Genomic DNA, 40,789 nt, shown 5'->3' with positions numbered 1-40,789 from the left:
GAAAGCTTTGATTCGAGCAGGAATCGAGAGCTTTCGCTGGCATGACTTACGGCATACCTGGGCAAGCTGGCACGTGCAGAATGGTACACCTCTGCATGAGTTGCAACAACTGGGTGGTTGGGCGAATTATGAAATGGTGTTGCGTTACGCACACCTTTCAAGTGAGCATTTACAAGTGGCATCTGAACGTGTTTACGACACAAAATTGCCACAGTAAATGGGTTTTCGTGGCACGATTTGGAGCTAAGCTATTGATTCTAAATGGTGCGCTCGGAGGGACTCGAACCCCCGACACCTTGGTTCGAAGCCAAATAATACAAGTTATATTTATAATTAAATCAGTGACTTGCGATGTAACGAATTGCTAATTACTGCCTGAAACAGCCTGAAACTACGTGTACCCCACTACAGTTTGTTACAAATCTGCTACACCGTTAAATCATCGATTAAATTAATAAGCAGCTCAATATTCAGTTATCGTTATAAATCCTGGGATACATTCAATTGCAATAAATATGCATGCCTTCTCTGTAGATGGCTTCACATACATACGCCTCCAGCTGATTATTTTTTAATCAACAAGTATTGAATTTGTATCACACTCCCTTTATAATGGCCTGACAAAATTTAACAAGGCAAGTCATGTCAATAATGGAATATGTTATTCAATACGGATTTTCAATCAGCCTGCTGGTAAATGCCGCTCTTTTTATACCGCAAATCATGGCCCTGATAAAGAACAAATCAGCGCAAGGAGTCTCCCTTCTTACCTTCGCAGGATTTAATGTCATTCAGCTTTTCACAGCACTTCACGGACTTGTAATAAAAGATTACTTACTTGCTGGTGGTTATTTTTTAAGCATAATGACCTGCGGAACCGTTTCCTTTTTGATTTTTTACTACAAATACGTTAAACAACGATAAGGTGGCCCAGCTTATGACAAATTATGATGTCCAACCTACGGAAAAATACACAAACCTGTCTTTACTTCCCTATTCTGCAAGTTCGCAATTAATTAACAAACAACAAAAACTAAGCGATCTTTATTTAATGAAAACGGTTATGGATTCTGCAATAACGGCACTCAAGACGTTCATAGATGGTGACTTGGCTGCTTTTGATGCACAGGTTGGTGAAAATCTTTGTCAGATACGGGCATACAAAATACTGCTTCTTGCAAAAAAATGGTTAGCTCATGCTACTTCAAAAACTGATTTCCAAGGGTACATAACGCAGTTATGCAACCAGCGGAATCAATTGGAAAGAATTATTATTGAGTGGGAGCAAGCAATCAAACAATCGAAAGCATTCAATAAAAACCTGGATGGTTCTGAAAATATCATAGATTTTTTTGCAAGACACGGACTTATCTTTGATATTAATGAAGACATTCTTTTTATCATTTCCTGTCGCTTTTTAACTCATTTCAATATAAGAGACAACAACATACCTGTTGCTATAAATCTGCCCCGGATTGCCTCGGAGTATTCCGTTTCAAAATACCGAGCCAAACGATTAGCTCATCATTATCAACAGCTGGTTTGTAAGTTTGGCTGTGATTTTATAATAAATATCGCACATGACCTGCCGAAAGAATCAAATTACACGGACGTATTACCCTCACTTTACAAAATTGCGGATGAAGACCGAGCGGTATTACCCTGTTTTGTCGTCAGCGAAATTATCTTTAATCATGCAATTCAAGAAGAACTCCCTGTTTTGTTAATTGTTAATCGATTTAAAGCTCATGATTCCGAACGCTATGATGTTATTCATTTTCTCATGCAGGGAGATGATTCAGAATTTTCTCTCCTTCCATGCAACTCATATTTGGCGCAGCATTGTCTGGTTGTATCAGGTGAGGTTTATGACAATTATGCTTACAATAATGAGTCGCCAGAAGACTATATTAATCGGGTATTGACTGAAAATCCGTTAAAATTGATTTTGGCTAATACGTCAATTCATCCACAGTACTCTGGAAAAAAACTGGAAGCATTTCGTGACAACCCATTTCACTCAATACTATCAGATTGCGGAAAACCTCGTGCGAGCAAGCAAGAAAATGAATTAATAGCTATGCAAAACTACGCTATGGCATCCGGATGCTCCAAACAAAACCCATCCACCTATTTTCTTAAGCATGTCTATGCTAATACCATCGCTAACGAAATAAATAAGCTAGAATCAAATTATACAGGTTGTGCTTTTGTGACAATGCGTGGAAAAACTATACCGACAGGGATCACAGGACAAATTTATGACAAAAAAGGATTTGCCTCTTTTCAATCTCTCTGACTTATATAATCAAATCCTTGAAAGGATGCCCGTTCATGTTTATTCAAAAAACACGAACTTTGAATACCTGGCCTGTAATCCATTTCAGGCCAGGAATGTAGGCCTTACTTCTCCTGACGAAATTGTGGGCAAAACTGATTATGATCTGTTTCCAAAACCGCTTGCCGACCAAATCCGAAAAAATGACATAGAAGTGATACGCTCAGGAGTACCTTGTATTTTTGATGAAAATTGCTTTGACCCATCAGGAGAAAATCCAGTCTATCTTACTCATAAAATCCCCTTGATTAACTCGAAAGGCGAAATCACGGGTATTGCTGGAATATCTTTTGATATCACAACAAGAAAAATTGAAGAGTATAAAGCGCAAGTTGAAAAAGAAACGGCTGAGCTCACCCTGACAAGCATTCTTGAGAATTTGCCTGGGCACGTGTATTGGAAAAATAAAGACTCAGTTTATCAGGGGTGCAATCTTGCACAGGCAATATCAGCCGGCTATTCAAGTCCTGCCGAGATGATAGGGAAAACAGACGCTGCAATGCCATGGAGTCACGAGGCTGGAATTCTACGTGAATCAGATTTGGCGGTGATGCGTAGCAAAAAAACCCTCACTCGTGAGGAAGCATCGCAACTGGCAAACAATGATCACGTCTCCATATTTTTAACTAAAAAATCACCTTTATTTAACAAAGAAGGCGAGGTCATTGGTGTGTTGGGTGTTTCTTTTGATATTACTGATCGCAAAGAGATGGAAAAAACGTTGAGCCATGCGAAAGAGGCTGCTGAAGCTGCAAGCCAGGCTAAATCCGAGTTTCTCGCCAACATGCGTCACGATATTCGTACACCACTTTCCGGCATCGTTGGGTTTTCGGAGATTTTGAAAATAGAGTCCCAGGAACCACGCATCAAGGAATATGCGGATAATCTGGTAGCATCAAGCCATGCGTTGCTGGATTTAATGGATGAAGTTTTGGAAGCCGTTCGGGTTAGCTCGGGCGAGATACCGATGCTTAAACGAAAATTTCACTTAAAGGATACCCTGAAACGGGTTGTGTCTTTATATGCCGCAAAAGCCAATGAAAAAAAATTGCCACTTTCACTAACCCTGGATCCTGAGCTACCAAACTATGTTATTGGAGATAAAATCAGACTGCACCGCATTGCATTGGAACTGATAGGCAATGCTCTTAATTTTACGGATTCAGGTTCGGTTGCCGTCAACGTGGAACTGGCGAAACGTGAAAATCAAAAATTGGTTATAAAAATGACGGTAACGGATACCGGCATGGGCATTCCCAAAGATAAACAGCAAGAAATTTATCTTCAATTCAAACGTCTCACACCATCATACCAAGGCATATATAAAGGTGCAGGATTAGGCTTGTTCGTGGTCAAACAGTTCATTGATGAAATGAACGGTGAAATTTATGTCAACAGTGAAGCATTAAAGGGAACAAGCTTTACTTGCCTTATACCATTGCAGGAATCGTTACTTGACGATGATTCGGGTATGGATTTAACGGAAGATTTAAAAATAGACAAGCCCTATATGTCCCCCTTGAAACAACACACAGGCACGAATGAAACCAGTGAGGCATCCCGGAATGCGACAACGCATGTCCTGGTCGTCGAGGACAATGGTATTGCTCAAATAGCTGCTAAAACATTACTGTCAGCCATGTCGTGCCAGGTTGATATTGCAGCAGGTGGCATGGACGCTCTGGCGCTTTGTAACAAAAATCATTACGACTTAATCTTTATGGACATTGGGCTTGGCGAAGGCCTGGATGGCTATGAAGTAACACACCATCTTCGAACAAAACCGGATGCTAATCACATACCTATTATAGCCCTTACTGCTCATGGCGGTGACGATAATAAGGAGCGCTGTATCTCAGCTGGCATGGACGCTGTATTAACCAAGCCACTAACACATGCTCACGCAGCAGATATACTCTCAACATTTATTCCAGCAAGGCGAGCTGTACCTCTTGTCGAGAAAACTTCGACAAAACGTGATTTGCCTGATAACGATGCGGAATTGTTCCAGTTAGGTCAGTTTGCCCTTCTTGATGAAGAACAAGCCTTGAAGAACTGTGGCAACCAGGCAATGGTTAAAGAATTGTTATCCATGCTTGTAAACCAGGAAATGCCCAAAGATTTGACTGCAATGAAACAAGCATTTACAAACAAGGATTATGAAGCAGTTGAAAAATTGGCTCATAAAATTAAAGGTGGTGCGGTTTATGTCGGAACAACCCGGATGAAATATGCCTGCCAATATGTGGAGCGCTATTGGAAAACCGGGGAGCGTGAATTATTTGATGCGTTATATCATCAAGCCCTATCGGTTATTGATGAAACCTGTCAATACATCAAAGCCTGGTTAGAGCAAGTTGATGCGGCGCCTTATGAATAAGTTTAACCCAAATAGCCTCTAAACTAACTCGTTTTGACAGCTTTAATGAACTTTTTCTGAATTTCTGCCCTGTTAACTCGCATACTACGCGGCGCATCAATACCAAATTTAATATTCCCTTGCTCATTGGTTTTATAAGCAATAAGCTCAACTCTCTGCTCATTAAGTGTAATAAATAACTTTTCCTCAAAATCGAGACGAACAATATCCATAAGGTTTCCTTTAAAGGCTGGCAAGATAATTCAAGGGCAGTATTTCAAAACAAACGAATCTATTCAAGAACTGTCCGTATTTGATCACAAATTACTGTGTTCGGGACTTTTTTGCGCCCCCTTTCACAGATCAACAACGAGCATAAACCAATGAAAGCCCCAAATACATAATACCAGGCCGGTGCTATAAAATTACCGCTTTTATCAACCAACCACATCATTATCAGAGGTGTTGTACCACCAAAAATTGAAATACTGATGTTGAATGCTACACCAAAACCGCTATATCGATATTGTTTCGGAAATAAAGAAACCATGTAAGCGTTTAGTGGTGCGTATGTGATTGCGATCAGTATCGACATGACTGCCATGCCGGCCACAGACAAAACAAGATTACCTGACGACAACGCATAGAATACCGGAACACTTAGCAACATCATCAATATCATACCAAGCCTGATTATCTTCAAATGACCAACTCTATCAGCCCAAATCGCAACGAAAGGCTCTAATATGGCATCAATTGCAAGAGAGAAGGTAATAATTAACGTTGCGACGCTTAAAGAAAAATTAAACCATGTATGCAGGTATGTTGCTGCAAATACATAGGTTCCAAAAGTCATAATGCTCACCAGCCAAACAATGCCAATCACTCCAATAACAGATGCAGGCACTTCTCTGAGAGCGGCTATAAATGGGCGAGCAGGCTTTTCTGCTTGCACGAGCGCCTTGAATTCTGGCGTTTCTTCAACATTTACACGAACGTAAAAAATCAAAATCCCGGCGATAATGGCCACGGCAAAACCCAAACGCCAAGCCCACTCTGGCATAAAGGATGAAGTAAATAAAGACGCAGATATTCCTGCCAAAATTGTACCCGTGCTATATGCTGAGCTGGTCAGGCATCCATAAAAAGCTTTTTTTTCGGGCGCGGCGTGCTCAACAAGAAAAATAGCTGAGCCAGTAAACTCGGCACTGGCAACAAAACCTTGTATGACACGTAGTAACGTGATCAAAATCGGTGCGGCCATACCGATAACTTTATAACCAGGCACCAGACTAATCAGTGCGGTAGGTATTGCCATCGCAAGTATGCTGAGTGTTAGTGCGCGTTTTCGTCCGAAATGATCTCCAACGTAACCAAAAAACAGAGCACCGAGAGGCGCGAGCAAATAACCAACAGCAAAAACTCCAAAAACACTGAGCAAAGAAGCAAAGCGATCCTCTCCAGGAAAAAACGTATTCGCAATAATTGGCGCAAAATAGCCAAAAATTGCAAAATCATACCATTGTAGAGAAGTGCCTGTTACCCCAGCCAACAAAGCTTTACTGCGAGCCGATAGTCTCATTGATTTCACCCTGATTTAATAATCGATCGATACCATCTCGATCGCATTTGTATAAATTCCAATTCGATAGCGTGGTAGCTTCCATTTTTTCATAAAAATAACTTGCTTCACGATTAGCAGTCGACACCCACCACTCTATACGGGAGCAATTCTGCTCTTTTGCTTTGGTGGCTACGTATTCAAATAAGGCTCGTCCAATACCTTGTTTGCGAAATTCCAAGGATACATATAGATTTTCGATGTATATTCCCGGAGTTAAATTGACACAAATATTATGATGTGTGTAGTTATACATCACCAGCCCAGCCAGTTTGTCATTGACTAATGCCATGCCGACAAAATGCCGAGGCTGAGGGTGGAAAAGCAGTTCTCTCAATTGTGACTCAGAAATTTTGATCCTGTCTTCAATGCTTTCATGCCGTGCTAACGCCATGATCATGGAAAATATTTCGCCAATGAATGAAGATTTTGCTTGAATTATTATAAACATGCGGTATCTTAGTGTCAGTTGTTAATAATATAACCACAGATATGAACAAGGATATAGTACTCATTCCTGGCGCTTTAGCAACCTCAAATTTATGGAAAGCGTTAGATAATCATCTTCCACAGTCCGTTCGACGGCATCACGTGAACGTACTTCAATGCCCCTCGATAAGCGATATGGCCTCACGTTTTGTAAAAATTGCCCCGGAAAAATTTACTCTGGTGGGATTTTCCATGGGGGGCTATGTTGCACTGGAATTGTTTCGTTATATCCCCCAAAAGATAGAAAAGCTCATTCTGATTAATACAGCCGCCACAGAAACCTCTGCCCAAGGCAGGATCGATCGAAAACGCTCGCTTGAGCTGATACAAAAAGGAAAGTTCGATTTGTTGATAAGTCTTATTTTCAAAAAATCAATTCATGATATTAGAAAGCATTCCGAAATACTGCCTCTAGTACAACGGATGGCGCAAGATATAGGCGCAAATAACTATCACAATCAACTGAAAGCAATGATAAACAAGCCTGATCAATCTGATTTATTACCTTTAATAGAATGCCCAACCTTATTAATTGCAGGCGAAAATGATGAAGTAATGCTTAATTGCCACTCCAGGCACCTCGCAGATAATATAAAAGATTCCAACCTGATTTATCTTAAAAATTGTGGCCACCTGGCAATGTTGGAACAACCCGAAAAATTAAATCAATTAGTTTCGAACTGGTTATAAACTGAAAGCATGAAGGATTTTATATGCATAGCATTAATGAAAACGGTCAAATTTGTGTCAATCTTGATGACTACGGTCATCTTTCAGACTCTATTCGAAACAGAAAGAAAATTGACCAACTGATATATCAACTAAACTGTCCAAAAGAGATCACGCATTTTTCTATTTCAATTATGTTTCGAAATGGCCAGCGTTATTATATTTCTAATCTTTATCTTTGGTCCATTCCATACAGAACAGAGGGTTTGTGCAGGGGAGATGTTGATCACGCCCGCAGCTTGTACCATGGCAAAGAGTTTTTTATTCAGCGCGATGTACAGTACGATGAATTACAAACAGCCATAGTTAAGATACTTGAGTCGCGGTACAACATGCACACCACCTTTGCCATGATTCGTCAGTGTTATGAGTGTGATTTTATTATTGAAACTTATCACGAAAATAAAGTTGATAATCCCGAGGATCTTTATTATCAAGTAAGAGATCAGTTTGAACAATTTATTTGGCAATTTATTGATTCCATGAAAAGCGAAATTCAAGCAGTTATTCCCGAATTAAAATGGTCGTCAATTTTAACCACTAGTGACGAGATAAAAAAAACGATAATGCGACGAAGCTCCAGTCAATCATCCGTGCAGCTAACAGTTAGAGAGAAGCAATGCCTTGATTTGATTGCCAAAGGCTTATCAAACAAACTAATAGCCGATAAATTACATATATCACCTGAAACGGTTGCAACGCATGCAAAATCAATACGTTACAAGCTTGATTGTAAAAGCATTTCTGCGGCAGTGTATAAGGCAACAAGCTGGGGGATTATTTCCTGAAGAAAACGAGAAATTGAAATAAAATACCTGAATTATGGTATATGTAAATTCATAATTATCTCTATAATTTACCGTGAATAAAGTTTTTTTTACGGAGTTATGACATGGGATGTATTGTTGAATTTAGCGAGCCTTTTATCCGATTCAAATTTTGCCAAAATGAATACAAACAAAAAATGTGGATTGATGCATTGTTGAAATACAGTCATTTGGATCTTGAATCATTGGCGTCAGTTATTGAGGTTTCTTCGGATACATTAAGAAGAGCGCATGCAGGGGAAGTTTTTCTATCCTATGGCCCGGCAGAGGAGCTTGGTAAATTGTTTTTGCTTCTGTTCAGCGATTAGTTATTTTAAAATGATTAATGAAGAAATAAAGTGGAATAATTTTTCCACTTTATTTGTCAGCTCCATCCGAGCAACGTCTACAAAATCAAGCGTCCATAAATTTTTTTTTAATGTTTTTTTTATCTCATATGAATAAAATGCTAAATCCTAACTACAATATTAGATCCATTCTGACTGAACCAGATAAGAAATAACGAAATTTTTCTCGTGTCAATTTTATAAACCCCACATCCCACAGATGCGGAATGTGGAGAACAGGCCTGCCCATGGCATATCGAAGTCTGTTTTTCCGGTTCATCCCCACAGGTGTGGGGAACAGATAATAACAAGAGCTGGTTTATATTTCTTAACCGGTTCATCCCCACAGATGTGGGGAACAGCTAGCTCTAGGTCTTCGCCAGTTGCGTCGTATCGGTTCATCCCCACAGGTGTGGGGAACAGGGGTGTCAAGCTCATCTACAAGAGCAACGTAGCGGTTCATCCCCACAGGTGTGGGGAACAGTCACCATCAGGACAGTGGCATCTTGTGCGCTGCGGTTCATCCCCACAGGTGTGGGGAACAGCCTGCAATCGTTCTTTATTTTCATGGCTACTGCGGTTCATCCCCACAGGTGTGGGGAACAGAACTGGTTGTTGCCTAGTGTTAGGCCATATCACGGTTCATCCCCACAGGTGTGGGGAACAGAAGTTCAGGGAACTGGTCACGATATAATACAGCGGTTCATCCCCACAGGTGTGGGGAACAGACGTACATAATACTGCTACCCTGCGCCTGCATCGGTTCATCCCCACAGGTGTGGGGAACAGTTCTCTATATAGTAGACCTGGTATTTGGATTACGGTTCATCCCCACAGGTGTGGGGAACAGCATACAAGTTATAGGTGTTATTAACGGGACTCCGGTTCATCCCCACAGGTGTGGGGAACAGGCAGCTAAAACAGTATCGACAGCTTTCTATTTCGGTTCATCCCCACAGGTGTGGGGAACAGATCTCATATCGGCAGCCTGATTGAAGGTAAGCCGGTTCATCCCCACAGGTGTGGGGAACAGTACTGACATCCTATGCCAGCACAGGATTAATGCGGTTCATCCCCACAGGTGTGGGGAACAGCCAAGATTGCCCTCGGAGCGAAACTTGACGACCGGTTCATCCCCACAGGTGTGGGGAACAGCTCATATACCGCTGCATGAGCGCATCATCACGCGGTTCATCCCCACAGGTGTGGGGAACAGCTTTCTTCCCGTCGACAACGCTGGTATAGATGCGGTTCATCCCCACAGGTGTGGGGAACAGAGCTGCCTGCCGCCTGAGTTTAGCAAAACCTGCGGTTCATCCCCACAGGTGTGGGGAACAGATATTACTATTTTACCAATCTGTGTAACAGATCGGTTCATCCCCACAGGTGTGGGGAACAGCACTGATATTGTTGCGTCTCCGGGAGAGCTTCCGGTTCATCCCCACAGGTGTGGGGAACAGTGTTTGAAACTGAATACTGGCCGGAGATTGATCGGTTCATCCCCACAGGTGTGGGGAACAGGGCCGGCGTCCTGCTCATCCGGCAGCGACAGGAGGTTCATCCCCACAGGTGTGGGGAACAGACGTGTGGAAAAACCCGATCATATGTGATATACGGTTCATCCCCACAGGTGTGGGGAACAGTTGAAACGCATTACAATATTGACACAATGCAGCGGTTCATCCCCACAGGTGTGGGGAACAGCAGATTCTGGATATGTATTTTTGACTAACTCGCGGTTCATCCCCACAGGTGTGGGGAACAGTCTACTCTCACTGTGCGCAACACTGTCTTATACGGTTCATCCCCACAGGTGTGGGGAACAGTCTTTTTTGGCACAGAAATAAACCTAAGTGGGCGGTTCATCCCCACAGGTGTGGGGAACAGCAAAGCATTATCATATTTTCGAGTTACCTCTACGGTTCATCCCCACAGGTGTGGGGAACAGAAGAGGTGATGAATGGAAGATATAGCAGAATTCGGTTCATCCCCACAGGTGTGGGGAACAGCGATTCATTCGGCTGGGTTGCCAGTGCTATCTCGGTTCATCCCCACAGGTGTGGGGAACAGTGTTCGGGATTCAAATCGGCAAATGAGAATTTCGGTTCATCCCCACAGGTGTGGGGAACAGATTGCAAAATCTGGTCCATTAAGTTCAGTCATCGGTTCATCCCCACAGGTGTGGGGAACAGTAACCTGTTTCATCGAGAACGCAAGCGCCTGGCGGTTCATCCCCACAGGTGTGGGGAACAGCTCCTGTCTCTTATTCTCTGCTTAACACAATCCCGGTTCATCCCCACAGGTGTGGGGAACAGTCTATAGAAGAAATTTAAATTGTCTATTAACTCGGTTCATCCCCACAGGTGTGGGGAACAGAGGATCAGAGTTATCGATCAAGATAACGTCACCGGTTCATCCCCACAGGTGTGGGGAACAGATACGCTGGCTCTACAGTCCAGTCAAACTGATCGGTTCATCCCCACAGGTGTGGGGAACAGATGGGTAAATGATCTGCCCGGAAGAATAGACGCGGTTCATCCCCACAGGTGTGGGGAACAGAGCGGTATACCTCCATCTGAGCAGGTTCTCTGCGGTTCATCCCCACAGGTGTGGGGAACAGGCGACACGTTTTCGGCAACCAGTGCTTTGCTCACGGTTCATCCCCACAGGTGTGGGGAACAGGCATACCATGCCGCTAAAGCCTGATTGCGAGCCGGTTCATCCCCACAGGTGTGGGGAACAGTAGCAAAGGATTGCTACCCAAACATGGATTTACGGTTCATCCCCACAGGTGTGGGGAACAGGATTTAAAATCATTAGCAGCGTATGAGATAGCCGGTTCATCCCCACAGGTGTGGGGAACAGCTGCTGGTTTTGAACAAAGTCAATTTAATTATCGGTTCATCCCCACAGGTGTGGGGAACAGAATAGACTACCCATTAATCCATCACGTGTGCGCGGTTCATCCCCACAGGTGTGGGGAACAGGGCTTCGTCAAACTCGCCAGTTGCATTAAATCCGGTTCATCCCCACAGGTGTGGGGAACAGGTGCTGCGATTTCTTCTTGTGTATTGCCAAAACGGTTCATCCCCACAGGTGTGGGGAACAGGGATAATATGATCGTGTATGGTTTTTGCTGAACGGTTCATCCCCACAGGTGTGGGGAACAGGCTCTGGCAGCTGATTGACTTCATAATTGCCACGGTTCATCCCCACAGGTGTGGGGAACAGTCTAAAAATAACTAGTTGATTTAAAAAGAAAAAATAGAAGAAAATTTTTCCACCAAATAATTCAAATTGTTAAAGATCAAAAATCATTCACTATCTTGTAGTATCGAAGAAAATTTAACTAACCTAAAACCATCATAATCAACAGGCTGTCGCCTGTTTTCACCATACGTTACAAAGTCAAACCCTGATTCTGTGTTCGTTGCCCATGCCATTACAACATTTCCGTCTTCGGCTAATTTTTCGACCTGATCCCACAACATTAGCCTTACTCTTTGGCTTGTGTACCCAACGTATACTCCGGCTCTAACCTCCAAAAGCCATACAGCCAAACGTCCCCTTAATCGTGGTGGTACAGACTCTGTTACAATCATGCACAAGCCCATTTACTGACTCCTATGCCCTTCATCGCCAATAGATAAAGGCACAGGCAAAGCTGGAGGCTGTGTATCCGGGTATGGTTCGGGAGGTTTTATATCGCCAGCGGCGAGTACTTCCTCAATCAGTGGAATAAGCTTCTTAAGCACATTTTCTTTCCGAAAAACCTCCCTTACAGTAATTCTCACTTGTTTGTCAGGCATTGGTAACAACTTCGACGTCACTTGAAATGCGACAGGTATTACCGTCTCAAATTTTATCAAATCTGCAATATCATACACAAAAGATAAAGGCTTTCCTGTATGCAGAAAACCTATTGCAGGTGCATAGCCTGCTGCTAATACAGCAGCTTCAGTAATCCCGTACAAACAAGATGTAGCAACACTTAAACATTGATTTATCAAGTCGCTTTTGACCAATCGTTATGATCGTAGTCGCGCCCTTCCCACTTAACATTATATTGCTTAGCCAGCATTTGGTAATGCTTACGAACTCGAGCACCTTCAATACCACGTAACTGATCAACACTCCGTCGCTCCGGTGCAGGCTCACCAAAACGTATTTCAAACATTTTACGTACCACTTTTAATCTGAGCTGTTCATCCAAAGCCAGCTTAGCTTGATAAAGTAGCTTGTCACTTCGCGCTCCACCGGGTTGTCCTGTGGAATACAGACGAACACCTGCCTCCCCAACCCAGATCAGCAGTGTGCCAGTCAATGCAGCCAATTTAACAGCAGCATGCGAGATTCGCGTACCTGGCTCCAATAAAATACACACCAAAGAACCAACTGGAACATGCATTCTTTCCCCATTCACATCGTCAATAACAACAAAAGCTCCATCTTTGACGTCAATACGACCTTTGCCAATAAAAATCATTGAGTTACGATCTTTTATTGGTATTGGCTTTAAAGGAAGAAATGCCATTAAAGGCTCCTTATCAACATAAGCCCACAACCAAATGATTTTGATCGACCAAACCCGTTGATGATCCTTTCAATGAAAATATCTGGAGAACGCACCGTTAAAACGCCTTGAACATCCAAGCTTGAAAAGCGAATTACTTGTCCATTTTTTTTAGTATTTTTATGTTGAGTGTAACATTCAATGTCCGGAGTAAAGTCAAATGAAAGTCCCCAACCGATCATGCGCTGTTTATCAGTAATCCAACTGCCAGCAGCTTGAAACATTAGTTGTCTTATTTGATTTTTATCTGAGACACCTTGCTGTATTGCTTGATATTTAGCATGCATTAAAACATCGTGTCTACTATGTCTTTCCTGATTGGAAGATATTGTAATTGTTGGATTTACTCGCAATTTAAATGCCAACTTCTGTCCCGGGGACAAAACCGGACTCCATAATTTTGTCTGTATATTAAACTCTGGTGATGCTGCTGGCGGTATTCGAGAAAAAACATAAAACTCTATTTGGCCATTTGAAGACAATTGCTCCCGATACAAGAACTCTCGTTTTTCCTGGTCACTAAACAAACGCCATAATAATTGATGAGCTCCATAGTCACGATTTTGACATAACTTGAGTAAAGCCTCTTTTGCCTGTGATGTTTGTGCTAATGAGATCTTGGATAAATACACTATTCTATCTCCAGATTTGTCAATTGATATTGTTTACGCTGCTTAAATTGCCAGCGATCACGACTTATGGGATCATCCCAAGATTGACTCATTGCAATATCATCAGCAATCACACCAAGACTGTTAACCTCTCCTTCCCACAAATACGTCACCATCTGACTTTTACCAAGCAAAAAATCATCTTGTTTAATAGATCCAGATAACGGTGGAAACTCACTATCCAACGCCTCTTTCAATGTTTCTGTTTGAATAATTTTGGGGGATAAAGGAACTGCTAATGGACAACTTTTTCGTCCAAGATACAGGTGGTTTTTGGGTCGAATCAAGGCGTACATCAATGTCTCCAGAGTATATTGTGCATTTGGAGTAAGTGTTATAGCAACAACCCACAAGCCATCACATCGATAGTCCCTGCTGGATAAAATAGTATTGAGATCTTTAACGTCCAACTCCATTTTTCGTGTGAAAAATTTTTGTTTACCTTTTGATGGCACTTGTATAGTATGAAAATCACGCAATAAACAAGTGGGCATCAATTGTTTAACGGCAAACGAAACACTTTGCTGCAAAATATCTTGTTGAATAGCATTATCACGATGAACGCCTAAAGCAGCCCCCAGCAAACCAATCAAGGCCGATCGAGTAGGATTTACTGAAGTAGGTCGAGTTCCTCCTACAGCAGCCTGCCCCCAACTTGCTAGAGGGGCATATAGTCGAATAACAAGATGGCTAGGCATAATTCACTCTCTTAATTCATTACAAAATCCACTAGCTCTGAAAACGATCCATTTCCAGAGGATGCGTTGCAAGAATAACGCTCATCAGCACAAGCACCATAAACCAAATCCATTTGGTTAAGCTGTGTTTCAAGCGCCATTATAGCCGCAGTGACTTGATCCTCGTCTTTAATCGCGCGTAAAAACGCTACAGATAAAGAGCGCGGTTGTTGCTCACCTTTTTCCGCCAAAAGATAACTTGCATACGCACGTGAACCAAAGCTATTTTGCTTGCCCTTCGGCGCTACTTTGGCAGCGGCTTCAGTCAATGCAGCAACCGCTTTTGATGCTAATATCTCGTCACCGTCTAAATTTTCTATCAACAAAGTTTTGTTAATGCAAATGTAGCTATAAAATAATGCGGCCGCAAAGCCCGACTCACCAATATGAGCCGACCCTCTGTCTCCAGAACCGTCGTTCAAATCATCAACGGCTGTAAAATAATCATCCTCGACTACCGTGCCGTGAATACTTATTGCATGAGCAACCTGGCAGGCTGCTTCAACGTTATAATCAGGGCTTGATGCTAACATCCGACCAAATAAAGCTATATCAACTGCAGTTTTCTCTAATTTTAGCAACTTTAACTCATCACTGGTGGGTTCTCGATTTTCCTTTGCAAGCGTTGCTGCCAGAGCTAAAGCAAGTTCTTTTTCATAAGGACTTATATGCGCTAACTGCTCAATATCCAGACTATCTTTTTTATTTTTACCGAATACCCCAGCAATCTTAGTAGCCCACAATTTAGCTTCTTTTTCCTTCACTCCTGCGACCGTTAATTTGTCGAAAACCATGTTGCCAAAACGTTTTGTTCTAATACCAATATGTCCACCCAGTGCAGATTCAAATACATCTGAAGTACGCCATGTACGCTTTAAGCTTTGTGAACTAACACGAAGTCGATCCACACCTCCCATGCGCGCTGTCTTAGGCCGACCTAAATCATCACGATTTAAATTTGCCGGAGGGTATGACGTTAATAAATGCAACTGAATAAATTTACTCATTATTATTACTCCAAATCAGATTAGAACGGACACTATTTACTAGCTGCAGCACGATAGTAATCCATTGCCCACTGCACGACGATTCGTTTATCAGCCTTACTAGCTATGGGCTGATATTGCTCATGAAACCAACGCACAATATCGTTAGCCAGCAATATTGGCGAAACCTCACCTTTCAATTGCTTCAAAATTCTCCTGGCTCGACGCAACAACTCATCAACAGACCTCGCTTGTTGTAATTGTGCAAACCGTAACTCACTGACAGTCGATTTCCCACTATCGTTTTTGCGTCCAGCAGCGCAAGCCAAGTTATCAGATGTTGCACAATTAACGTGAGCCAACAAAATAGCAATTATGCCAAAACATTCCATGACATGTTCATTGGCTTCCTTAGTCAGATTTTCTGGAAGAGAGAACCATAGTGACCGAAAAGCAGCGGTAAACAGAGCATCTTGACTCGTTTCACAGCGCCTTAACTCCGCTCTGTAACTGGTTGGCGCTGACTGGATTGTATTTTTACCAGACTCAAGAGGGGATATACTTTGCCACCAATGCATAATGGATGAATTAACTTGATTGTTGATATAACTTATTATGTTCATTAAAATTTCTCTTTATCTGATGAAATATTATATTCTTGAAGAAAAGACTTAATACTCTTATCTTCCAGCAACCAATCAACTAATCTTTTGCGGGCTTGAATACACTTTGCCATGCTACGAGCATTCGCAAATTCGGATAAGGCGTATCGATCAAAAATATCAAGGGCACAACAGCGAATGTTCTTTAACCATCTGAAAGTATACTCAGTAACTTCCGCCATATTGGCTTGTTTTTTGGCCAGCCTAGAGGTTGTTTCGTAAAATATCCATTCTGTACGCTGCCAAAACTCAATATCAATAAAGCTCATGTTACCTTTAATCTCTTTTGGCCGCTCAAACCATGCTTTTTTTAATTGCTCTCGACAACACTTCAATGCATTTGATGCCAGATTTTGTAACGCTTTAACTTCCATAAAAAAATTATCTTTATCAGCTATAGATGCCTGAAAAATTGGCATCATCACGCTATGCCAGGATTTTGCTTTCATATTGTCCATTTCGAAACCAAATACCCACAATCTTGGTATGAGGCCAACTTTACTAAATAATTCATGAACCAGATAATTATTGTAATTTACAACTATTTTTGCTGCACTCTGACCATCCATCGAGCTCGTCAATGTCAAATTATCCCAAAGGTTATACGTAATACCACTTTCTTTTGCCTTAACTGACCAATGAGACTCATCTGATTTTTTTGGGTTCCATCTGTACGGTGTTAATGGGTGACACCACGTTCCACTGTAATTATAACCATAGTTTTTGGTAACATATTTATCAACATTCACTTTTGTCATTGTCCCTGACAAACTGCATATCTTGTCCTGAGTTTGAAGAACCAGGCGAATACGTCGAGGCATTGCCCAATACATATGATAAGGGTGAACATCGTGCTCATACACTTCGCTACCAGGAGTATCACTCGTAATGGTTTTAGCTAACCAAGGGAACACGGACGAACTCTGCAGATCTGGTTTTGAGCATAGCATTTTTTCTTGGCTCAAAACATTAATCCATAGTTTTTGCCATAAAGGAGAATTTGGCTCTGGTTGTAATAGGGTAGTTAATGGTCCACCTCCCCTTAAACCAGTTCTATGTCCCTGACCTCCACTAGGAGCATTTATTTGCAGAGCAAATAATGCAAGTGCAGCCATTTCCAAGGACATCACAAAATCAGAATTATTTTTGATAAAATGAGCAGCGTTTTTCTTAAGTGTTTCTTCTCCCGGAGCATCAATCAATAGTCGCGAAACCGGCTCAGGTGATAATCCTGAAAATTCCAGCAAATCCTCAAAGTCCTGCATAAATAAGGGCGCAGATCCAGTCATATTAAATGCGTGCGCAGCCGTATCAAATACTACTTGTAGTAGCTTTGATTCTGGTGGCTTCTCATATAGATCAAACCAATCTTCTATATCTTCCGGTGCAAATACGGTTTGCAACAGACCAATCGCAAATTGATATGCTGCCCCATAAAAATCAGCTCGTGGTAATGCAAAATCAATTACATCTTCATTTGCTATCGCGTTTAAAGGTAATTTTTCCTCTCTACCGTCGCGAAAACGAAAAGTTAACCATGGATCTTGCACCAAATTCATTATCACTCCTTCATATTTAATTGGGAAAATCCATTTTCTTGTGTATAAGTAAATTGTGTATCTTCTTGATATAACCAAATTTTTTGATATTTTGCCGCTGGATATTTTTGGAAAAATGAGCTCATAATTCGCTCATCAATCTCTGGCATTTTATCAACATATTTATGCTTATCAAGCAGTATTGTGCTTAACTGCACTGCATAAGGAATGTCTCCCGCATAAGGCTGTAAACAACCATTATACATTTTGACCAATAAGACCTTACTTGTTTCTCTATCACTATAGCGCGTACTAATATCGCTATTATCCTCATACCATGCTCGAGCACTTTCTAAACTGTAACCGCTCTGCCATTGCAATAAACTACTGTTCGCTTTTGCTATTTTAGCTCTGGTTTCGCCAAAGTGCTGCTGCTCCGCGTTATCAAGTGCTTGAGGTATACCACTCGAGGCATCATCTGAATAAACAGCTTCAATCAGTTCGCGGGCATTCTCTGGCATTACAATTTTATTACCTAATTCAATTATTTTTTTCATTCCCAGCCACAATCTACCGGGAGAGCGGTATACATGCTGTGTATTTTTAAAATTAGTACTCAGCCAGTTCAATCCCGGATCTTCGCTCCATTTAGGTGCGTGTATCAAAATTTCTGGAGGTGATCTTGCATCTTTAATATTAGCTTGAAAAACACCACTCTCATTTCTTGAATGACGATGTAACCGCCCCATTCTTTGAATCAAATCGTCAATGGGACATATATCGGAAATCATAACGTCTGCATCAGCATCCAAACTTTCTTGAAAAACCTGCGTCGCTATGAGTATTTTTCCTTTACGCTCTTTTGATGTTGCCTTTTTTCCAAAAAATTTCAGAACTTTAAACTCAATTTTTTTTCTGTCTTGTAGTGTAAATCGGCTATGAAAGATAAAGCAGTTCTCTTTGGGCTCCAATATCTTGCGAATTTTTTGATAAACTCTTAGCGCATCATCAACCGAGTTCCTTATCCATACAGCACAAAGTCCGCTATTTGCAGCCGCTACCAATCTCTGAACACATTGCTCTTCTGAATGCAAAAAATGAACTGAAATACTACGACAAAGATTTTTGGGGCTTACTAGCGGCTGTTCGGTAATTGACTCTTCATTAATACTGACTTTTGTTGCCAGGGGGAATGCTACACATGTAGTCGAAGCCGATTGCACTCCGGCGCCTTCTTGCCAAATACGACACAAGCGTTGTCTCTGTTTTAATGGCAATGTTGCTGTTAGGAGTATTACCGAACCACCTTGGTGTAAATGCGCAACTAATAAACATTCCAATAACTCAAACATATATTCATCAGCAGCATGTGCCTCATCAAATATCAGAACTTTTCGATGCAAGCCGAACACTCTTAAACTTTGATGCTTACGAGGTAGCACGGCCAAGAGGACTTGATCCAGAGTACCAACTCCAACAGTAGCTAACAATGCCTTTTTACGAGAATCAGAAAACCATTGATGACATTGAGCCGTAGCCGTTAAATCCTCTTTGTCATAATCTTTGTCTAATTGAATGGTCTTAAACAGATCATTCATCTCGCTTGCTCCGTGCGCTAAAACAATGCTTGGAACAGCATCAGGAGCAAACATAGCTCGATAATGTTCTGACACCCGACTAAACATAGCATTCGAAGTTGCCATTGTAGGTAAACCAAAATAGAACCCATCAGCAGCGCCAGCTTGCAATAATCGATGAGTTAATACCAAGGCAGCTTCTGTTTTTCCTGCCCCAGTAACGTCCTCCAATATAAATAATTGTGGACTATCATCAACGCTAACATGCTCTGCCCAGTTTTGAAGTGGTGTTGGTTTAAATCCAAAATGGTGCTCAACAGAATGGAACATTGCCGGTTTAAATTCACTATGAAAATCAAGTAAAGCGAGCGATTTTTCAGCCTTAATTAATGCCAATGACCAGTAATCATTGACAGATACGTGTTCATCATTGTATTTAAAATAATTTTGATCCGATCCAATCCAGTCAGCAAGTACAGCAACACCAGCCAAATTCCAACTTATTTGTTTCAACCTCTCCAGCCACGCAGCATCTTTTGCTAAAATCCAGGAAAAATCCGGTTTAAACAATTCAGTAATATCGTTAATAAACGCTATAGCTGCTGTAACATTCTCATTTTCAATGTATTTATTACATTCCGCTACAACCTCTTTAATGATCGGTGAACCATGATGGCCCAGTGCGCAATCCATCAGAATTTCCAATGCCGAAATCAATATTCGCTTTTCACGTCTGGGAAGTTTGGATAGATCAACACCAAAATTTGTGTGATAGCGAATATATTCACACCAGAAATAATATCCAAGACGATCATGCCTAAAATTTTTTGCATCATATAGATGACGAGATTTTTTCCTCATTAACACATTAGTTTTATCTTCGTATAAGTTTTGAAATGCTGAAGAAAATTTACCAAGATCATGAAGAGCTAAACAAAAGCAAAATAATATTCGTAATTGTTCCTGTGATATATCCAGAAAAGCACTTAAATCATTGCATAGCTTTTTATTAACATCGAGGAGCCTAAACCCAACAGCTGCTACGTCCAAGCTGTGATATGGTAACAAATGATACCCGATTTCATTTTCTTTAATATTTTTCCCGGCCTTTCCCCAATAAAAATAATAAGATGCGATGGAACTCAAGATTTTCTCTCTCTATAAATATACAGATAAATGATGGAAATTTGATTAAAAAAATAGCACGGAGATTATATAATCAGTTTCGCCAGATTATACAAATCTCTCTATTTTTTATAATCATACGAAATCCGTAAAGCTCTAATCACAAATAGACTAACAAATTTAATAATAGTCCAAAATAATTGAGCAACGCATGAAGTCAAATATTTTTTAAAGAGTTTTTATTTCTTCGTCAGGTACGCTACCTTTCCAAATAATTTCACCATTTGCAGTAAATGAATCGGCATAGTCAAGCGGGGATAGAGTATATAATTGATCTTGTATGTCCTTCACTTTGAAGGACTTAACACTGAGCGGTTTCAAGCAGTTGTCAACCAGCTCTGTTGTAAATGCAAAATTCTCAGCATTTGCTGACATTTCTATTGAAGGATAAACTATTCCACATTCTTTTTGAGCTTCATAAAAAAAATCCGCAATTGTTGCAGAGATCTTATAGGTAAGATTATCCCCTTTTTCTGTAAATTTATAAAAAATAAATTCAGTTAACAGTATATTTGATTTTGTTTGCTCATTGTGATTTTTAAATTCTTCAGGAAAAAAATCAGGACATTTTCTGTCTGCACCCAAAATCGAAAAAATTTGAGCTGAATATCCCAATGGAAAAACTAATATTGATTTCACCAAGAGCCATTTCGATAAAACCACGTTATCCCCTGGGCGTAACCCTAATTCAAGAAGAGAAGCCCGAGGATCACCACTGCAATAAAAAACAGGCTTCTGGTTTTGATTCGCTCTCTGAAGTTTAACAGATTCTGCTGGAGGATAGCTTAACTCGCTTACTAACATTGGCTTTTCTTGTACCATGCGAGAGCGATGAAATTTTATACAAAATTCATCGGGTAGTATTTCAATTGAAGAGTGATGGTAGCTTTTAAGCAGAGAGAATAATTTTGCTTTTAAGCAAAGAGCAGGGTAGTTTGGGATAGCTGAAACCCGCTTGATATCCTCTAATTTTTTTCTAATCATGCTTCATTAGCCTCAATAAAATAATTTAACACAAGATCTTGTGGATGAAGCATATTGAGTTATTCACTCTCTTTTGAAGTGATTTTAAAACCGAGGTAGTCCTATCCTTCATAACATGATATCGCCCATTCAAAGGCATATCGGCTACGAAACTAAAAAAACCGCCGATGCTCAATCACCACCCCAACAACCACAACCTCCTCGCTCGGCTTAACACTCACTGTAGCCCATAATTCATTACTGGCCAATAACTGATATAAACAACCATCAGCTTCGCCATATTTCCTTAAAGCATTATACTTTTTCGCTGCCAAATGAGCGACCACATAATCTCCCGGCTTTGGCGCCAACCCCGTATCGATCACCACAACATCTCCGGGTTTAAATTCCGGTTGCATGCTGGCATCTTCAATAATTGCGGCAAACAACGCCTCGCTGCCGTGTGATCGATTGAAACCATCAACTGCTATCATTTTCTCTGGACTCATACCACCATGAAGCAGATCTTTGGCTATATGGGCTTCATTCATATCCAGTACGGGAATAAACCTCGGACCTTTCCCACTCGCTTGTGACAGCTCTCCATGCACGCTATCGGTTAACCCCAACAGGTACGAAGCAGAAACTTGTAATTGCTCGGCCAGCAGCTTCGCTTCCACAGGTCCAGGGCTACGTGTGCCCTGCTCCCAGTTGCTGATTCTTGCAGCGGACAAGCTTCCGATTCGAGCAGAAAGTTCTTTGATGGTGATCCCCAGTGCTTTTCGGGATTCCGTAATACGACCAGCAATTTTCGCTTTGTTATCCATGGTTACTCTTTTTTGTTTAATTCGATAAAAACCCATTGACATTAAAACAATTTGTTTTACAATCAAAACACAATAACACGATATGTTTATTTTTATTCTTGTTAATTTGTAAAAACCGGAAACAACATATCAACTCGTTTAATGCTATCACGAAATACATAAAAAACCATAGCAGGAATTTAACAGAGGGATTTAAGTGAACGGTACAATTCGTTTAACCATCAATGATGAAGAACTTTCCGCGCTGAGCGGCTTACCTCATCTCCAACAGCTCTTGTATCTACGAGGGATAAAACCTTACGTGGATTACGCTACAGGCATGGTTGGCATTAAGCGCGGGATCAGCTATCAGTCATTGGCAGAAGCTTTGTATGTTGAACCGCATCAGGGAATCAAAAGCGGGAGTCCGAGCAAAGATCAGATTCGGCGTGCTATTACAGGGCTGGAGAAGGTCGGTTTGCTACGAATTGAATCCATGGATTGGAAGCTGATTTTTCAATGCCGATTAGCCTCTTTGAATAACTCTGGTCAAAATAAAGCCGCCACAAAGCAGCACGATGATCCCGCCAGCCTTATATCCTGCCCAAGCCCTTTAAAACAAAGGGATGTAGCAGGTTATCAGGAAATACCCGCCAAGGGTGAAAACAACGATCCCGCCATACCTCTTAATAATAGTAATTATTTTGTTTTCTTATATCAGCACTTCGAAACATTCTGGGAAAGCTATCCCTTAAAAAAATCCAGACAAAAAGCCTGGGAACAATTTCAAGCATTGCGCCCTTCCGAATCGCTGGCGGCCACAATCATTGAGGCCATCAAACAGCAGGTTTCAGCTCATGACAGCCATGTTGCACTCGGCCATTGGGTGCCGGGTTGGAAATTCCCGGCCAACTGGTTAGCACAGCATTGCTGGGAAGATGAAATCACCACACCAACAACACAGGAGTTTACTCATGCAACCTATCCAAAAAATAATTCAGCTAAACAATCTGTCGACCCGTTCTGGGATAGCTGCAAGGACGGCGCAACATACACCCAATCCGACGACAACATCTTCAACATCGCCAACTTCCGAAAGGAAGATAAAACGTATGGATAGCTTATTTTTACGTCTGGCTGCCATGTATGGCCACATTTGGCGAAGCCTGTACAAAAGTGAAGAATTTTTGGCTTTCACGAAAAATGAGTGGGCGGAAGGCTTGATGCGTTTCGATGATGCCATTATTGAAAAAAGCCTGGCTCATTGCTGTAACCATTGGGAATACCCACCTACCCTGCCTCAATTTGTGGAGTGCTGCAAAGCCTACAGCGTGCAAGCCAAACATGAAACACCAATCAAGAAATTCAAACCGGCATCGCAAATTGTTGCAAACACTCATTTGTCAAAAATCAAATCGATTTTAAACATGAACCATTAGGAGAAACCCATGCTCGTATTAACCAGAAAACAAGGCGAAAAAGTAATGATTAACAACGGCGAAATCATAATCGAGATACTCCCCCGCAGGAGTGGCAGTGTTCGTCTCGGAATAACAGCTCCTGCGCATGTTGATGTTGATCGACTGGAGATTTTTTTAAAGAAAAAAGCCGAACGCCAACTGCAAGAAACCAACGGCAATGCACTTTAAGCCAGGAGTCCTTATGTTTAAATACTTAATAATGACGTTGATTGGTCTAACGACTCTTTCTGCTCAAGCAGCCAATGTCACCCAAATAAATCGTTACGCTACCGTCGTAAACAATCCTTTGACTGCACAGATCAATCCGTTATTGACTGTGCAACAAATACATTTTCCACAAGACGTTAAAACCGTGGGGCAGGCGATTAATCATTGGCTGCAATACTCCGGTTATAGTCTGGTCAAATCAGAAAAACAACCCGAGAGCCTGCAAGCCGTCATGCGCCAACCTCTCCCTCAAATCCATAAAAACCTGGGGCCTTTGACCATCAAGGATGGTCTGGAGGTTCTCGCCAGTCAGCAGGTATTTGTACTGGTTGAAGATCCTTTGTTGAGAACGGTGAACTTTAAACTCAAGCCCAGCGTAAGGAGTAAAGTATGATGTATTTTGATAAAAAATGGGCAGCTATTATTTCGTTGAATCTGATTCTGGCTGTCGGGATCGTTATTGTGAAAAGTTATAACAGCACGATCAGCAAAGACACGGACATCATCGGCACACGTCTTGGCAGTATTCAAACCCAGTTGGACAGCTTGAAACTCAATCTCCAAAAGCCTGTCGAAAAGCTGGATTTAAGTCCTATCAATCAGGATTTCAATAAACTGACGGCGCTGATCGAGCAGATCAAATTAAAAGACGATAGCCTGATCAATCAGCTGATCACAGAAAACAGCAGCGAGTTAAACCATAAACTCGATTCCATCAATCAGGTAATCAGTGGGCTGGATAAAAAGCGCAACTCCGTCAAATACCTGCCCGAAAGCGTGCTGCCATTCCAGATAGTCAGTATTGACAGCATTCAGCAAGTCAGTGTGGCGACCGTTAGTTATGACTTTAAAACAACTCCGCTGGAAAAAACCGATACCCTGGCTGGTTGGACGGTAATGCAGATTGATTTTGGTAAACAACGCCTGGAGCTGGAAAACCGTAACAAGGAACGTGTACTGGTAAAACTGGGTGAGCATCATGAATAAGTACACGGTCTTGATGCTGTCACTGCTGGCTACACAATCAGCTTTTGCTGAATTGAATATTCCGGGGCTTGGTACGCAAGCTTTAAATACGCTGGCCGTTCAAGACCAAACTCTGGCACGGGCAGGTCTTGAGCATAACGAGGATGATGTCACAGCCGATCAGGATCTGAACACGCTTAAACTGAACGAGCAGCAACTCCACGAGGCCAAAGTTTGGGAATTAACACCCGAGGAAGAAAAGCGCTACGTTCTGCTGATGCAAAACCGCAGCAAAATCTATTACGAAGGCCTGCGGCAAACGCCTCTCGATATTCTGGGTCTTAATGCTCGCTCTGAGTCTGAGCGTAATCATTTTGCTGAACTGGCAGCAAGGCAGGAAGCCCAGAAAGTTACGAAGAATATCGCCTGGAACAACGCTTTTTACAAAGCCTATAACAAGCTATTCGCCAACGTGCCAGTGATAGGCGACTTCGACCCGTCACCGTTTTCACCCTATCAGCATAAGTCGGTGCAATTAACACCCGGCGATACTTTGTATTTCTTCATCACAACCGATGACGCCGCGACCGGTATCCTCATGGTGCTCATGGACGCCATCGAGGACACGCCTGACACGCACTTAAATCTGATGCTATTGGAAAGCGACGACCTGGCCATCCAGCTCTGGGCGAACAAACATCAAATTCCCAAACATCTGGTTAGCAGTGCCAGGGTAACCCTGAACCACGGCGATATGAATTATCAGGCGCTCAAGCTCAATAAAAAATCCACGCCTTTACTGCTCCTATCTAAAAACGGTCATTCCAGCATTGTTGATTTGGGGAGGTTTTAATATGAGGAAACTGTCGATTGTGGCCATGTTGCTGATGATTGCATCCTGTTACGCCTGGCAGATAGATACCCAGGCGCCAACAGAGGAATCACTGCAACTCGAAGCCAAACAGGATGTACGTCTGCCGGCAAGAAGTAAAGCCAGGCCGGGTAAAGTTGATAGACGCAAACTGACCCTCGTTAATTTTTCCTATTCGATTTTCATCATTGGCGACGATGCCGTTTCTCAAGCCTGGCTAAAAGAACATGCCCGCGAGCTGGAGAAAATGGGGGCGCTCGGATTTGTCACTAATATTAGCGACAGCGCACAACTTGAAACCTTGCAGGATCTGATTAAAGCACCGTTGCTGCCGGCCAATGTGGACGATCTGCTCGCCATCTTCGGCGAGAGTCACTATCCCCTGATATTTAATGAAGGTGAGATATGGCAATGAAGATGCCGTCCCAAAGGAAGTCCAAACGTCTGCTGATGAGCTTGCTTGCACTTACCTTTCTGAGCTGGCTGATTTTGTTCGGTTGGGCAATGAGTATTTGGGCTCTATCCGGCTTTGACAAGGCCTGGCTCGCGATTAAAGCCTTGTCGTCTCAACAGGCTGCGGCTATTTCCGAGTTCAATGATGCGTCTGTTGCGGAGCCTTTCAAGGATTGGTTTGCAAAGCTCCCCACCGAACATATTAGTCAAAAGGTAACGCACGCAAGCGCGGTGCTTCGGGATGAGTTAAACACAGTAATGCCTGAAGAAAACGCCGAGCTGGGCAACGTGGTGGAAGACGTCTTAATCCTCGGCAAACAAGTGTGGCTTATCGCGAGACTCGCGGCTCACGTGATGCTTATCAAGCTGATGATTCTGCTCGCAGCTATCCCTTTGTTCGTACTTGCCACCACGGCAGGTCTCATCGACGGGCTTAATCAGCGTGCCATTCGCACCGCATCTTTGGGACGGGAATCGTCTTACGTGTTTCACCAGTTAAACCGTTATTTCAAGCGCGGCTTGTTGTTGTTACTGGCCTTGTGGCTCGCCATCCCAATCAGTATTACCCCGGCGCTGATGTTTGTACCGGTCAGCCTTTTAATCAGCCTGATGGTGTCCATTACCGCCAGCCGCTTTAAAAAATATTTGTAAGGAGAAAACATGAAACGTCTGCTGTTAATTATCCTGCTGGGTTTGTCCTCAGTCACACATGCCAGCGAAGAAAATCTGAATCAAACGCTTGTGCGCGTCATCAACCAAATCAACGCCATCATGCCGATGCTCGATGAGGCAAAACGAGAAGTCGAACCCAATACCCGTATTCAATTACACATTGAAACCTTTGAAGGTGCCAACGGTAAAACGCATCCCGGATTGAGAGACGACTTGCTGACTATCCGCAATGCGTTGATTGACTACATCAACAAACCGGCCATCGAACCCAAAACCATCAAGCCGCTCGCGCTTGATTTCATTGGTCAATAGCCATGAGCAAAGTCGATATCGCGAAAACCTTTGCCGCAAGCTTCAAACACGCAACCGGTGATACTGCAGCCAGCAGCTTTTCAGGTTGTATCCGCTTCGTCGCCATCATGCTGGTCATTATCGCGATGATGTGGTGCATCAATCATTTTCTGGGAAGTGAAGAAAAGGCGCAGGAAGGTTTTCTTATTCATCTGGGGTCGCGCCTGACCCGCATCATTCTGGGGCTTTGCCTGTTTATTTTAATTTTAATCGTCAAGGGGAACTAACCATGAAAAACACACCATCCTGCTGGCAGAAAATTGGCCTCGGCTTTATGGCCTTAAACTATGCGCCTGTGATGTTTGCAGATGGCTGGTATCCAAAAATAACCAACGCCGACGACATCAGTGATGGCAACAAAAGTCTGATGACCGTTGCAAGCAATTACGTCAAGCAGGGGTTGGTTATCCTGCTCTTTATTACCGCGGTCATGAGCTTTATCAAGTTCGTGTCTACCGTTCAGCATGGCATTGAAGAGTCGAAGAAAAACGAAGGCTCGATGATTGCCTTTGGTACGTTTGCGGTGATGGGCATTACCTATCTTGCCATCAGTATTGTCGCCGGTTACGTGGGTTACACCATGACCACCAAGTTCAAGATATAGGAGGCAGGCATGAATCGACCTTCATCGCGGCATCTGTCTCATGATTATGAAGCTTACAAGGGTTTAAGCCTGCGTGAGTTGTTCTGGATAGTGATAGTGGCAACCCCTGTGACAAGCCTGCTGTTTACCCTTGCAGGGTTGTTGCTGGATTACCCACTGGCGATGGGTTGTGTTGGTTTTCTGATGGGCTTTGTGTTGTCGATAACGGTGTGTCCCAAACGAGTGGCGAGGCTTAAAGCTGGCAAACCGCACGGCTATCTGATGAAGAAGGGCATCTTGATGCTTGCAAAACTCGGTATCAGACAAAACCCGTATCTCGCCCACAAAGGCACATGGCAAAAATCCAAACTGGCAGGTAGCTCTCATGTTTAATTACTGGAAAAAAATAGACAGTCTTAATCAACTTAATCGTCTCTTGCTGGTGTTTGCAGGCTTGCTTGTTTTGATTGTGGCAGGCCTTATCGTAACGCTCGCCACCACACCCAAACGTTATGAATTCTGGCTGACGCCCAGCATGGCAAGCAACGGCGGCCTGATTCAGGCAGAAAAGGTGTCCAACGAATACGTGCAAGGCTTTGCCGCGACTTTAATCCCGAGCATCAACACCTGGTCAAAATCCGGCAAGAGCGAATTCGCGGGCAATCTTGCGAGTCTGCATTACTTCCTTACCCCTCGTCATCGTCAATTGATGGAGAAAACACTCAACGCCTACAAAGACGCGCAACTGTTTAATCGCATTCAGATAGCTAGCCTGTATCGCTTTATGGAAGAGGACGATGTGAAAGTGATCGGCCCCAACCTCTGGGAAGTGCATCTGGTGCTGCGTATCACCCAGCGACTGAATGACGACAGCCCTATGGTCATTGCCGACAAAGTGGTGGATTACCACGTGCGCGTGGCCAAGGTGAACGTCTCTCGCATGCAAAATCCCTTTCAGCTGGTACTCGATGGCTATACCCAACCCGAAACCCTGGTCAGTGATTTACTGGCCAACCCTGTGGAGGAAAAACATCATGAAAACGTTTAAGTATTGGTTTGCGCTGCTGGCCCTGGTCGGCAGTAGTGAACTGTTCGCCCTCGATGCCGAGCATGTTTTGTGGGACAAAACGCCAATTCGTTTAAGCTTGTCTTTGAATGAAGAACGACTGATTCATTTTCCGCAAGCCATCAGCATTGTTGATAACGAAGCTGGTGACAAAATTGCGGTTTTGAAGGTGCAGGATGCGCTGTATCTGAAGGGCAAAGAGGCTTTTGAAAACAAGCGTCTGCTGGTTCAGCTGATGCCTCAAGGTGAGGTGATTATTCTGAATCTCTCGGCCAGCGACAAAGTGACGGCCAATAAACCGATAGAGGTTTTACTGGAGGGCAAAGAAGAAGCCAGAACTCCTGCAAACGCAAACAGCTTTGATATCAACGCCATCACCCTGACGCGCTTTGCGATTCAATCCCTGTATGCCCCACAGCGTTTACTGGTGATTCCCGAAGGTGTCAGTCGCACACCCATGCAAACAAGACGACTCGTCAGCCTTGTTTATGGCGCCAGCATGGAAGCACGTCCGCTCATATCCTGGCACGGAGGCGCCTTTTACGTCAGCGCAGTGGAGTTGAAGAACCTGCTAAACAAGGAAGTTATCGTTGACCCACGCCGCATCAGTGGCAACTGGCAAACCGCAACCTTCTATCCCACTAACACACTCGCACCACGTGGCAAGGAAGACACGACAACCGTTTTCCTCGTATCAGACAGGCCATTTCACGAAGCATTGGCGAACGCCCGGGAGTATGTACGATGAAAAAGAACGCCGGACTCAAAGTATTAACCGCATCTGTTGTCGGTGTAGCTGCCCTGATTCTGCTTAACAGCGGACACCATCCGGACACAGCCGAAACCCGTCAAGACCCCAATAACCTGAACGCCGCCATCGCAAGCCAGTTCAACGACAACATCCGCGATGTGGCAGCACGCTTGCAGGAAACGGAAAAGAAAATGGCAAGTCTTGAGGCGCAAAACAAAGAACTTAAAAATCAGGCCAGTAATACGCAGACAGAAACCGATAACTCCGACCTCATTAAAGAGCTGGATACACTCAAAGCACAAATGGCTGAAATAAAAACGTCCCAACCTGACAATGCAAGTTACAACGTGGAAGGCAAGCCCGCGCCAAAAAACGATGGCATCAAGGACATTGACCAGCTATTGATGAAGCATGCAAACAATTCAGCGGAACAAGCCTATTGGGAAAGGCTCAAAGCCAAACAAAAAGCGCTCACCAAAACAGTCAGAGCCAAAGTCGAAAAAGAGAAAGCAGCCATTCCATACTACACGATTCCAGCAGGCTCTGATTTAGGTCGCACCACTTTGCTATCGGCTCTGATTGGGGAAGTTCCTGTTGAAGGCAAACTGATGCAACCACTTTTCCCGTTTTCCGCCATCATCAACAAAGGAGATTTGATGGCCGCAAACGGCATCGCTTTACCCCCTGATATTTCCGGCATGAAAATCAACGGCTATGCCATTGGTGTCGGCTCTTTTCTCGACAACATCAGCTGCGTTCGCGCCTATGTGACCTCGGCCTTGTTTGTATTTGACGACGGTCATTTTGTCACCGTTGGCAAAGAACAGATGACGGGAACGGCTGAGATGGTGAACAACGAAAGTCTCGGCTATCTCACCACGGCATTCGGCAACCCCTGCATCAAAGGCCAATACTTCACCAACGCACCCCGAGTGCTCACAGCCATGGTCGCCGCCGATGGCGTGAAAGGTTTTGGCACCGCGCTTTCACAATGGCAAATGACCTATTCAGCCAACGCCAACGGTGCGAGCAGCACGCCCACCGGCTCGATGGGTAATTACGCCCTCGGAGGCGCATTGTCTCAAGGCTCGGTCAAAGCCGCCGACTGGCTGGAAAAACGCATTCAGGGCAGCTTTGACATGGTCTTCGTTCCAGCAAGCGTGGGCTATCGCCCCAATCGTTTTTCACTGCACCTGACCCAAACCATCAACCTCGATAAAGAAACCAACGGGAGATTACTCGATTATGGCCACTTACAACAAACTACGCATGATTTTAGCCTTCGGTAGCGCCCTGACTTTGAGCGCTTGTGCTTCATCCAGCGTTTCGTCTAAAGGTATTCCAGAAGGTGGATTGACTGTCAGTCAACTGTATCAGCAAAGTGTCAATGAATCCGTACCGAGCTGGTCAGTGAAGCGCACGAACAAGGCGGTTAATTACGCAGGCTACACACGTGACGCGAACAATGAAATCAATACGCTGTTCAAGCCACTGGATAACCCGCAAATCCCCATTTACGTGTACCCACACGTAACCATGATTGGCGATGAACAACTGATTAAACCCGGCTACAGCACCGGATTTTTTCTCTACAAACAAAATCAGTTCGCGCTCGCGTCTGAGCGATATTGAGGGGGCAGTGTTATGCGTTTATTTGACTGGCTAACAGGCGATGCCCTGACTGAAAAGACCATCAAGGCGGGGTACCAAAACAGCAATCCATCATTGCCGGATCGGTTGGCAATAGCGGATTTTTCGGATGAGCAGAATCTCTTTTTATTGAATGATGGTGTGAGTATTGGCTCGGGCTTTGAGCTTGCCAGTATTCCGGCGGAAGCAGCATCCCCAGAGCATCTGGAATCCGTGTTCAATAAAATTCGCGATACTTTTGCCGCGGTTCTTCCCTTACATAAAGACGACCCCTGGGTCATGCAAATGTATGTCAATGACGAATACAGTTTGAAACCCGTGCTGAAACATATCAGCAAACACATTGAGCCGGATATTGCCGAAACGCCTTTCACCAAAGATTATCTGGCGCGTCTCGATGATTTGTTCAGCAAAATGGAAAGGCCAGAAGGCTTGTTTCTCGATCCCAAAACAGACATGCCTTATCGCGGTCGAAGAAGACGTGTCCGGGTTTTGTTTTATCGTCAGTACAAACAAATAAAAACCACACGCGAGCAAGCGCTCATCGAGCATCGCGATGTGATGGCACAGATTGAAAGCAAGCTGAAATCGCCTGGCTTGCAGCTCAAACAATTGAGCGGTAAGGATTATTACGCCTGGTGGGTACGTTGGTTTAATCCGGGCAACGTCGATGAACTCTTGCGACGCTTTCCCTATCCCGAGCAGGCACAGCCGGCTGGATACAATCTGGCGCAGGCTATCTTCTTTTCGCCTCCTGAAAGCAACGACAAGGGTTTCGTGTTTGATGGCCAACAGCATCGTATTTTATACGTAGATGGCTTGAGAGAAGCGCCGGAAACTGGTTTGCTTTCTCGTGAAAAACAACAAGCCAATCCCAAACATCGCTATGCCTTGCTCGACAAATTACCGGAGGGGGCAACTTATACCATTCAAGTGACCTTCAGTAACGATGAGGCCTTGGATGTACATTTGATGCGTCTGGAAAAAGGCATCGTTGGCACGAGCCTGAAACCACAGCAAGTGCGAAACGATATCCGCAGCGCTCGTGATGAATTGTCCATAGGTAATCGATTGTTCTGGGTGAACCAGGCCATTTATTACCGCGCCAAAACGGATAACGAAGCCATGCAGATTGAAAAAGATCTGCGGGAATTGTTTATCGACGCCAAAATGCCCTTGATTCCGTCAAGCTATGATTTGCATCCGCTCAACAGCTACTTAAATGCTCTACCTTTCAATTTCGTGCCATCCTTCGCCCGCCAGTATTTGCGCTTCGACCGCTTGATGTACGCCTCTGAACTCGCAGCTCTCCTGCCGGTTTACGGACGCAATCAAGGTGCGAGACACCTGCCTTGCCTGACCTTCTTTAATCGTCTCGGTGAACCCGTACTGTTCGACCCGCTGCATACCGATTTTATCAGCCAAAACTCACACATGGCTTTGTTCGCCAACTCAGGCGGTGGCAAGTCAGTTGCCATGGGATGGATTATCAATTCGCTCATGGCCACCAAAAACGCGCGCATCGTACTGTTTGAAATGGGCAACTCTTTTGACCGCATCCTGGTTCATTGCCGGGAAATGGGCAAGGTAACCAAACAGCTGTTGCTGAGCAATCAGAAAGACAAAGCTGTTCCCTTGAATCCTTTTTGTGAGGCTTACAAAGCCATTCCTGAAATCAGCGATCAGTTAAGTGGTGAAAAAGCCGAGCTGCTGGCCGCCAAAATTATGCAAATGAAGGAAGGGTTGAATGAGGCAAGCAATCACAAAGATACCGATAATGAGGAATGCCGAAGCTATATGTCGGAGCTGGCGCTCGCACTGCGCACCATGATTACCGAGGCCAATGAACAAGAAGAAAAAGCCTTTACGCTCGCTGATGAAACCTTGCTGATTGAAATTTTAAGTGATGCTATTTTGACGTCCTTTCAAGCCAATATCCCGCAAATGCTGACTGAACACGTGGTTGCCGCCTTCGCACGGCGCATGGAAAAGGAAGTCGTCCCACGTAAAAAAGACCGCATCCTCGATATGCACGACCGCTTGAAAAGCTATGTCATCAACAGCAACAAGGCACGTTTTTTTAACGTGCCAACAGAGCCGCTGGGTGATTTTGATATTTTTCACGTGGATATCTCCGCCATCAAAGATGACAAGGGCAAGCTGGCATTGGTGATGGTGTCACTCCTGCCACGCATTTTGGCTATGGCCGAAGCAAGCCAGCATGACAATCGACCCACCTTTTTATTTCTGGACGAGTCACACATTCAGTTTCAAATCCCAACCATCGTCATTTGCGCATTGCTCATTGCAAAGGTCGCGCGCAAGCTGGGTTTGTGGCTGGTGCCGAGTACGCAAAACGTAACCGATATGAACTCGGAAATGGCCACCAAAATTCTCTCTTTAATTGAAACCTGGATTTTGCTCGGGATTGATGAAAAGGAGTTAATCGATGTTCAAAAGTTCCAGCAGTTAACGCCGGAGCAAATTGCACTCATTCGCGACATTGACTCACAAAAGGGACTATACGCCGAAGCGGTCCTGCTCGGTGCACGTTACCAGGGATTATTTCGCGTTATCCCGACACGCTACATTCTGGCCTTATTGCTGAATGAAAAATCAGAGAAAGCAGAACGCCATCTGTTGGAAGCGCAATACGATGTTCTGAAGGCCGCCGAGATTGTTGCACACCGACTGGAAAACAAGACGCAAAAACATCAAATGGAGGCTTGCTTCTATGAAGATTAGTCTGGTTTCGTTACTCCTTTTGACGTCAACAACATACGCTGCTGAAAGTCTAAATCCACCGAATCCCATCAGCAGCTTCGGCATTGCAACCCGTGTCATTGAAAAGACCTTCCGCAACAGCCATTACAAAATCATCGGCAGCTGCACCTGGGCGGTAGGCAAGTTTCCGCCGGAGTTGGTTCCGGTGCCAGCGGTCGAGCAATTTATTCCCGATTTAATCGTGACCGTTTCCAACCGACCAGATACCAATCCATGGATTGAAGCCAGCTCCCTGTATGAAAATGCGGCGGCTCGTGCGGTTTATCAAAAAACCTATAAACTCGCCACAGGTTCTGATTTGGGTTTTGGTGAGGACTCAGGACAAATCAACAGCATGCACATGGACGATGAACGCACCCGGGTCGTTGACGTTATCGGTAGTCCTGCCGGTTTGTATCGCCTGCCAGCGGTTACCCATCGACCCGAAACCCGTTTCGGTTACCCCTATTATTTGAGCGAAGCAGACGCCGTATCCGACCGCACTGAACTGGCCGAAATCGCCTACATGGCCACGCATCCCAACTTGCTTTTTGACCATGACATTGGCAGCAATGGCACCGTCTGGGGACATGAAATCCCGAGACTCATGCGCGTTACCCAGCCCTCAAGATTCCGTGCCTCAGTCGTTGCCGCCATGCACGCAGCCGACATTGTCACCAACAAAAACAGCCTGCACGTGACCCAAAGCACTCGCAACACCTGTGGAAAAAACTGCGTCGTATCCAACGTAATTTTCGACCCTAAACGCGAACGGATTATCTGGCAGGAAGTTTATCCCAAAAACCGTAACATCAACCCGGCCAATGCCAACGATTTGGGCATTGAAGACGACCAGGCCGGAAACGGTAATTACGTCTTTGTCGTCTGGCGAAAATACCGTGGCTGCGTTCGGCACAAAGGAAAGTACGTTCCAGCCTTGTCATTCCCCAAAGTGGGCCAACCTCAAAAACGATAGGAACTGATTATGAAAACATCCTTTGCTTTGTTTACTTTCCTGGTACCCCAAGTCCTGATGGCAAGCTCACTGCTGCCCAATCAGTCCGATTACTATTACAAGCTTGGAGGAACGTCGAATCTGTACGTGCCACCAGTCAACAACGACCAAACCATCACCATCGGTGGCAACGTCGACAGTCGTCTCGGTTTTACCTGTAGCGGTTTTAATCCGGTCGTATCGATTACCAACAGCTTTCAGGATATGAAATCATCCGCCATGAACATACCCGGTGGCATCATCGATAATCTGAAAGGCTCGGTCGCAGGTTTTCCCATGTACAAACTGCAACAGTCCATGCCGGCACTGTACAACGTCCTGCAAAATACGGCAGCTGGCGCTCAAAACGAATTCAGCGTGAAAGTACGCGATTGTCAGGACACCAAGAAGAAGATGGAGGAAGGACAGTCACCGGTTGAAGGCATTTTATCTGTTTCTGACAGCCAGGGCTGGCTCGATGCGGCCAAACGTGCCAAAACCGAAAACGTCGACGTCACTCAAACCGCCAAAAACATCGCCCAAAAACGGGATGAGTACGGCCTGCCATGGATAGGCCGCGAAAGTGGAAACGCCGGGGGTAAATATCAAAGACCGATTAAAGTCATCAATGATGTGGTCATTGCCGGTTATAACATTCTCTTGAATCGAACCCCACTCAACAACGACAAAAAAGCTGACGGTAACACGCCCATGACACAAAACTGGAAAACCCCAACCGAGGCTGCCAATTGGGCAGTGAAGGTGCTGGGCGATATCCACGTCAGTGCCAGCGACAGCAAAGCCGACCCCGGTAAACACGAAGCCAAGGCAGGCATTGGTTTGTCAGCACTGCTACAAAGTTGCGACAGCAGCAACACCTGCACCTCCAATGTATCCAAAGCCCTGTGGCAACTGGTCGATAAAAAATGGCCGTTGACAGAGGAAAAACTCAATCTGGTCAGCGCCTCAAACCTGAAAATAACCGATGAAATCATCATCACCATTCAACGCATGCCGCGCGAGGAGCAAATCCTCACCGTGTCCAAACTGGCCGAGGAAATCGCCGTTCAAAACATGCTCGACAAAGCCATGATGATGCGCCGTATCCTGCAAGCAGGCCTTCAGGTTCAGGAAGTACAAAACCTGAAACCGGCACTCGACATGGTGCGCTTCGCCCTGAAAAAACTCGATGATGACATTCATTCGCTCGCCTTTGAAAACGACGTACGCAAGAAAATGATGACTGAAACCTTAGGACTATTAATGGACATGCGTGCCAACGAAATAGCCAAAGGTCTGCCGGGTGATGATCACGAACAATCAAACGTGAAAAACGGTGCTGTTTACTTCAAATCTGATGCCAAAGGAGGCTGATATGGTTGTTTTTAGCCCTTTATCCTTGTACACCACCTATTTAGGCTGGCAGCAATACGAGGTTTTATTTAATGCTCTGTGGCAAACAGGGCTGTTGTATCTCGGCTTTCTCATGGTGGGTTATCGGTTCCTGAAAAACGTACTGGCACCAGCTGGCTCAACTCATCATGCGGCCGAGCATGCGCTGAATAACTTCCTCTATGAGCTTGCAATAACATTCCTCATTTGTGGCATCTTTGTCTATCCCTGCGTGCCTTTGGAGGAAAAAGCACTGAGCTTTAAACCCATGTGCGGGATTAAAAAAGGATCGGATGCCAAAACGTCAACCCTGAAGGATACCGGTACGACCTATGACGAAGCCTTCGCGGATGTGCTGACCAACAATGTGAAAATGCCTATTGGCTTCGCCATCTTGCAAAATTATATGTCGGGTCTGACCTATGGCTTGATGAAAGTCACAGGCTGCACCGATAGCTTGCAAGCCATCCAGGGCGATTTGGTTTCAACCTATTTGCCGACCGAAGTGCGCGAACAGGCCTTGAATTTTCATCGTCAATGTTTTCTGGAGGCGAGAAACAGTTTCAGCACCGATTCGCACGATAAGGCTAAAGTGGATGCGATGTTGAAGCGCTTTGGTGGAGAGGAAGATCTCAAATGGATGGGATCCAAGGTCTTTCAAACCCTGTACTACGGCAAAATTCACGCCCGCCAACCGGTGCCAGGATTTACCTTCCATGAAGCACCTAATCAAAACCTCGAAAAGGCAGCAGAGCGTGGCGACATCGATGTCAAACATTTACCCGAGCAAGGCTATCCAGATTGCAACCAATGGTGGGGAAAATTGCGTAATGATCTGGTAGACGTTGCCAACAAGGGCAAGCTGTTTGACAGCCATCTCAATTACTTTGCGGTGCTTGAGCGTGTTCGTGAATTTAAAAGCAAACATCCTAAAGCCTGGGGTTCGGAAATCAGCTCAGAAGACTACATCGCCAAAATGCTGCTCAACGACAGTCGGGATATGCAAGCCAACAGTGTCAATAACCTTATGAGTAACGCAAATGGCAATCTGAGCGGCTCTTTGTCTCACGGCCTTATAAATGCTGGTCAATGGGCAAAATCGATAACGTCGACGCCACTGAAACGTGAAGCAATCATGCAAACTTTACCTGTCATGCAGGCATTTCTTTATTTTTTCCTCATCGTGATTACCCCGGTCATTTTAGGCTTGAGCGGTTATAACCCCAAAGCCCTGGGCAGTCTTTGCGGTATGTACATCATGACACTATTTTTGCCCTATCTTTGGCATTTGGTGGGATTTGTCGAACGCAGTGTTTTGGATCCTTTGGGGGAGAACGATGCCGTTTCCGCCATGCGTAATTGTGCTGTTCTTTTCTATTTTATTGCCCCTGCTCTGTTGCTAAGGCTTTCCAGCCATTTTGGCGGTGAAGCAGGAATGGCACTGGCAGGCTTTGTTGCACAACAATCAGAACAGAGCCGATCAGTTGCAGACTCAGGCGCTACCGTTGCGAAAACGGCGGTAAAACTGGGGAGAATGGTATGAACCTGACTGAATCAATCACGCCCATGGACGGAGCGCATGTATTCCTGATCGCTGATTGCACCATCCTGATGCAATTCATGGGCATGAATTGCGGTGTATCGCGGTCTGCGTTTTTCGGAAGCAAAGGACAGCAAAACATCCAAAAACACAAAACCCATCTTCAGCGCGACGCGAACGATGTTGAGCATGACAGTAAACCAATTCCCTTTATTCATTTTCATTGGAGAGTTTCCCATGCAAAATAATTTTGTGCGCACAGCTATTATAATCATGATTCAGATTATCGTGCCAGTATTGCTACTCCTGACGCTGATACCGCCCCTGCTGTCACATTCCAGTCAGCTTCATAGAATTCAGCAGTTTTTTGAAACACATCAATCTGGTTTTCTCTTTATCCATGGACTGTTTTATCTGATTTTATTTTTGCTATGGCCCCGGATAGTTAAGCAGATGGCAAACCAGCAGCTTGACGATCGTCAAATAAAAATAGCCCTTTCAGCTCGCTGGTATCTCGTAACGTCGTTAATTCTCTTTGAAATACTGACGTTGTGGAGATGAATATGAAACATTACCCGGTAGAAAATCTCCTGCGAGAAGCCACTGAACTGTATACCAGTGTGACTTGTTTGGTACTGGCAGCTCTGGCAATCAATAAAGCGCATTTGTTTTTACTTACTCAGAATATGGGTTATTACGCTGGATTAAGCCTGGGAATACTCGGTACCTATCGAGGATTGCAGGCACTGCGAGTCAAACGATTTCATCGTCGTTTGATCACCATGCCATGGTATGCCTTGTCTACAGTTCAAATCCCTGTTTCCAAAAACTGGTTGTTTATTGGTCGCGGATTCCGCTGGTTTCCACACCATACCCAGCGTTTACACCAAATCAAGGAAGTTAAAAACGAAACGTTCATGCAACGAGGACGCTTGTATCGTACCGTTCATGACTACTGCCAAAATAATGAAAGCGCCCCTCTGACCAGGCTTTTGTGTAGTCCTTTTCGACTAAACCCATTTAGACCAGATCCACCGGTTGGCGGCAGCCCATATCTGCACGGACTGGGTGAACGAGATGTTCCGGTCTACATCCCTCAAGGTATTCGTGTTGGCCATACCTTTGTCGTAGGCACTACCCGGGTGGGTAAAACACGCCTTGCAAGTATTCTCATCAATCAGGATATTCGCAATGGCGACGCTGTCATTGTGGTAGATCCCAAAGGCGATCTGGAGCTGGTTCGCGACATGTACTCCGCTTGTAATGCTGCAGGCCGACTTTCAGATTTTCGTGTCGTACACTTGGGATTTCCAGAGCTGTCCGCACATTACAATCCATTAAAAAATTTCGACCAGGTCAGCGAGGTTGCAACACGAATCACCGATGCCATAGCTGCAGAAGGCGAAGGAAAGCAATTCGCTGCCTTCGCATGGAAGTACATCAATATTGTCGCCATTTGTCTCGAAGAAATGATGCAGCCCATTACCTATAAATCGATCGCGTTTTTTATAAGCCGTTTGGATCAATTGCTGATGGCTTATGCAGATACCATCATGCCGGCACATCATCCTGACTATCAAAAATACATTAATCGAATCCTCGCTGACAACGATTGCAAAGTGGACAAATTTGGCAATTCTCCTCCGCCGATGGACAGAAGTAAGGCTGTGGTCAAATATCTGAAAGACCATATCAGCAAGACAATTACTTCCGGTAACGTTGAGAGTTTGCATGATCAAATACTGATCGATCTTTTCGACGCTGCGATCATGGATAAAAGCTACTACGACAAAATCACGGCTAGCGTAGGTCCGGTACTATCCGAAATCAACAAAAGCAACGCCGCCAGCATTTTCTCTTTTCATCAAAGCGCTTGCGAAATCGAGCTAATGGAATCTATCAAAACCAAAAAAGTCATTTACATCGGACTGGACAGCCTCACCAACCCAAACATCGCGCAAGCCGTGGGTAAAGCCTTTCTATCAGATCTGGTATCTACCGCCGGAAAAATATACAAGGAAAGCAACGCTAACTACCGTCTGAATTTGCACTGCGATGAGCTGTCCGAAATCATTCAAGACTCCTTCGTCAAAATTCTCAACAAAGCCGGCGGCGCCGGCTTTCAAGTAACCGCCTATGCCCAGACAAAACAGGACATGGAGGTTGCTTTAGGCTCCCGCGCCAAGGCCGAAGTGACAGAGGGCAATCTCAATACGCTGATTATGCTCCGGGTCAAAAACGAAGAAACCGCCAATTTACTGGTAAAAGTATTGCCGCAAGTTGGCGTAATCAGCAACACCCAGGTTTCAATGGTAAACGACACCCCACACGGAGAAGACGGCATTTACTTCAACACCACCAACGAAGACCGGGTACAAACCACCGCCGTTCCGATGATCGACGTCAACGACATCATCTCTCTACCCAAAGGCCAGGCCTTTGTTTTGGTCAACGGCGGCGAGCTCTACAAAGTCAGAATCCCCCTGCCACTAAATGATGGATTGGCACCGAAGGACATCAAAAGCGTAATTCGAAACATCAATCTACTTAGCCCTTTGGAGTGAAAACATCATGAAAATTTGCGTTGAACTGAACCTTAGAACCCGCGAAGTAGCAAAACTGTTTGAGCGGAGGATTAAAGGAGACAGGCTATTTATTGAGG

45 protein-coding genes and 1 CRISPR repeat array (1 of these 46 running past the window's edge) are annotated in these 40,789 nt (G+C 44.2%); of the genes, 30 read left to right on the top strand and 15 right to left on the bottom strand.

The features are described from left to right. The 4 genes from ACQUTA_RS08765 to ACQUTA_RS08750 all read left to right on the top strand — a co-directional run. On the top strand, positions 1-217 hold a 217-nt coding region (locus tag ACQUTA_RS08765), incomplete at its 5' end, for a tyrosine-type recombinase/integrase (RefSeq protein WP_444987862.1). 425 nt (positions 218-642) lie between these two features. Next, positions 643-924 carry a PQ-loop domain-containing transporter gene (locus ACQUTA_RS08760; RefSeq protein ID WP_444987861.1) on the top strand — a complete coding sequence of 94 codons (282 nt, stop codon included), beginning with the start codon at positions 643-645 and terminating at the stop codon, positions 922-924. A gap of 13 nt (positions 925-937) precedes the next feature. Continuing rightward, positions 938-2,299 carry a hypothetical protein gene (locus tag ACQUTA_RS08755; RefSeq protein ID WP_444987860.1) on the top strand — a complete coding sequence of 454 codons (1,362 nt, stop codon included), beginning with the start codon at positions 938-940 and terminating at the stop codon, positions 2,297-2,299. Beyond that, positions 2,262-4,718 (top strand): PAS domain-containing sensor histidine kinase, encoded by a 2,457-nt coding sequence (locus ACQUTA_RS08750; RefSeq protein WP_444987859.1) that lies wholly within the window; start codon positions 2,262-2,264, stop codon positions 4,716-4,718. The genes ACQUTA_RS08755 and ACQUTA_RS08750 overlap by 38 nt, the downstream gene beginning before the upstream one ends. A gap of 23 nt (positions 4,719-4,741) precedes the next feature. On the opposite strand, the gene ACQUTA_RS08745 is transcribed toward ACQUTA_RS08750, so the two are convergent. The 3 genes from ACQUTA_RS08745 to ACQUTA_RS08735 are packed head-to-tail and all read right to left on the bottom strand — an operon-like array spanning position 4,742 to position 6,769. Continuing rightward, positions 4,742-4,930: a carbon storage regulator gene (locus ACQUTA_RS08745; RefSeq protein ID WP_444987858.1), complete on the bottom strand. Its 189-nt coding sequence runs from the start codon at positions 4,928-4,930 to the stop codon at positions 4,742-4,744. Positions 4,931-4,989: 59 nt separating this feature from the next. Next, positions 4,990-6,279, bottom strand: a complete 1,290-nt coding sequence (locus ACQUTA_RS08740) for an MFS transporter (RefSeq protein ID WP_444987857.1) — start codon at positions 6,277-6,279, stop codon at positions 4,990-4,992. Further along, positions 6,257-6,769, bottom strand: a complete 513-nt coding sequence (locus ACQUTA_RS08735) for a GNAT family N-acetyltransferase (protein WP_444987856.1) — start codon at positions 6,767-6,769, stop codon at positions 6,257-6,259. Before ACQUTA_RS08735 ends, ACQUTA_RS08740 begins: the two co-directional genes overlap by 23 nt. A gap of 11 nt (positions 6,770-6,780) precedes the next feature. On the opposite strand from ACQUTA_RS08735, the gene ACQUTA_RS08730 reads away from it, so the two are divergent. The 3 genes from ACQUTA_RS08730 to ACQUTA_RS08720 all read left to right on the top strand — a co-directional run bounded on the left by ACQUTA_RS08730 (position 6,781) and on the right by ACQUTA_RS08720 (position 8,671). Next, entirely contained in the window at positions 6,781-7,497 is a 717-nt protein-coding gene (locus ACQUTA_RS08730; RefSeq protein WP_444987855.1) for an alpha/beta fold hydrolase, read from the top strand. A 23-nt stretch (positions 7,498-7,520) separates the two neighbouring features. Continuing rightward, complete coding sequence (locus ACQUTA_RS08725) at positions 7,521-8,324, top strand: response regulator transcription factor (protein ID WP_444987854.1); 804 nt, start codon at positions 7,521-7,523, stop codon at positions 8,322-8,324. Positions 8,325-8,428: 104 nt separating this feature from the next. Further along, positions 8,429-8,671, top strand: coding sequence for a hypothetical protein (locus ACQUTA_RS08720; protein ID WP_444987853.1), 243 nt, complete (start codon positions 8,429-8,431; stop codon positions 8,669-8,671). A 290-nt stretch (positions 8,672-8,961) separates the two neighbouring features. Then, positions 8,962-11,920: direct repeats of the CRISPR family, unit length 29 nt; unit sequence CGGTTCATCCCCACAGGTGTGGGGAACAG. 83 nt (positions 11,921-12,003) lie between these two features. On the opposite strand, the gene cas2e is transcribed toward ACQUTA_RS08720, so the two are convergent. The 11 genes from cas2e to ACQUTA_RS08665 form a co-directional block, all read right to left on the bottom strand. Continuing rightward, the gene (gene cas2e / locus ACQUTA_RS08715) at positions 12,004-12,291 is read right to left on the bottom strand and encodes a type I-E CRISPR-associated endoribonuclease Cas2e (RefSeq protein WP_444987852.1); all 288 of its coding nucleotides are present in this window, start codon (positions 12,289-12,291) and stop codon (positions 12,004-12,006) included. Positions 12,292-12,303: 12 nt separating this feature from the next. Continuing rightward, on the bottom strand, positions 12,304-12,714 hold the full coding sequence (locus tag ACQUTA_RS08710) for a CRISPR-associated endonuclease Cas1 (RefSeq protein WP_444987851.1): 411 nt from the start codon (positions 12,712-12,714) through the stop codon (positions 12,304-12,306). Next, entirely contained in the window at positions 12,696-13,223 is a 528-nt protein-coding gene (gene cas1e, locus ACQUTA_RS08705; RefSeq protein WP_444987850.1) for a type I-E CRISPR-associated endonuclease Cas1e, read from the bottom strand. The genes ACQUTA_RS08710 and cas1e overlap by 19 nt, the downstream gene beginning before the upstream one ends. Next, the gene (gene cas6e / locus ACQUTA_RS08700; RefSeq protein ID WP_444987849.1) at positions 13,223-13,894 is read right to left on the bottom strand and encodes a type I-E CRISPR-associated protein Cas6/Cse3/CasE; all 672 of its coding nucleotides are present in this window, start codon (positions 13,892-13,894) and stop codon (positions 13,223-13,225) included. The genes cas1e and cas6e overlap by 1 nt, the downstream gene beginning before the upstream one ends. Then, positions 13,894-14,631, bottom strand: coding sequence for a type I-E CRISPR-associated protein Cas5/CasD (gene cas5e, locus ACQUTA_RS08695; RefSeq protein WP_444987848.1), 738 nt, complete (start codon positions 14,629-14,631; stop codon positions 13,894-13,896). Before cas5e ends, cas6e begins: the two co-directional genes overlap by 1 nt. Positions 14,632-14,642: 11 nt before the next feature. Then, positions 14,643-15,677: a type I-E CRISPR-associated protein Cas7/Cse4/CasC gene (gene cas7e, locus ACQUTA_RS08690; protein WP_444987847.1), complete on the bottom strand. Its 1,035-nt coding sequence runs from the start codon at positions 15,675-15,677 to the stop codon at positions 14,643-14,645. Positions 15,678-15,709: 32 nt separating this feature from the next. Beyond that, complete coding sequence (gene casB / locus ACQUTA_RS08685; protein WP_444987846.1) at positions 15,710-16,279, bottom strand: type I-E CRISPR-associated protein Cse2/CasB; 570 nt, start codon at positions 16,277-16,279, stop codon at positions 15,710-15,712. Beyond that, complete coding sequence (casA, locus tag ACQUTA_RS08680) at positions 16,279-17,877, bottom strand: type I-E CRISPR-associated protein Cse1/CasA (protein WP_444987845.1); 1,599 nt, start codon at positions 17,875-17,877, stop codon at positions 16,279-16,281. Before casA ends, casB begins: the two co-directional genes overlap by 1 nt. Before the next feature lie 2 nt (positions 17,878-17,879). Then, on the bottom strand, positions 17,880-20,579 hold the full coding sequence (gene cas3 / locus ACQUTA_RS08675) for a CRISPR-associated helicase Cas3' (protein ID WP_444987844.1): 2,700 nt from the start codon (positions 20,577-20,579) through the stop codon (positions 17,880-17,882). 207 nt (positions 20,580-20,786) lie between these two features. Further along, positions 20,787-21,602, bottom strand: coding sequence for an RES domain-containing protein (locus ACQUTA_RS08670; protein WP_444987843.1), 816 nt, complete (start codon positions 21,600-21,602; stop codon positions 20,787-20,789). Between the two features lie 152 nt (positions 21,603-21,754). Then, on the bottom strand, positions 21,755-22,408 hold the full coding sequence (locus ACQUTA_RS08665; protein WP_444987842.1) for a helix-turn-helix domain-containing protein: 654 nt from the start codon (positions 22,406-22,408) through the stop codon (positions 21,755-21,757). A 196-nt stretch (positions 22,409-22,604) separates the two neighbouring features. Between ACQUTA_RS08665 and ACQUTA_RS08660 the strand changes: the two genes are divergently transcribed. From ACQUTA_RS08660 to ACQUTA_RS08565, 20 genes are read left to right on the top strand one after another with little or no spacing between them, the layout of a single operon-like run. Beyond that, positions 22,605-23,507 carry a hypothetical protein gene (locus ACQUTA_RS08660; RefSeq protein ID WP_444987841.1) on the top strand — a complete coding sequence of 301 codons (903 nt, stop codon included), beginning with the start codon at positions 22,605-22,607 and terminating at the stop codon, positions 23,505-23,507. Beyond that, complete coding sequence (locus ACQUTA_RS08655; protein WP_444987840.1) at positions 23,500-23,826, top strand: Vir protein; 327 nt, start codon at positions 23,500-23,502, stop codon at positions 23,824-23,826. The genes ACQUTA_RS08660 and ACQUTA_RS08655 overlap by 8 nt, the downstream gene beginning before the upstream one ends. A 9-nt stretch (positions 23,827-23,835) precedes the next feature. Beyond that, positions 23,836-24,036 (top strand): carbon storage regulator, encoded by a 201-nt coding sequence (locus ACQUTA_RS08650; RefSeq protein ID WP_444987839.1) that lies wholly within the window; start codon positions 23,836-23,838, stop codon positions 24,034-24,036. Positions 24,037-24,049: 13 nt separating this feature from the next. Next, complete coding sequence (gene pilL2 / locus ACQUTA_RS08645) at positions 24,050-24,469, top strand: PFGI-1 class ICE element type IV pilus protein PilL2 (protein ID WP_444987838.1); 420 nt, start codon at positions 24,050-24,052, stop codon at positions 24,467-24,469. Further along, on the top strand, positions 24,466-25,062 hold the full coding sequence (locus ACQUTA_RS08640; protein ID WP_444987837.1) for a hypothetical protein: 597 nt from the start codon (positions 24,466-24,468) through the stop codon (positions 25,060-25,062). The genes pilL2 and ACQUTA_RS08640 overlap by 4 nt, the downstream gene beginning before the upstream one ends. After that, complete coding sequence (locus tag ACQUTA_RS08635) at positions 25,055-25,894, top strand: TIGR03759 family integrating conjugative element protein (protein WP_444987836.1); 840 nt, start codon at positions 25,055-25,057, stop codon at positions 25,892-25,894. Before ACQUTA_RS08640 ends, ACQUTA_RS08635 begins: the two co-directional genes overlap by 8 nt. Position 25,895: 1 nt before the next feature. Next, positions 25,896-26,327 carry an integrating conjugative element protein gene (locus ACQUTA_RS08630; RefSeq protein ID WP_444987835.1) on the top strand — a complete coding sequence of 144 codons (432 nt, stop codon included), beginning with the start codon at positions 25,896-25,898 and terminating at the stop codon, positions 26,325-26,327. Beyond that, on the top strand, positions 26,318-27,016 hold the full coding sequence (locus ACQUTA_RS08625; RefSeq protein ID WP_444987834.1) for a TIGR03747 family integrating conjugative element membrane protein: 699 nt from the start codon (positions 26,318-26,320) through the stop codon (positions 27,014-27,016). Before ACQUTA_RS08630 ends, ACQUTA_RS08625 begins: the two co-directional genes overlap by 10 nt. A 9-nt stretch (positions 27,017-27,025) precedes the next feature. Next, on the top strand, positions 27,026-27,349 hold the full coding sequence (locus ACQUTA_RS08620) for a hypothetical protein (protein ID WP_444987833.1): 324 nt from the start codon (positions 27,026-27,028) through the stop codon (positions 27,347-27,349). A 2-nt stretch (positions 27,350-27,351) separates the two neighbouring features. After that, positions 27,352-27,615, top strand: coding sequence for a hypothetical protein (locus ACQUTA_RS08615; RefSeq protein WP_444987832.1), 264 nt, complete (start codon positions 27,352-27,354; stop codon positions 27,613-27,615). A gap of 2 nt (positions 27,616-27,617) precedes the next feature. Further along, a complete protein-coding gene (locus ACQUTA_RS08610) occupies positions 27,618-27,992 on the top strand; it encodes a hypothetical protein (protein WP_444987831.1) in 375 nt (124 codons plus the stop codon). A 9-nt stretch (positions 27,993-28,001) separates the two neighbouring features. Next, positions 28,002-28,364, top strand: coding sequence for a TIGR03750 family conjugal transfer protein (locus ACQUTA_RS08605; protein ID WP_444987830.1), 363 nt, complete (start codon positions 28,002-28,004; stop codon positions 28,362-28,364). Next, positions 28,357-29,019 (top strand): DUF2895 family protein, encoded by a 663-nt coding sequence (locus ACQUTA_RS08600; protein WP_444987829.1) that lies wholly within the window; start codon positions 28,357-28,359, stop codon positions 29,017-29,019. The genes ACQUTA_RS08605 and ACQUTA_RS08600 overlap by 8 nt, the downstream gene beginning before the upstream one ends. Next, a complete protein-coding gene (locus ACQUTA_RS08595) occupies positions 29,006-29,785 on the top strand; it encodes a TIGR03749 family integrating conjugative element protein (RefSeq protein ID WP_444987828.1) in 780 nt (259 codons plus the stop codon). The genes ACQUTA_RS08600 and ACQUTA_RS08595 overlap by 14 nt, the downstream gene beginning before the upstream one ends. Beyond that, positions 29,782-31,077, top strand: a complete 1,296-nt coding sequence (locus ACQUTA_RS08590) for a TIGR03752 family integrating conjugative element protein (RefSeq protein ID WP_444987827.1) — start codon at positions 29,782-29,784, stop codon at positions 31,075-31,077. Before ACQUTA_RS08595 ends, ACQUTA_RS08590 begins: the two co-directional genes overlap by 4 nt. Beyond that, on the top strand, positions 31,034-31,420 hold the full coding sequence (locus tag ACQUTA_RS08585; RefSeq protein ID WP_444987826.1) for a TIGR03751 family conjugal transfer lipoprotein: 387 nt from the start codon (positions 31,034-31,036) through the stop codon (positions 31,418-31,420). The genes ACQUTA_RS08590 and ACQUTA_RS08585 overlap by 44 nt, the downstream gene beginning before the upstream one ends. 12 nt (positions 31,421-31,432) lie before the next feature. Further along, complete coding sequence (locus ACQUTA_RS08580; protein WP_444987825.1) at positions 31,433-34,183, top strand: conjugative transfer ATPase; 2,751 nt, start codon at positions 31,433-31,435, stop codon at positions 34,181-34,183. Then, on the top strand, positions 34,173-35,177 hold the full coding sequence (locus ACQUTA_RS08575; RefSeq protein WP_444987824.1) for a TIGR03756 family integrating conjugative element protein: 1,005 nt from the start codon (positions 34,173-34,175) through the stop codon (positions 35,175-35,177). Before ACQUTA_RS08580 ends, ACQUTA_RS08575 begins: the two co-directional genes overlap by 11 nt. 9 nt (positions 35,178-35,186) lie before the next feature. After that, positions 35,187-36,569 carry an integrating conjugative element protein gene (locus ACQUTA_RS08570; protein WP_444987823.1) on the top strand — a complete coding sequence of 461 codons (1,383 nt, stop codon included), beginning with the start codon at positions 35,187-35,189 and terminating at the stop codon, positions 36,567-36,569. A 1-nt stretch (position 36,570) separates the two neighbouring features. Then, on the top strand, positions 36,571-38,130 hold the full coding sequence (locus ACQUTA_RS08565) for a conjugal transfer protein TraG N-terminal domain-containing protein (protein ID WP_444987822.1): 1,560 nt from the start codon (positions 36,571-36,573) through the stop codon (positions 38,128-38,130). 11 nt (positions 38,131-38,141) lie between these two features. On the opposite strand, the gene ACQUTA_RS08560 is transcribed toward ACQUTA_RS08565, so the two are convergent. Next, the gene (locus tag ACQUTA_RS08560) at positions 38,142-38,351 is read right to left on the bottom strand and encodes a hypothetical protein (RefSeq protein ID WP_444987821.1); all 210 of its coding nucleotides are present in this window, start codon (positions 38,349-38,351) and stop codon (positions 38,142-38,144) included. 13 nt (positions 38,352-38,364) lie between these two features. On the opposite strand from ACQUTA_RS08560, the gene ACQUTA_RS08555 reads away from it, so the two are divergent. The 3 genes in view from ACQUTA_RS08555 to ACQUTA_RS08545 are tightly spaced (at most 7 nt apart) and all read left to right on the top strand, a layout consistent with a single transcriptional unit that may run on beyond the window. Continuing rightward, positions 38,365-38,688, top strand: coding sequence for a hypothetical protein (locus ACQUTA_RS08555; RefSeq protein ID WP_444987820.1), 324 nt, complete (start codon positions 38,365-38,367; stop codon positions 38,686-38,688). A gap of 2 nt (positions 38,689-38,690) precedes the next feature. Further along, positions 38,691-40,691, top strand: a complete 2,001-nt coding sequence (traD, locus tag ACQUTA_RS08550; protein WP_444987819.1) for a type IV conjugative transfer system coupling protein TraD — start codon at positions 38,691-38,693, stop codon at positions 40,689-40,691. 7 nt (positions 40,692-40,698) lie between these two features. Then, on the top strand, positions 40,699-40,789 hold the 5' end (the start) of the coding sequence (locus ACQUTA_RS08545) for an AcaB family transcriptional regulator (RefSeq protein ID WP_444987818.1). It continues 410 nt past the right edge of the window; 91 of the gene's 501 nt are visible here — the first part of the coding sequence; it begins with the start codon at positions 40,699-40,701; its stop codon lies beyond the right edge, outside the window.

This window comes from Legionella navarrensis, assembly GCF_052527415.1.
This window is presented reverse-complemented; position numbering and strand designations above follow the sequence as displayed.

What these genes read in the sequence shown, in the direction of transcription:
- ACQUTA_RS08640 (WP_444987837.1), top strand. Translation starts at nt 24,466, where the DNA reads ATGATGTATTTTGATAAAAAATGGGCAGCTATTATTTCGTTGAATCTG.
- ACQUTA_RS08630 (WP_444987835.1), top strand. Translation starts at nt 25,896, where the DNA reads ATGAGGAAACTGTCGATTGTGGCCATGTTGCTGATGATTGCATCCTGT.
- ACQUTA_RS08580 (WP_444987825.1), top strand. Translation starts at nt 31,433, where the DNA reads ATGCGTTTATTTGACTGGCTAACAGGCGATGCCCTGACTGAAAAGACC.
- ACQUTA_RS08595 (WP_444987828.1), top strand. Translation starts at nt 29,006, where the DNA reads ATGAAAACGTTTAAGTATTGGTTTGCGCTGCTGGCCCTGGTCGGCAGT.
- ACQUTA_RS08575 (WP_444987824.1), top strand. Translation starts at nt 34,173, where the DNA reads ATGAAGATTAGTCTGGTTTCGTTACTCCTTTTGACGTCAACAACATAC.
- cas5e (WP_444987848.1), bottom strand. Translation starts at nt 14,631, where the DNA reads ATGCCTAGCCATCTTGTTATTCGACTATATGCCCCTCTAGCAAGTTGG.
- ACQUTA_RS08565 (WP_444987822.1), top strand. Translation starts at nt 36,571, where the DNA reads ATGGTTGTTTTTAGCCCTTTATCCTTGTACACCACCTATTTAGGCTGG.
- ACQUTA_RS08655 (WP_444987840.1), top strand. Translation starts at nt 23,500, where the DNA reads ATGGATAGCTTATTTTTACGTCTGGCTGCCATGTATGGCCACATTTGG.
- ACQUTA_RS08745 (WP_444987858.1), bottom strand. Translation starts at nt 4,930, where the DNA reads ATGGATATTGTTCGTCTCGATTTTGAGGAAAAGTTATTTATTACACTT.
- ACQUTA_RS08600 (WP_444987829.1), top strand. Translation starts at nt 28,357, where the DNA reads ATGTTTAATTACTGGAAAAAAATAGACAGTCTTAATCAACTTAATCGT.
- ACQUTA_RS08585 (WP_444987826.1), top strand. Translation starts at nt 31,034, where the DNA reads ATGGCCACTTACAACAAACTACGCATGATTTTAGCCTTCGGTAGCGCC.
- pilL2 (WP_444987838.1), top strand. Translation starts at nt 24,050, where the DNA reads ATGTTTAAATACTTAATAATGACGTTGATTGGTCTAACGACTCTTTCT.
- ACQUTA_RS08560 (WP_444987821.1), bottom strand. Translation starts at nt 38,351, where the DNA reads ATGAAAATGAATAAAGGGAATTGGTTTACTGTCATGCTCAACATCGTT.
- casA (WP_444987845.1), bottom strand. Translation starts at nt 17,877, where the DNA reads ATGAATTTGGTGCAAGATCCATGGTTAACTTTTCGTTTTCGCGACGGT.
- cas2e (WP_444987852.1), bottom strand. Translation starts at nt 12,291, where the DNA reads ATGATTGTAACAGAGTCTGTACCACCACGATTAAGGGGACGTTTGGCT.
- cas7e (WP_444987847.1), bottom strand. Translation starts at nt 15,677, where the DNA reads ATGAGTAAATTTATTCAGTTGCATTTATTAACGTCATACCCTCCGGCA.
- ACQUTA_RS08750 (WP_444987859.1), top strand. Translation starts at nt 2,262, where the DNA reads ATGACAAAAAAGGATTTGCCTCTTTTCAATCTCTCTGACTTATATAAT.
- ACQUTA_RS08725 (WP_444987854.1), top strand. Translation starts at nt 7,521, where the DNA reads ATGCATAGCATTAATGAAAACGGTCAAATTTGTGTCAATCTTGATGAC.
- cas1e (WP_444987850.1), bottom strand. Translation starts at nt 13,223, where the DNA reads ATGGCATTTCTTCCTTTAAAGCCAATACCAATAAAAGATCGTAACTCA.
- traD (WP_444987819.1), top strand. Translation starts at nt 38,691, where the DNA reads ATGAAACATTACCCGGTAGAAAATCTCCTGCGAGAAGCCACTGAACTG.
- ACQUTA_RS08740 (WP_444987857.1), bottom strand. Translation starts at nt 6,279, where the DNA reads ATGAGACTATCGGCTCGCAGTAAAGCTTTGTTGGCTGGGGTAACAGGC.
- ACQUTA_RS08590 (WP_444987827.1), top strand. Translation starts at nt 29,782, where the DNA reads ATGAAAAAGAACGCCGGACTCAAAGTATTAACCGCATCTGTTGTCGGT.
- ACQUTA_RS08570 (WP_444987823.1), top strand. Translation starts at nt 35,187, where the DNA reads ATGAAAACATCCTTTGCTTTGTTTACTTTCCTGGTACCCCAAGTCCTG.
- ACQUTA_RS08720 (WP_444987853.1), top strand. Translation starts at nt 8,429, where the DNA reads ATGGGATGTATTGTTGAATTTAGCGAGCCTTTTATCCGATTCAAATTT.
- ACQUTA_RS08615 (WP_444987832.1), top strand. Translation starts at nt 27,352, where the DNA reads ATGAGCAAAGTCGATATCGCGAAAACCTTTGCCGCAAGCTTCAAACAC.
- ACQUTA_RS08670 (WP_444987843.1), bottom strand. Translation starts at nt 21,602, where the DNA reads ATGATTAGAAAAAAATTAGAGGATATCAAGCGGGTTTCAGCTATCCCA.
- casB (WP_444987846.1), bottom strand. Translation starts at nt 16,279, where the DNA reads ATGAACATAATAAGTTATATCAACAATCAAGTTAATTCATCCATTATG.
- ACQUTA_RS08665 (WP_444987842.1), bottom strand. Translation starts at nt 22,408, where the DNA reads ATGGATAACAAAGCGAAAATTGCTGGTCGTATTACGGAATCCCGAAAA.
- ACQUTA_RS08610 (WP_444987831.1), top strand. Translation starts at nt 27,618, where the DNA reads ATGAAAAACACACCATCCTGCTGGCAGAAAATTGGCCTCGGCTTTATG.
- ACQUTA_RS08755 (WP_444987860.1), top strand. Translation starts at nt 938, where the DNA reads ATGACAAATTATGATGTCCAACCTACGGAAAAATACACAAACCTGTCT.
- ACQUTA_RS08620 (WP_444987833.1), top strand. Translation starts at nt 27,026, where the DNA reads ATGAAACGTCTGCTGTTAATTATCCTGCTGGGTTTGTCCTCAGTCACA.
- ACQUTA_RS08605 (WP_444987830.1), top strand. Translation starts at nt 28,002, where the DNA reads ATGAATCGACCTTCATCGCGGCATCTGTCTCATGATTATGAAGCTTAC.
- ACQUTA_RS08555 (WP_444987820.1), top strand. Translation starts at nt 38,365, where the DNA reads ATGCAAAATAATTTTGTGCGCACAGCTATTATAATCATGATTCAGATT.
- ACQUTA_RS08650 (WP_444987839.1), top strand. Translation starts at nt 23,836, where the DNA reads ATGCTCGTATTAACCAGAAAACAAGGCGAAAAAGTAATGATTAACAAC.
- ACQUTA_RS08625 (WP_444987834.1), top strand. Translation starts at nt 26,318, where the DNA reads ATGGCAATGAAGATGCCGTCCCAAAGGAAGTCCAAACGTCTGCTGATG.
- ACQUTA_RS08735 (WP_444987856.1), bottom strand. Translation starts at nt 6,769, where the DNA reads ATGTTTATAATAATTCAAGCAAAATCTTCATTCATTGGCGAAATATTT.
- ACQUTA_RS08635 (WP_444987836.1), top strand. Translation starts at nt 25,055, where the DNA reads ATGAATAAGTACACGGTCTTGATGCTGTCACTGCTGGCTACACAATCA.
- ACQUTA_RS08760 (WP_444987861.1), top strand. Translation starts at nt 643, where the DNA reads ATGTCAATAATGGAATATGTTATTCAATACGGATTTTCAATCAGCCTG.